Source organism: Luteimonas deserti (assembly GCF_013425765.1).
GTDB classification, from domain to species: domain Bacteria; phylum Pseudomonadota; class Gammaproteobacteria; order Xanthomonadales; family Xanthomonadaceae; genus Luteimonas; species Luteimonas deserti.
On sequence record NZ_JACCJZ010000001.1, the window covers coordinates 1 to 57,671 of the forward strand.

The window sequence follows — 57,671 nt, forward strand, 5'->3', positions numbered from 1 at the left end:
CCGCACCCGGGCGGCCCCCGCCGCGCTTGGCGTCCTCGGCCGCGCGTGCCTCGCGTACTTCGCGGAAGATCTCGTTGATGCTTTCGCCGTCCTCGTCGTCCGGCTGCACACCTTCGCGCGGCTTACGCGGCAGCGCGGTCAGCAGGTCCTGGGTGACCGGCTCGGACGGGATCTTCTGCTCGATGTAGGCCTCGATGTCGGGCAGCGAGGTCGCGTAACGCTCACAGGCGAAGCTGATCGCGTCACCTTCGGCGCCGAGGCGCGCAGTGCGGCCGATGCGGTGGACGTAGTCCTCGGCATCGAACGGCAGGTCGTAGTTGAACACGTGGCTGACGCCGTCGATGTGCAGGCCGCGGGCGGCGACGTCGGTGGCGACCAGCAACTCGAGCTGGCCGGCCTGGAACTTCTTGAGCAGGCTCTCGCGCTTCTTCTGCGGCACGTCGCCCGACAGCACGCCGACCCGGTAGCCCGCCTTCTCCAGCGCCCGCGCGACCCGCTCGATGAAGGCCTTGGTGTTGACGAACACCATCGTGCGCGCGCCTTCGCTGCGCGACAGCAGGCCGATCAGCAGCGGCAGCTTCTCGTCGTCGGCCGGGTAGTACATCTTCTGGCGCACGCGCGCGGCAGTGATCGATTCGGTTTCGACGACCAGTTTTTCCGGCTCGTTCATGTGCTCGTAGGCGAGCTCGAGCACGCGGTGGCTCAGCGTCGCCGAGAACAGCAGCGTCTGCCGCTCCGTGCGCACCGGCATGCGCCGCAGCAGGAAGCGGATGTCCTTGATGAAGCCGAGGTCGAACATGCGGTCCGCTTCATCGAGCACGCACATCTCGCACGCGTGCAGGCTGACCACCTTGTGCTGCTTGACGTAGTCGATCAGACGGCCCGGAGTGGCGATGATGACGTCGGCGCCTTCCTGCAGGATCTGGCGCTGCTTGTCGTAGTCCACGCCGCCGTATACCAGCGCGAACTTCAGCCCCAGCTGGCTGCCGAACTTCACCGCGTCCTTGTGGATCTGGATCGCCAGTTCGCGGGTCGGCGCCAGGATCAGTGCGCGCGGATCCTCCGGCTTGCGGTCGGCCAGCGCGGGTTTCGACAGAAGACGGTTGATCACCGCGACCAGGAAGGCCAGGGTCTTGCCGGTACCGGTCTGGGCCTGGCCGGCGACATCGCGGCCGTTGAGCGCCAGGGGCAAGGTCAGCGCCTGGATCGGTGTGCAGCGGGTAAAGCCCGCCTCCTCGAGCCCGGCGAGCAGGGCCGGGTGCAGCTCGAACGTCGAAAACGTGAGGTCTGTTAAAGGTTTATCGCTCATGCGGGAATCTGTTCACCGTGTCCGGGCGTCGCCGGTTGCGGGCGCCGCGTGCTTGCGTGGGAGGCATCCGCGACGCAGACTGCCTGGAGCGGAACGCGTGGGTCGTCCCGCGATGCGCCGCCTTGATTCCGGCGGACGATCCCCCATTTTACCACCCATCCCGGCGCCGCGGCCGAATGCCTGCGCCCACCTACCGGAGAACCCCGTGAGCGACGCCGTCATCCATGCCACCGATTCCGACTTCGAGGCCACCGTCCTGCAGTCCGACGTGCCGGTCCTGGTCGATTTCTGGGCGCCCTGGTGCGGCCCCTGCAAGATGATCGCCCCGGCGCTCGACGAACTGGCCGGCGACTATGCCGGCCGTGCCAAGGTGGTCAAGGTGGACGTGGACCAGAACCAGGCCACCGCGCTGAAGTATCACGTGCGTTCGATTCCGATGCTCCTGCTGTTCAAGGGCGGCCAGGTGCAGGCGACGCAGATCGGCGCGGTCGGCAAACCCCAGCTGGCGCAGTTGATCGACAAGGCGCTCTGAGCGCTGCCCGCGCCGCGCACGGGCGCGGCACCTGTATCCGCATCCGGCAGCCCGCTATCGAGGGTCGTCCCACCCTACGGGGCATGCCCGCCGTCTGAATCGCGCCCCCGCCGCCGCTTGCCGGAGGCCTGCCGGCGATGCTAGGTTTGCCGCACTCCGGTATGCGTTCTGCATGCCGCACCCATCTGGTCGCACCTGCCGGGCGCTGTTTCCCGGCTCTGCCGTCTCCAACCTTCCGCCCGATCCCGGGCGCTCGCAGCGAGCGAGGATTCTCCTCTTGTCCGACAACACCCCTGACGACTCCGGCGCGCCGACCGGCGACACGGCCGTGAAACGCGTCCGCAAGCCCCGTGCGGCCAAAAAGCCGGCCGACGCCGGCACCGAAGCCACCCCGCAATCCCAGCTCCAGCTCCCGCCGCAGGAGGCGCCGTCGCCCAGGGCACCGGCCCAGGGCAGCGAGCCACCGCGAGAGTCCGCGCCGCGCTCTGCCGGCGACCATGCCGGTCAGGACGGCGCGCAGCGCGCGGGTGGCGAACAGCGCCAGCCCCAGCAGGGCGGCCAGCCGCAGAACCCGGCAGCGCAGAACGGCCAGAACGGCCAGAACCGCCACGACCAGGCGCGCCAGGACCAGAACCGCCAGGACCAGGGCGATCGCGGCAACCGGCGTGACCGCTTCAAGAACCGCCGCGACCGCCCCCGCGGTGGTCGCGACGACGGCCTGCCCCAGGACGGCGGCAACGACCACGCCCAGCGCCTGCCGCCGCCGAACGTGCCCGAAGGCTTTCCGCAGTATTCGCTGAGCGATCTCAAGCGGATGCCGGCGCACAAGCTGCTCGACATCGCCGACCAGCTGGCGATCGAGGGCGTGGCCCGCGCGCGCAAGCAGGACGTCATCTTCGGCCTGCTGAAGGTGCTGACGCGTCATGGCGAAGGCGTTGTCGCCGACGGCGTGCTCGAGATCCTGCCCGACGGCTACGGCTTCCTGCGCGCGGCCGAGGCGAGCTACCTCGCCGGCCCGGACGACGTCTACATCTCGCCCAGCCAGATCCGCCGCTTCAACCTGCGCACCGGCGACCACCTGCTCGGTCGCATCCGCTGGCCGAAGGACGGCGAACGCTACTTCGCGCTGTCGGTCGTCGACACGATCAACGGCGAGCCGCCGGAAGCCAGCAAGGGCAAGGTGCTGTTCGAGAACCTGACCCCGCTGTTCCCGCGCAAGCGCTTCAAGCTCGAGCGTGGTGACGGGTCCAGCGAGGACATCGCCGGCCGCATCCTCGATCTGATGGCCCCGCAGGGCAAGGGCCAGCGCGCCCTGATCGTCTCGCCGCCGAAGGCGGGCAAGACGATGATGATGCAGCAGATCGCGAGCGCGATCACCTACAACCATCCCGACGTGCACATGATCGTGCTGCTGATCGACGAGCGTCCGGAAGAAGTGACCGAGATGCAGCGCACCGTGCGCGGCGAAGTCATTTCCTCGACGTTCGACGAGCCGGCTGCGCGCCACGTGCAGGTGGCCGAAATGGTCATCGAGCGCGCCAAGCGCCTGGTCGAGCACAAGAAGGATGTCGTCATCCTGCTCGACTCGATCACCCGCCTCGCCCGCGCTTACAACAACGTCGTGCCGAGCTCCGGCAAGGTGCTCACCGGTGGCGTCGACGCCAACGCGATGCACCGCCCGAAGCGCTTCTTCGGCGCGGCGCGCAACGTTGAGGAAGGCGGTTCGCTGACCATCATCGCCACCGCCCTCGTCGACACCGGCAGCGCGATGGACAAGGTGATCTACGAAGAGTTCAAGGGCACCGGCAACTCGGAAGTGCACCTGGACCGTCGCATCACCGAGAAGCGCGTCTACCCGGCGATCAACGTCAACCAGTCGGGCACCCGCCGCGAGGACTACCTCATCGAGCCGGACCTGCTGCAGCGCATCTGGATTCTGCGCAAGTTGCTCCATCCGATGGACGAAATCGCCGCGATGGAATTCCTGCTCGACAAGATGAAGAGCACGAAATCCAACGACGAGTTCTTCTCGTCGATGAAGCGCTGAGCCGGCGCGATATCGGAGACAAAAAAGCCCCGCGGTATGCGGGGCTTTTTCGTGTGTCCGGTGCGCTCATCCTTCCAGCGGCGTCACCAGCCTGTAGCGCGACGTTTCCGGCGTCAGGCCGCCGGCCGCTACGGCGTCGGGGCTGAATCCCTCGGGCGTGGGCGCGGCCCAGTCAGGTGACGTGCGCGGACCCGGATGGTAGGCGCCCCAGGTGCCGTAGGCCGGCTCCCTCGCCCGGTCGAGAGAGTAGGTCACCGGTGTACGCACGACCCAGTAGCTCCGCTCCGCTTCGAGGCCCTCTGTGGGGGGCGTGAACTGCCACCGCTTCGCGGCGTCGATCGCGGCCTTGGCCAGGCGCGTACGGATGGTCTGCATCTGCGATCCGGTGCCCAGAGCGGTGAGGTTCACCTGCTCGGCGACCACGTCCTGCGCCGAGCCATCGCGTCCGACCTTGATCAGCAGATAGACAGTGCCGGTGCCCCCCATCATCGCGATTTCCTGCGGGTACCGCGGCGGCACCATCCGGGCCGCACGGACCTCGGACGGGTCGTCCTCCGAGCGCTTATCGCCGAAATGCGCGCTGGCGATGCGCATGTTCATTTCCCCGTTCCCTGCCGGGGTGGCGACCAGACGCAACGCCATCTTCGCCCGGGCCGGAGCAGAGCCCGAGGCGTCCGTCACCGGCTCGAAACGCATCGAGGGAACGAAGCGGTCGATCAGTGCGACCACGTGCGGCGGCAGCTTTCCGGGCTCGTCGACCGCATGGGCGATCACGCCGCCACCAGCGTCGATGTCGACATGTCCGGTGACCAGCATGCTGGCCTCCACTTCCTGACGCGCCTGTCGCGCAGTCTGGGCGTCGGCGTCGGGCGCGACGCCCGCGAGGGACACCGCGACCAGCGCGGCGGCGAGAAATCGGTTCATGGATGCATCCTGCAGTAGACCGGGAGCCAGACAGTGCCGCATGCACCGGGCCGCAGCAAGTCGAGTGGCGCGGGATTGGTCGGGACACGCCGCCCGACCCTCTCCCTGCGGCGCATGCGCATTCCATGCGCAGGCTCCCGCGCACGCGGCGCGTGTGAGCTGGCAGGCTCATGACCATCCTCGTACGCGTGTCGTCACGCCGGCCCCGTCACCCGTGACGTCGAATCGGCGGTACGCGCCATTGCCTGTGCGCGTCCACCCACTGTCGAGCGCGCTGAACAGCCTACGTCCCGCTGCCGGCCACACACGCGCCGGACGCGCCGGCGCGCTGATCGACGGACGCTGGCCCACGACACGCGGGCGGCAGGAACTCAGTCCCCCAGCGGCGTGAGCAGCCTGGGCGAACCGGATCCGGCCACCAGGCTCGAGCCGGCCAGTGCATCTGCACTGGCGCCGTTCGCGCCCGGCACTGCCCAGGCCGGGCGCTGCACGGGTCCGGGGTGGTACGACACCCATTGCCCGTATGCGGGAGACGGTTCGCCGTCGAACGAAAACGCGAACGGCCAGCGCAGGACCCAGTATGCGCGGCCCGCGTCGGGCCCTTCAGTCGGCGGCGCGAAGCTCCAATGCCGGCGAACGGTGTCGACCGCGCTGCTCGCGAGCGACTCGCGCACCTTCCGCATCTGATGCGCGGTGCCGAGCGCGGTGAGATTGACCTGCTCGACGGCGACGTCTTCCAGCCGGCCATCGCGGCCGATCTTGATCAACAGGTAAACCACCCCTTTCCCGCCGATTTCGGCGGCCGCGGCGGGATAACGGGGCGGGCGGATCGGCTCGATCACGCGCAGGGCACCCTGACCTGTGCGCTCGGGCCGCTCACCGAAGTAGGCGCTGGCGATGCGTATCACAGCCGTGCCGTCGTCCCCCGGCATGGCCAGCAGGCGCAGGCTCATCGTGGTATTCACAGGTCCGGTCGAGCCATCCCCGTGCAGAGAGTCGAAGCGCAGGCCGGATATCCGGCGGTCGACGAGATCGGCGACCTCGGGCGGTAGCATCTCGCGCCCGTCCAGCGCGTGTGCGGTCACGTGGCCATGCTCATCGATCGCCACCCGTCCGGTCACCAGCATGCTGGCTTCCATCTGCTGGCGAAGGTCGGTGGCCGACTGCGCCGCGGCCTGGGGCACCGGGCCGGCGAACACGGTCATGCCGAGTACGGCAGCGAGCACACGGTGCATGGCGCTTCCTGCGGCGGATGAGCCCGGAGTGTGTCGGTGCGGTCCCTGGCGCGCAAGCACCGCGCCGACGTCGACGGCCGGTGCTCAGCGCTCCCGGAGGAACCGTGCCATCGACACACCATCGGCGGTCGCGGCGGGCGCGAACTCGGCGGCCACGTCGACGAAACCGCGCATCACCGCGATCTCGCGTGGAGTGCGGTTGAGCGCATCGCGCAGGTCGGGATCGGCGCCGGCGCGCAGCAGGCGGCGGGCCAGGCGCAGCTGGCCGTGCAATCCGGTCAGGTGCAGGGGACCGAAGCCGCGCGCGTCGCGCGCCTCCAGCGACACGCCTTCATCGAGCAGATGCTCGAGCGCGGCGAGCACCACGTCCTCGTCGCAGACGGTTCCGGGTTCGGCGCGGGCGCCCAGCAGCAACAGCAATGGCGTGACCCCACCCGCGGCGGGCGCATCGACTTCGGCGCCGGCCAGCAGCAGGGTGTCGAACAGTGCCAGCAGGCGTGCGCGGTCGCGCGAAGTGAAGCCGTAAAGGGCGGCGCAGTGCAGCGGCGTCAGGCCCTGCGCATCGACGGCGTGGATGTCGGCACCGGCGGTCAGCAGACGCGCGGCGATGTCCGGCAGACCCAGCGCGGCGGCCAGCATCAGCACACTGACCTCGCCGGGCAGGCGCTGGTCGAGCGCGGCGCCGGCGGCGAGCAGCCGCTCGACCACGGCGGCGTGGCGCATGCTCACGGCCGCCGACAAGGGCGTGGCCCCGGATTGCGCCGCGCAGGCAGGATTCGCGCCTCGTTCCAGCAACAGCTCCACGACCGCGGCATGGCCGCGACCGGCGGCGCGCAGCAGGGCGCTGCAGCCCTGGCTGTCGGCGCTGTCGATGGCGAAGCCGAGATCGAGCAGGCGCCGCACCGCGTCGGCGTCGCCCTGCATCGCGGCTGCCGGCAGGTCCGTCGGCTCCAGCGCGCGGCGAGGTGGAACCCAGCCGCGCCAGTCGAGCCAGTCGGCAAGATCGCGCCGGCCTGCCGACAACGCCACGCCGAGCGGTGTCTGTCCATCGGCGGCACGCGCAGAGGCCGAGGCGCCGTGACGCACCAGCGTCCGCAGCACCGCTTCGCGGCCCAAGGCGGCGGCCAGGTGCAGCGCGGTCATGCCCCGCGAGTCCCGCGCATCGAGGTCCACGCCACTGTCGACCAGACGTTCGAGCAGACGAGGCCAGCCCAGGCGCACGACCAGCGACAACGGAGGATCGCCCTGCGGCGACGCGGCGAACGGGTCGGCGCCGCGTGTCAACAGATCGAGGGCGACACGTTCGTACACGCGGGACGCATGGTCGCCCTCGACGCAGGCGGCCAGATAGCGCGCCAGACCGCCGGACCCGCCGGGTGACGCCCCGTGCTGCAACAGGAGCTGCAGAGCGGGCAGTAGCGGCGGAGTCGCGCCGAGCAACGTGGTCAGCGCGGTCCGGCCAAGGGCGTCACGCACCTCCACGTCGGCGCCACGATCGAGCAGCCAGGCGATCCGGTCGACCGCGGGCGGCGCTTCCGCATCGAGGATCAGACCGCCCAGTTCGGCAGGTGAGAGCAACCGGAGCACCGGCTCGAGTCCGTCGAAGCGGCCTTCGCGCAGGCTGTCGCGCAACAGCATGACTGGGGTCCGGCCGTCCGCCGCGACCGCAGCGTCACCCGCGACGTTCGCCGGCAACGGATAGTCGGGATCGAGCGCACGGACCAGGGCCCAGCGGCCCGCGGCCGCGGCACCGTCCACCGGGCGCCGGCCCTGGGCGTCCACGACGTCGGCGGACACGCCGAGCGCGAGCAGCCGCTGGACCACGGGCACGGACGGCGCTTCGCCGGCGCAGGCGAGCACGATCGCGTTGCGGCCGCCGATATCGACCGCGGCCACATCCGCGCCGGCCGCGACCAGTGCTTCGAGCGCCGCGAGTCGTCCACTGCGCGCCGCGTCGAGCAGGGGCGTGCGCCCCTCGTTGTCGCGCGCGCGCACGTCGGCGCCCGCTGCCAGCAATGCCGCCAGGATTTCGACGTGCCCGCTCGACGCCGCCACGTGCAGGGCACCGCGGCGCCCGCCGTCGCGCGCGTCCACCCGTGCCTTGTGGCGGATCAGCAGCTGCACGCCGGCCGCGTCGTCCTCGTCGCCGCCGGCAGCCGCAAGCAAGGCCGGCGTGCCGCCCTCGACATCGGGGCGCGCGCCGCGCTCGAGCAGAAACTTCGCCAGGCGCCAGTTGCCCGCGGCGCAGGCGACGCCGAGCGGCGTCAGGCCATCGTGGTTGCGTGCTTCGAGGTCCGCGGCGGCGTCGCCGAGCAGTGCCGCCACGCCGGGATCGGAGCTGCGCGCGGCCAGATGCAGCGGCGTATTGCCTTCGTGGTCGGTGACCCGCGGGTCGGCGCCGTTGGCCAGCAGCGTCATCACGGCGTCGGGCCGGCCGTGCCAGCTGTCGCGGGTGGCGGCCAGCAGCGGCGTCATGCCCGCGTGGGCCGCGTTGACGTCGAGCCCGCGGCCGATCAACGCACGCAGCAGGCGCAGGTCCGGCAGTACGGCCGCGAGCACGGTCAGGCTGCGCTGATCGCGATCGTCGGTCGCGGGCAGTGCCCGCACATCGGCGCCAGCCTCAATCAATGCCAGCGCACGCTCGACACGTCCGCCACGCGCGGCTGCGTAGAGCGCGGCTTCCGGCGCGGCGTCGGCGGGCTCTTCGAACAGTGCCGCCGCCGGATCGCCCTGCATCTCGATCACCTGCATCGGCAGCGGCGCCGGGGGCGCGAGGCGCTGCAGCACGAGGTGCAGACCCGTCCAGGCCACACCCGAAGCCAGCACGAGCGCAAGGCGGAGGCCGGGGCCCGCCGAGGGCAGCCACACCGGCAGCAACACCAGTGCGACGATCGCGGCCACTGCCGTGGCGGCCACGACCCCACGCCAGCTCGCCGTGTCCTGGTCTGCGAGCGAGCGCCAGTGCTGGCGCAGGTCGCCGCCATCACGCTCGAGCGCATGCCACAGCGGCCACGTGCGCCAGAACGCGATGATCGCCAGTCCGACCACCACGCTCGTCGCGAGTGCCGCGCCGAGCTGGCCGCCGTCTCGCAGCGCGCGCATCGGCCAGGCGACGCAGGCGGCAGCGACGCCGATCGCACCCGCCCAGGCGGCAAGCAGCGACAGCGCGTCGCGGCGCAGGGTGGACGGCTCGACGGGCGTCCGCCCGCGCCACGCCCGCACCGCCAGCGCATAGGCCGGTTGCGCCAGCGCACCGGCTACCGCGGCCAGGATGCCGCCGACGCCCGTCGCCAGCGTCAGCAGCAGCGCCGCGGCGATGACCGCCGGCCCTGCACGCCGCGCAGGAAGGGGTGCCCGCCCGGCCGCCTCAGGCATCGGTGCCCCAATCGTCGGTCAGCGGGTCGGCCGCCAGCGTCGCCGGCATCTGCAGATGGAAACCGTGCTGGCGCAAGTTCGCACGCACGCGCTCGGGATTCTCGCGTGCCAGCCGGCGGCCGGGGACCAGCGCCACATCGAGCACGAACGTCAGGGCACCCAGCTGCGCGCGCACGGGGTCGGGCAGCACATCGAAGGCGTCGCGGGCGGACAGATACACGTAGGCATCGGCCTTGCGCTGGCATTTGTAGACGTAGGCGTGCATGGCCGGAAACCGCGGAAACACCGGCGATTGTGCGGGAAAAGCACCCCGATGGGTATGCCGCGGAAGGACGGAGCGGCCGCGCGCGCGTGGCCGGGTTCAGTGATAGCCGGCGTCGGCGGCCACCTTGCCGCGGAACACCCGGTACGACCACGCCGTGTACCCGAGGATCAGCGGCAGCAGGAACACCAGGCCGACCAGCACGAAGGTCTGCGACGACGGCGGCGAGGCCGCCTCCCAGATGCTCAATGACGGCGGAACGATGTTGGGCCAGATGCCGAGCACCAGTCCGGCGAAGCCGAGCGCGAAGAAGCTCAGCGTCAGCAGGAACGGTCGCGCATCGCGGCCCTCGTGCATCGCCGAGCGCCACAGCCAGACCGCATTGACCAGCGCCAGGGCCGGCACCGGCGCCAGCCACCAGAAATTCCCACCCTCGAACCAGCGCGCCATGATCCGCGAATCGAGGAATGGCAGCCATGCACTGACCAGGCCCATGAAGAGCGTCACGAGCACCACCAGCGGCCGCGCGAGCCTGCGCGCGATCTGCTGGAGCCGGCCCTCGGTCTTGAGGATCAGCCAGCCGCTGCCGAGCAGCGCATAGCCGGCCACCACCGCCGCCCCCGTCATCATCGCGAACGGACTGAACCAATCCAGCGCGCCCCCGGCGTACTTGCCTTCCTGGAGCGGCATGCCCTCCACCAGCGCGCCGAGGATCACCCCCTGCGCGAACGCCGTCAGCAGCGAACCCACCGCGAACGCCGCGCCCCAGAAGCGCTTGCCGCGCTGCGCCTTGAAGCGGAACTCGAACGCGACGCCGCGGAACACCAGCGCGATCAGCATCAGCAGCACCGGTAGATACAGCGCCGACAGGATGATCGCGTAGGCGCGTGGAAACGCCGCCAGCAATCCCACACCGCCCATCACCAGCCAGGTCTCGTTGCCGTCCCAGATCGGTGCCGCCGTCGTCATCATGTGGTCGAGTTGTTTGCCGTCCTCGGCAAACGGGGCGAGTACGCCGAGGCCGAGCACGAAGCCGTCGAGCAGGACGTACATCAGCACGCCGAAGCCGATCACGCCGAACCAGATCACCGGCAGCACCGTCGCCAGATCCATCAGTCGTCTCCCACCGGGCCGTCGGCCGCCGAGATCGGCCGCATCGGCGTGCGCTCGCCCTCGTCGTGGTCTGGACCGTCGTCGAAGGGTTGCGGCCCGGTGCGGATCATCTTCAGGATGTAGCCGCTGCCCGCGCCGAACACCACGGCATAGGCCGCAAGGAATGCGCCGAGCGAGATCATCACACTGACCCGGTCGATGTCGCTCACCGCATCGGCGGTGCGCAACAGGCCCTGGATCACCCAGGGCTGGCGCCCCATCTCGACGACGATCCAGCCGGCCAGCACCGCGACGAAACCCGACGGCGCCATGAGCCGCCAGCCGTCGAGCAACAGGCGCGATTCGAACAACCTGCCGCGCCGCCAGGCCCACAGCGACACGACCGTGAGCAGCAACATCGCCATGCCGATCCCGACCATCACCCGGAACGCGAAGAACACCGGCGCGACGGGTGGCCGCTCGTCGCGCGGCACCGCGGTCAACGGTTCGATCGTGCCGTCCCAGCTGTGGGTAAGAATGAGGCTGCCCAGGCGCGGGATCGCGACCTCGTAGCGGTTGCGCTCGGCGTCCGCATCGGGAAGCGCGAACACCACCAGCGGAACACCCTCGCCGGGCTCGCCGTGGTGCCAATGACCTTCCATCGCGGCGAGTTTGACCGGCTGGACTTCGCCGGTCTTGAGCCCGTGCAGGTCGCCCACGACGATCTGCAGCGGAACGGTGATCGCTGCGAACGCGACCGCGAGCTTGAGCATCCGCGTGGCCGCGTCAACGTGTTCGCCGCGGCGCAGATACCAGGCCGCCACCCCGCCGATGACGAAGCACGTGGTGATGAACGCCGCCAGCACCATGTGGCCGAGGCGGTAGGGAAATGACGGGTTGAAGATGATCGACAGCCACTCCACGGGGTGGAACGCGCCGTCGACGATCTCGAAGCCGGCAGGCGTGTGCAGCCAGCTGTTGGCCGAGAGGATCCAGAACGTCGAGATCAGCGTGCCCACGGCCACGAGGCAGGTGGACATGAAATGCAGCTTCTCCGACACGCGTCCCCAGCCGAACAGCATCACACCGAGGAAACTCGCTTCGAGAAAGAACGCGGTCAGCACCTCGTAGCTCAGCAGCGGTCCGAGGATGTTGCCGGCCTGCGCACTGAGCACCGACCAGTTGGTGCCGAGCTGGAAGCTCATGACGATGCCCGACACCACGCCCATGCCGAAGGACACGGCGAAGATCCGCATCCAGAAGAAGTACAGCTCGCGCCACACCGGGTCCCGCGTGCGCAGCCAGCGGAACTCCAGGAACGCCAGCCAGCTCGACAGGCCGATCGTGAAGGCTGGAAACAGCACGTGGAAGGAGATCACGAATCCGAACTGGATCCGCGACAGCAGCAGGGCGTCCAACGCAGGCTCCGGATCGGGGGCGCCGGCAGTCTGCGGGCCCCGACGTGAAAACGGCATGCGGCACGTCGTCGCGCGACACGGCGTCGCACATCGGGCCGTGTTCCACGCCCCGGCCATGACCTTCGCCAGAGCGACCCTCCGGCACGCGCCGGTACACTGCGCGCTTCCTTCCGTCCACGGACCTGCCGATGCGTCGTCTGTCGCTGCCCTGGGTGCTGGCCTGCGCCCTCGTTTCGCCCCTTGCCCTCGCGCAACCCGCGCAGACCCTCACGATGGCGCGGATCATGGACGATCCCGACTGGATCGGTCCGCCGGTGGAATCGGCGTGGTGGAGCTGGGACGGCAGCCGCGCCTATTTCACCCGCAAGCGCGAGGGCGCGACGATCCGCGACACCTGGGTGCAGCCGATCGCCGGCGGCGCTGCGACACGGCTCGACGACGCCGCTCGCGCCGACCTCGACGCGCAGAATCCGATCATCGACGCCACCCGCACGCGGATGGCCTTCGTGCGCAACGGCGACGTCTTCGTGCGCGATCTGCGCACCGGCCAGCTCACCCAGATCACCCGTACCGAAGCGCCCGAGGCGCAGCCGCAATGGACGATGGCCGGTGGCCTGGTCTGGCGCGCCGGGACCGACTGGTACGGCTGGGAGCCGCAGCGTGGCGTGGCGCAGATCGCCAGCCTCAAGGCCGAGGACGATCCGGCCAAGCCGCCGCCGGCCGACGATCTGCGCGAGCGTCAGCTGCGCATGATCGAGACCCTGCGCGTGGAGCGCGACCGCCGCGACGCGCAGCGCATGCAGGCCGAGGCATGGCGCCGCGTCGATCCGACCCGTCCGGCCGCGCCTGCCTTTCTCGGCAAGAACGTCACCATCGCCGGCAGCGCGCTGTCGCCCGCCGGCGACCGCCTGATCGTCGTCACCGCGCCCAAGGGCGGCAACGAGGGCCAGGCCGGCAAGATGCCGCGCTACGTCACCGAATCGGGCTACGAGGAGTTCGAGGACGTGCGCACGCGCGTCGGCCGCAATGATCCGCTGCCGCACACGTTGTGGCTGGTGGACGTGGGCAGCGGCCAGGTCCGCGAGCTGAAGACCGATGGGCTTCCGGGCATCGGCACCGACCCGCTGGCCAGCCTGCGCCGCGCCGCCGGCAAGGACGCGCTGAGCGGCAATCGCCCGGTGCGCCTGGAGATCGACGGCCGCGGCGGTGGCGGCGGTGCGATCCGCTGGAGCGACGACGGCCGATCGGTTGCGATCTCGATCCATTCGGTCGACAACAAGGACCGCTGGCTGGCGACGGTCGACCTGGCCGGCGCCACACTGCAATCGCGCCACCGGCTCACCGACCCGGCCTGGATCAACTGGGATTTCAACGAGTTCGGCTGGCTGCCGGACAACCGCACGCTGTGGTTCCTGTCCGAGGAATCGGGCTACTCGCACCTCTACCTCAGCGACGGCAGCCGCTCGCGTGCGCTGACCTCGGGCCGCTGGGAAGTCTCCTCGCCGGTGATGTCGCGTGACGGCAGCCGCTTCTTCTTCATGTGCAACCGGCAGTGGCCGGGCCGGTACGAGGTCTGCAGCGCGGCCGGCGGTGAAGTCGCCGAAATCACGTCGAGCGGCGGCATCGAGGACTTCGTGCTGTCGCCCGACGAAAGCCGCCTGCTGCTGCGCCATTCGTCGAGCTACACCCCGCCGCAGGTGGCGGTGGCCGACGTCAACGGCGGCGAACTGCGCGTGCTCACCGACACCCGCACCGAGGCCTTCAAGGCCCACGACTGGCTGCAGCCCGAGTACGTGCAGATTCCGTCCAAGCACGGTGCGGGCACGGTCTGGGGCAAGTTCTACGCGCCCGAGACCTACGAGCCGGGCCGCCAGTACCCGGTCGTGCTGTTCGTGCACGGCGCCGGCTACCTGCAGAACGTCCACGACCGCTACCCCACCTACTTCCGCGAGCAGATGTTCCACAACCTGCTCGTGCAGCAGGGTTACCTCGTGCTGGACCTCGACTTCCGCGCCTCCAGCGGCTACGGCCGCGACTGGCGCACGGCGATCTACCGGCAGATGGGCCATCCGGAACTCGAGGACTATCTCGACGGCATCGACTGGCTGGTCGACAACCACCAGGCCGACCGCGGCCGCGTCGGCATCTACGGCGGCAGCTACGGCGGCTTCATGACGTTCATGGCGCTGTTCCGCGAGCCGGGCACGTTCAAGGCCGGCGCCGCATTGCGCCCGGTCACCGACTGGTCGCAGTACAACCACGCCTACACCGCCAACATCCTCAACACGCCCGACATCGATCCCGAGGCCTACGCCAAATCCTCGCCGATGGAATACGCCGACCGCCTGCAGGACCACCTGCTGATCGCGCACGGCATGATCGACGACAACGTGTTCTACAAGGACTCGGTGATGATGGCCCAGCGCCTGATCGAGCTGCGCAAGGACAAGTGGGAGCTGGCGAGCTATCCGCTCGAGCGCCACGCCTACCAGCACCCGGCCTCATGGTACGACCAGTACCGCCGCATCCATGAGCTGTTCGAGCGCACGCTGAAGTGACTGCGCCCGGCCCGTTGCCGGCCGTCGAGCTGCTGCGGCCGTCGCCGTGGAAGATGCTCGCGCTGCTGGCGATCTCGGCCGGGTTCGTGTGGATGGCACTCGTCATCGGCGAGCGCCATCTGCTGATCGCATGGCTGTGCGGTGGATTTTTCGGGCTTTGCAGCGTGGTCGCACTGGTGTCGCTGCTACCCGGTGCGAACCATCTGCGGCTCGATGCCGACGGCATCGAGTTGCGCTCGCTGTTCCGGGTCACTCGCTGGGCCTGGCGCGACGTCGTGCGTTTCGGCCCCACGCGCGTGGGCCTGCACACGATGGTCGGCATCGACTTCGCCGAACACGTGGAGGCCGCGGCGCGTCTGCGCCGTGTCAATCGCGGCCTGACCGGCTTCGACGGTGCCCTGCCCGACACCTACGGGCACCGCGCCGTGGATCTCGCGGCCAAGCTGGAGACCTGGCGCCGCGCCTGCAGCCGATGACCCGCACAGAGCGCGCTCGCGCGCGAAGCCGCGTCACCACTCGGATCTGCGCGCGCGGCCGCGCGGCTATACCGCCGCCATCGGTCGTGCCCGGGACGCATGCGACCCACGCGCCACCCGTCGCCCTTCGGTTCGATCAGGTCGCTGCACGCGGGACACCTTCGCCGCGCGCCGGACCGCGCGATCGAAGCGGACATCCGGCGCCACGTCGGCATCCGACAAGCACGCGGGAGGACGCTCGCACGCGAAGGCGCCTTCCCGGCAGAGCCTCGCGTGCACGCGCGCCTGCACCGGCGCCGGTGTCCTGAGCGTGGCGCGTGCAGAACAAGCGCCACGCGTCGTTTCCCGGTTCGAGCAGGGAGCGGGAGACCCGATACCCGCCGTCGCCGCCCTGCACCGCGCGATCGGACCGGACATGCGGCGTGCACCCGTCCAAGGCCCAAGGAGCGCGCTCGCGCGCGACGGGCCTCACCGGCCGAGGCCCGCGCGCGCAGCCACGTTCCGACACCGCCGCCATTGATCACGATCAATGTCGCCATGGCCGCCCCGCCTACAATGGCGCCATGACCACTTTCGACAGCGTCCGCGACTATCTGACCGGCCTGCAGGACCGCATCTGCCGCGACATCGAGCAGGCCGACAGCCAGGCCCGCTTCACCGAAGACCTGTGGCAGCGCGCGGAAGGCGGCGGCGGCCGCACGCGCGTGTTGCGCGATGGTGCCGTGTTCGAGCAGGCCGGCATCGGTTTTTCCGACGTCTCCGGGACCGCGCTGCCGCCCTCGGCCAGCGCCAACCGCCCCGAACTCGCCGGTGCGTCGTGGCGTGCCTGCGGCGTGTCGCTGGTGTTCCATCCCCGCAATCCCTACCTGCCGACCACGCATGCCAACGTGCGTCACTTCCATGCGGTGCGCGACGGCGAGACCGTCGCCTGGTGGTTCGGCGGCGGCTTCGACCTCACGCCCTTCTATCCGTTCGACGAGGACGTGCAGCACTGGCACCGCACCGCGCGCGATCTGTGCCGCCCCTTCGGCGGCGACGACCGCTACGACGCCCACAAACGCTGGTGCGACGATTACTTCTTCCTGCGTCACCGCAACGAGACCCGCGGCGTGGGCGGCCTGTTCTTCGACGACCTGCATGGTGACTTCGACACGGACTTCGCCTACATGCGCGCAGTCGGCGACGGCTTCCTCGATGCCTATCTGCCGATCGTCGGGCGCCGCAAGGACACGCCGTACGGCGAGCGCGAGCGCGAGTTCCAGTTGTACCGGCGCGGCCGCTACGTCGAATTCAACCTGGTCTACGACCGCGGCACGCTGTTCGGGCTGCAGTCCGGCGGCCGGGCCGAATCGATCCTGATGAGCCTGCCGCCACGCGTGCGCTGGGAATACGGCTACACGCCGGAGGCCGGCAGCGACGAGGCCCGCCTGCTCGATTATCTGCGCCCACGCGACTGGCTGTCCGAATCGGCTTGAGCGCCTCGCCTTCATCGCGCATGCATCCCGAAGTGGAGCCGGAAGGTCTGCGGATCCTGTTCGCCGACGCCTGCCTGCTGGCGTTCGACAAGCCCGCGGGCCTGCTCTCGGTACCCGGACGCGGCGCGGACAAGTACGACAGTCTCGCCACCCGCGCCGTGGCCCGATGGTCGGACGCGCGTGTCGTCCACCGCCTCGACATGGCGACATCCGGAGTGATCGTGTTCGCGCGAGGGGCCGAGGCGCAGCGCGCCCTAGGCGCAGCGTTCGCAGCGCGCGAGGTGCAGAAGCACTATGTCGCCGTGGTGACCGGTTCGCTGGCACGGAATGCCGGCCAGATCGATCTGCCTTTGGCCGCGGACTGGCCGAACCGGCCGCGCCAGCGGGTGGATGCGGAACGTGGGAAGTCCGCGCTCACGCGCTGGCACGTCATCCGTTACGAGACAGGCCCCGACGGCGAGCGTTGCACGCGGGTTGCCCTGACGCCGGTCACCGGCCGCAGCCACCAGTTGCGGGTGCATCTCAAGGCCATCGGTCACCCGATCCTCGGTGACCCGCTGTACGGGACCGCAGCGGACACCGGTGCCGATGGTGCGCCGCGGCTCATGCTGCATGCGACGGCTCTCAGCCTCGCGCACCCTGGCGATGGGCGCCCGCTGACGATGCACTCGCCCGTGCCGTTCTAGCGAAGGCGCTTGCCAACATCCCGCCTGCGGGTCACGAGACCGGCTCGACGCGCGATGCGCAGCGGCCCACACGGGCCCGGATCACGCGCATAAAAAAGCCCCGTAGGCAGGGGGGGCCTACGGGGCTCGGGAACCAGGCGCGGGGAGACGCCTGTTGGTTCCGGTCGATCACTCCAGGGGAAGGGAGAGATCTGCGACAGACCTTGCATCTGTCGAGGGACATGAGAACACCCGGGGGATGGATGGTTCGTGAAGATTCGGGTTAATTTTCTGTTGGATTCAGGCCGCATTTACTCCGTTCCAGTCTTTCCCGGATCCAGTGTTCTGCAGCGCCAGACTCGGCACACAGCCTGTGAGCACGGGGCGGCCTTCGAACAGCCCTAGACGGCGGAAGCGCGGGTCAATGCGCCTCGTCCCAGTTGTCACCGATGCCGCTGTCGACCACCAGCGGAACTCTGAGTTCCGCGGCCGCCGTCATGCGTGCGACGACTTCGGTCAGCAGAACATCGACGAAGTCCGCGTCCGTCTCGAACACCAGTTCGTCGTGCACCTGCAGGATCATCCTGGCCCTGTCCGCCTGTCCCGCGAGCCAATGGTCGATGTCGATCATGGCGCGCTTGATGATGTCGGCCGCGGTGCCCTGCATCGGCGCATTGATCGCCGCACGCTCGGCGCCGGCCCGCTGCGAGGCGTTGCCTTTCTGGATGAAATCGAGCGTGAGCCTCCGGCCGAACACGGTTTCGACGAAGCCGGTCTCGCGCGCCTGCTGGCGCGTCCGGTCCATGAAATCGCGCACGCCCGGGTAGCGCGAGAAGTACAGCGCGATGTAGTCCTGCGCCTCACCCCGGCCGATCCCGAGGTTGCGCGCCAGACCGAACGCGCTCATGCCGTACATCAGGCCGAAATTGATGGCCTTGGCGGCGCGTCGCTCGTTGCCGGTAACCTCGTCGAGCGGCCGCGCGAAGACTTCGGCAGCCGTCGCGCGATGCACGTCGACGCCGCTTTCGAACGCCCCGATCAGGCCGGCATCGCCGGAGAGGTGCGCCATGATCCGGAGTTCGATCTGCGAATAGTCGCAGGCCACCAGCTTGCGCCCCGGCGGCGCCACGAAGGCACGCCGGATACGACGGCCGTCCTCGGTACGGATCGGGATGTTCTGCAGATTGGGGTCGGACGACGACAGGCGCCCGGTGGCGGCCCCCGCCTGGTGGTAACTGGTGTGCACGCGACCGGTGTCGGGATTGATCATCTCCGGCAGCTTGTCGGTGTAGGTGCCGCGCAGCTTGGCGAGACTGCGGTAGTCGAGGATCACCCGCGGCAGCTCGTGCTGGTCGGCGATCGCCTCGAGCGCTTCCTCGTTGGCACTGGGCTGGCCCTTGGGCGTCTTGACGAGGGCGGGCAGCCCCAGCTCCTCGAACAGCAGTGCACACACCTGCTTGGGCGAGTCGAGGTTGAAGCTGCGTCCCGCCAGTTCGGTGGCCGTCTGCTGCGCGGCCAGCATCCGTCGCGAAAGGTCCGCACTCTGGCGACGCAGCTCGTCGACGTCGACCATGACGCCATTGGCCTCCACGCGGGCCAGCACCGGCACGAGCGGGATCTCGATCTCGCGGTAGACCCGTTCGATCGCAGGTTCCGCCGCCACGCGCGCGCCCAGCACGCGGTGCAGGCGCAGGGTGATGTCGGCATCCTCGGCGGCGTAGCGCGTGGCATCGTCGATCGCGACCTGGGCGAACGAGATCTGCTTGGCCCCCTTTCCCGCAACCTGCTCGAACGTGATCGTCTCGATGCCGAGGTGCCGGCGCGCGAGCGCGTCTATGTCGTGGCGCGCGATCCCCGCATCGAGCACGAAGCTCTCCAGCAGCGTGTCGTCCGCGTAACCCTGCACGTCCACGCCGTGACGTCGCAGGACGTGCAGGTCGTACTTGCCGTGCTGGCCCAGCTTGCGCCGCGCAGGATCCTCCAGCAGCGGACGCAGCGCATCGAGCACACGGTCGCGGTCGAGCTGGGCGGGGGCGCCCGGATACACGTGTCCCAGCGGGATGTAGGCCGCGCGGCCAGGCTCCACCGCCAGGCTCAGGCCGACGAGACCGGAGCGCATCGCGTCCAGAGCGTCGGTCTCGGTGTCGAATGCGAACTCGTCGGCGGCCCGCAGCCGGGCGATCCACGCGTCGAGCCGGTCGGCGGTGAGCACGGTCTCGTATTCGCCGGGGCCGGTGAGGACGGGATCGAGCGAAGCCGGGGCCAGGGGCGCGCTGGCGAGCTCCGGCACGGGCGTGCGGGGGCCGGGCCCGGCCCCCGCCTCGAGATCGCGCAGGGCCTGGGTGAAGCCGTAGCGCGCGTAGAGCACGCGCAGGCGCTCCGCATCGCAGGGGCGCAGCACCAGCGTGTCGGGCCCGCCGTCGAGCGGCACGTCGATGCGGATCGTCGCCAGCGTGCGGCTGAGCGGCAGTTGCTCCAGCACCTCGCGCAGGTTGTCGCCGATCTTGCCCTTGATTCCCGATGCCGCGGCGATCACGCCGTCGAGCGATTCGTACTCCGCCAGCCACTTGGCCGCGGTCTTGGGGCCGCACTTGGCGACGCCGGGAATGTTGTCGATGCTGTCGCCCATCAGCGCGAGCATGTCGACGATCTGGTCCGGGCGGACGCCGAACTTCTCCAGCACCGCGGCCTCGCTGTCGAGACGGCTGCCGCTCATGGTGTTGACGAGCGCGATGCCGGGCCGCACCAGCTGGGCGAAATCCTTGTCGCCGGTCGAGATGGTGACGGCGATGCCGGCCTCGCCGGCCTGCACGGCGAGGGTGCCGATCACGTCGTCCGCCTCCACCCCGGCGACCCGCAGGATGGGGAAACCGAGGGCCTCGACGATCGCGCACATCGGCTCGACCTGCGCGCGCAGCTCGTCGGGCATCGGCGGTCGGTTGGCCTTGTAGGCGGGATACAGATCGTCGCGGAACGTGCGCCCCGGCGCATCGACCACGAAGGCCGCATAGTCAGGAGCCTCCTTGAGCGTGGCCCGCAGCATGTTGACCACGCCGAACAGCGCGCCGGTCGGCTCGCCCTGCGCGTTGGACAGCGGTGGCAGCGCATGGAAGGCGCGGTAGAGGTAGGAGGATCCGTCGATCAGGACTAGGCGTGTCATCGGTCGATTCTAACGCCGCGCTCCCGTCCACCCTCGCCCCGGGTGAGCGGCGGCACCGGAACGCCCGCGTGCACGGCGTCCTTCCGTCGCCGGTCGCATACTGACGGCCCGCTCGCAGGAGTTCCGCCATGTCCGCCCCGCGCACCGCCTTCATCGCCGCCGCCCTGCTGTGCCTGTCCGCCTGCGCGACCACCGGCGATGGCGTCTGGCCCGAAGGGATTCCGGCCGACGCCGTCGAAACAACCCGCACCGAAGCGAACGGCGACCGCATCACGGAGTTCCGCGTGGCCGGGCAGCTGCGCGCGGTCCGGGTGACGCCGTCGCGCGGGCCGACCTACTACATCTACGACCGCGACGCCGACGGCAGCGTGGACCGCGATCGCGACAGCGTGCCGCAGACCTACTTCAAGCTCTTCGGCTGGTAGGCGCCGCCGGTGACGCGCGCCTTGCAGGTGGCGCTGGTGGGTTACGGGCTCGCGGGCCGCGTGTTCCATGCCCCGCTGATCGCGGCCGTCGACGGGCTGCAGCTGCGCACCGTGGTCTCCAGCGATCCCGGGCGCGTGCACGCCGACCTCCCGGAGGTCGCGGTGAGCGACGATCCGCACGCCGCCTTCGCCGATCCGGCGATCGACCTCGTCGTACTGGCCACGCCCAATGCCACGCATGCGTCCCTGGCGATCGCCGCGCTGCGCGCCGGACGTCACGTGGTGGTGGACAAGCCGCTGGCCGTCGACCTCGCCGAAGCCGACCTCGTGCTTGCTGCGGCCGGCCAGGCGGGACGCGTTCTCAGCGTATTCCACAACCGGCGCTGGGATGCCGACTTCCTCGCCCTCCGCGCCCTGGTCGAGGCCGGCACGCTGGGCACGCTGGCGGAGGTGCATTCGCACTTCGACCGGTTCCGGCCCGCGGTGCCGGACCGCTGGCGCGAGCGCGCGGGCGCCGGTGCGGGCCTCTGGCTGGATCTCGGCCCGCACCTGGTGGATCAGATGCTGCAGCTGTTCGGCCTGCCGGATGCGGTGCAGGCCGACATCGGCATGCAGCGCACCGGCGCCGAGGTCGACGACTGGTTCCATGTGGTCCTGCGTTTCGGACGCCTGCGCGCGGTGCTGCACGCCGGCGCGCTGGTGCCGGGGGCCGGCCTGCGCTTCGCGGTGCACGGCACCGGCGGCAGCTGGTTCAAGTCGGGACTCGACCCTCAAGAGGCCAGCCTGCGCGCGGGCAGCCGCCCCGGCGACCCCGGCTGGGGCGTGGACCCGGCCCCCGGCCACCTGCTGCAGGTGCACGCGGGCGGCGTGGTGGAGACACCCTCACCCGCCCCCACAGGCGACTGGCGACGCTATTACGCCGGGGTGCGCACGGCCCTGCTCGACGGCACGCCGCCGCCGGTAACCGCCGACGAAGCCCACGCGGTGATGCGCGTGCTGCAGGCCGGCATCGAGAGCGCGGCGACCGGCCGGGTGGTGCCGCTGCGCTGAGCGGCCCGCCGGCGGCGCCGCTGCCCCTGTCATTCCGCCAGCAGCTCCTCGACCAGCGTATCGGCGGCGTACACCGACTTCAGTGCCTCGACGATCGCTGCACTGTGCACCGAGACCGTACGGTTGAGGCGCGGGTCGTACCAGAAATTGCCGCCCAGCGAATGGATGTTGCCGTCGAAGGCCAGGCCGACCACGCGCGCGTCGCGATTGATCACCGGGCTGCCCGAATTGCCGCCGATGATGTCGTTGGTGCTGACGAAGTTGAAACGCGTCGTCTTGTCGACGGTGCCCTCGGCCTCGAGCCAGCGCGGGGTCAAGGCGTAGGGCTTGGCGCCCGTGGCCCGCGCGTACAGACCGCCGATCTCGGTGAAGGGCGGGATCTCGCGCCCGCCTTCCTGCCAGCCGGCGACGTCCCCGTAGGACAGGCGCAGGGTGAAGGTCGCATCGGGGTAGACCGTGGTGCCCAGGGTGTCGAACCGCGCCTTGGCGATCTGCTGCGCCGCGCGGGACTCGACCGCCGCGACTTCCGATTCCTGGCGCGCGCGCACCGCGCGGGCCGGTGCATCGATCGCGCGGGCCAGACGCAGCAGCGGGTCGTCGGACGCGGACACGGCCGCCGCCCCGCCCGCCCACAGGCGCTCGCGTTCGGCCACGTCGGCCAGGCGGGTGCCTTCGACCAGCGCCTTCGCCACCTGGGCGGGGGACCGTGCGCCGAGCACCTGCCCGACCACCGGATCGTCGGTGCCGAGCAGTTCGCGAAGCTTGGTGAGCGACCAGGTCAGCTTGGCGATCTCGAATTCCGGATACAGCGGTGCACTGCTCATCAGGGTCTGGCGCAGGCGCCCCTGGCCGGCGTCCTGGTACTCGGGCAGACGCGCATCGCTGGGCTTCGCACGCTCGTCGCCGGCACGCAGCAGCGTGCGCGCGATCGAGAACAGCCGGCTGTCGAAGCCGCGCCCCTGCTCCAGCAGCATGTAGGGCACGGCGAGCTCGCGCGCCAGCGGTTGCACCGCGGCGACCGCGTCCCAGGGCGCTGCATCGGCACGCGCACGCAAGCGCGCTTGTTCCTCGCGCTTGCCGGCGAATACCGCCGGATCGAGCAGCGCCTGCAGCTGCCCGCGCACGACCTTGTAGCTGTTGTCGGTGAAGGTGAGGTCCGACTGCGCCTGCCGCGCCGCTTCCGGGTCGCGGCGGCCGTATTCGCCGAGCATCGCGCGGCGCTCGGCCAGCCAGAGCAGGGTGTTGATCAGCGTCGCATCGCGCACGGTTTCCAGCTGCGCGACGGTGAGCTGACGCTGGGTGCGCCCCGGATGTCCGGTCACCATCACCAGTTCCCCGGGCTCGGCACCGGCCGGTTCGAGCCTGAAGTGGTTGGCGACCTGCGCCGGCTCGCCGTTCTCGTAGGCGCGCAGCAGCGCTGCGTCGAGGTTGTAGCGCGGAAAGTTGAAATTGTCCGGGTCGCCGCCGAAGAAGCCGATGTCGTATTCGGGCGTGAACACCATCCGCACATCGGAATAGCGGTGATAGCGGTACAGGTGCTGACGCCCGCCGTTGTACAGCTCGACCACGTCGCAGCGCGTGGTGGCCGCGGCGTCGCCGACGCACTCCGATTCGATCCGGCCCTTCTCGGCGTTGCGCGCCTCGATGAAGGCCTGGCCGCTGCGGCCATCGGTGGCGCCGGCGATGCGACCGGTGACGTCGGTGATCTCGCGCAGCACGTTGAGCTCTTCGGCCGGGCACTGGAGTTCCTCGCCCCGGGTGCGGGCCACGAAGCCGTCGTTCTGAAGATCCCGCTGCGCCGAAGACAATCCCTGGACGCATCCCACCACGCAGTGGGCATTGGTCAGCACCAGCCCGTCGGGCGACACGAACGAACCCGAGCATCCTCCCGCCAGGCGGACCGAGGCCTGCATCGCATGGTCCACCCAGGCCTGGTCCGGCGCGAACCCGTATTGCTGCTGCAGCGCCGTGCGCGGCAGGTTGTCGAGCGTCCACATGCCCTCGGCCGCATGTGCGGACGCCAGGCTGGCCAGGCCACCGCCCAGAGCGGCAGCGAGCATCGAAAGGCGCGCGTGACGCGCGAGAGGAAGGCGGAGCGACATGCGGACACCTCGTCAGGACCGGCCCCACGCCGGAAGCCCGACAGGGTAATCGGCGCCGCGCCGTCCGGCACGGGTGGAAGGTCACAGGGCGGGGCCGGCGCCGCATTCACGCCCAGCGGTTAGGATGATCCGCCCCTGGAGCGCCTTGCGAGGATCCGATGCCCGATTCAGAACGTCGACGCCTGCAGGCCCCGGACCCTGCCAGCCAGCGTACCGGCCTGACCCCGGCGCAGCACGCCGCCATCGCCACACTGGAACAGCTCGGCTGGTCGCTGCAGTTCGTGCGCCGACCGATGTTCCGGGACCCGGTGCCGGTGCTGTTCCAGAAGGGCGGCGAACGCTGGATCGCGGTCGAAGGCGACGGCCGCCTGGACGAGAACCCGGACTTCGCCATCCGCGAATGAATCCGCCGCCGCCGTGATGTGAATGCGCGTCGCCCTCACATCGCCCCGGCTAGGCTCGCGCGGAATCCACCGCCGGAGCTGTCCGATGTCCTCCTTCACCCTCTATCTCGTCGGCATGCTGATCCTCATCGGCGGCCTCGCCTACGGCGCCCACCTCGCCGGCCTTGCACCCCAGTGGATCGCGGTGGGCGTGGTGGTCCTCCTCGGCCTCGGGATCGTCAAGGCGGTGGCCCGCACCCGTCGGCCGGATCCGCCGGCGCACTGAGCACCCACGCGCGATGCGCGCCGGTCACCGGCCGGGCACTGCCCGGATCCGGACACGATGCCCCGATGACGTGTGCGGGTGAGGTGGTCTCCGTCGTCCCGTCGCGGTATGCCGGATGCACCCGCGACGGGCCCTCGCATCCGCGCGCAGACGGCGCGGCTCAGGCCGGCTGCAGGTTCGCGTAGGCCAGCACCAGCCATTTCGCACCGCCATCGTCGAAGTTGACCTGGACGCGCGCATGCGCGCCGTCGCCTTCGATGTCGATCACGGTGCCCGCCCCGAACTTGGCGTGGGTCACGTTCTGCCCCAGGCCCACCCCGACCGACGACGCGAGGCTGGCGTGGCCGTAGTCCGGCCGCTGGCGCTGCGGGAACGATGCACGGGCTGCGGGCGCCTTGGGGCGGATCTCGCGCAGCAGCGCCGGCGGAATCTCGCGCAGGAAGCGCGACGGTACGCTGAACATATCCTGGCCGTGCAGCCGGCGGGCCTCGGCATAGGTCAGCACCAGGGTCTGCCGTGCGCGGGTGATGCCCACGTAGGCGAGCCGCCGCTCCTCCTCCAGCCGCCCGCTTTCTTCCGCGGTACGCGCGCTGGGGAACAGGCCCTCTTCGAGCCCGACGAGGAACACCAGCGGAAACTCGAGCCCCTTGGCGCTGTGCAGCGTCATCAGCTGCACGCCATCCTCGCCGGCCTGGGCCTGGCCTTCGCCGGCTTCGAGCGAGGCGTAGGCGAGAAACGCCACGAGCTCGGTCAGCTGCGCACTCTCCTCGTCGTCGCCGCGCACGAAACGCGACGCCACCGACACCAGCTCGTCGAGGTTCTCCACCCGCGAATCGACGCTGCCCTTGGATTCGTTGGCGTAGTGCACCCGCAGATTGGAGCGGGCCAGCACGTGATCGATCTTGTCCTTGAGCGGCAACTCGGCCGTCTCGACGCCCAGTGCGTCGATCAGTTGCGCGAACGCCGCGAGCGCATTGCGGGCGCGGCCGGCGAGCGTGTCGCCCCGGGCGCTGCGGATCGCCGCTTCCCACAGCGGGATGCCGTGCTCGCGCGCGCTGCGGCGCACCTCGTCGAGCGTGCGCTCGCCGATTCCACGCGGCGGCGTATTGACCGCGCGCTCGAACGCCGCATCGTCGTCGCGGTTGGCCACCAGACGCAGATAGGCCAGCGTGTCCTTGATCTCCGCGCGCTCGAAGAAGCGGACGCCGCCGTAGACCCGGTACGGCACCTGCTCGGCGACCAGCTGTTCTTCCATCGCACGGGACTGGGCATTGCTGCGGTAGAGGATGGCGATGTCGCCGTGCGAGCCGCCGTCGCGCACCCACTGCAGCGCGCGCTCGACCACGTAGCGCGCTTCGTCGATCTCGTTGTAGGCCGCGTAGAGGTCGATCGGGTCACCCTCGCCGCTGTCGGTCCACAACTGCTTGCCGAGGCGCTCGGGATTGTGCGCGATCACCGCATTGGCGGCCCCGAGAATGTTCGCGCTGGACCGGTAGTTCTGCTCCAGACGGATGGTCTGGGCGCCGGGATAGTCGGTCAGAAAGCGTTGGACGTTCTCCACCTTCGCGCCGCGCCAGCCGTAGATCGCCTGGTCGTCGTCACCGACCACGAAGACCTTGCCACCGCCGCCGTCCGGCTCGACGCCCGCGAGAACGCGCACGAAGGCGTACTGGATCGCATTGGTGTCCTGGAACTCGTCGACCAGGAGGTGCCGGAACCGGTGGCGGTAATGCGCCAGCAGGGCCGGCGTGTCGCGCAGCAACTCGTGCGCGCGCAGCAGGATCTCGGCGAAATCCACCAGCCCGGCCCGATCGCAGCGCTCCTGGTACAGCGCGTAGGCCTTGATCATCGCGCTGGACCATTCGTCGCCGCCCTCCTGGATATGCTGCGGGCGACGTCCCTCGTCCTTCTGCGCGTTGATCCACCACGCGATCTGACGCGGCGGAAAACGCGCATCATCGAGTTCCAGCTGCTGCACGACGCGCTTGACCAGACGCAGCTGGTCGTCGCTGTCGAGGATCTGGAAGCCTTCCGGAAGCTTCGCGTCCTGCCAGTGCAGGCGCAGCAGCCGATGCGCAAGCCCGTGGAATGTGCCGATCCACGCCCCGCGCGCGCCATTGCGCAGCTGCGCGTCGACCCGGTGCCGCATTTCGGCGGCCGCCTTGTTGGTGAAGGTGACTGCGAAGATGCCGTGCGTCGGAACGCCGTACACCTCGTTGAGCCAGGCGATCCGGTGCGTGAGCACGCGGGTCTTGCCGCTTCCGGCGCCGGCCAGCACGAGATAGTGGGCATCGGGCGCGGACACGGCTTCGCGCTGGGCCGTGTTCAGGCCATCGAGCAAATGCGAGACATCCATCTGCGCATTCTACGCGCGGGGCTGTCTCGGCAGGTGCGACCCGCTCGCCTGCAGTCCGTATCGAGCATGGCCGCGGGAGAAATCCAATCGATCGCGGCGTACCTGTGATGGCGTGTCTCGTCCCGGACGTGCCCGCATGTCGTTGCTGCAACGCACCAGCTTCCCGCGCTCGAACCGCGTCGCGGGCGCATCCCCGCGCACTCGCGCTGAACGAGCCGGCCTGAAATTGACAGCGTTGTCAGACGCGATGTACAAGCCCTCGCTCATCGTCCTTAGAGACGACACGCCAATCCCCGGGAGAGATAGATGAAGTTTCAAGATCAGCCGCGCCACCTGTTGAGCCGCGCGATCGCCGCCGCCCTTGTTCTGGGTGCCATGCCGACGTTCGCGCAGAACGTGACGGCAAACGAATCGAGCGATGCGGCGCGGACCCTGGATGCGGTGATCGTGACCGTCGAGCGCCGCGAACAGGATCTGCAGAAGTACGCCGGCACCGCGCAGGCGATCACCGCCGAAGACGCGCGCGCCCTGGGCATCAACAACGAGTTGCGCAACATCCAGGCCCTGGTGCCGGGCCTGAGCATGGCCAACCAGGAAGGCAACCTTGAAATCTTCATTCGTGGGGTGGGCTCGGCCAACAACACCGAGCTGGGCGATCCGGGCGCCGCGCCGCACATCAACGGCGCCTACATCGCGCGGCCGCGCGGCCTCGGCGGCATGTTCTACGACATCGAACGCGTGGAGATCAACAAGGGTCCACAGGGCACGCTGCGCGGCCGCAATGCATTGGCCGGCTCGCTCAACATCGTCACCAAGCGCCCGGATCTGGAGCAGTTCGGTGGCTATGCGCAGGTCGAAGCCGGCAACCGCGACCATCGCGCCGGCGAGTTCGCGCTCAACCTGCCGCTCGGCGGCTGGGCCGCGCTGCGCTTCGCCGGGTATTCGGTGGAGAAGGACAGCTCGTTCCGCAATGCAGGCGATCTGCGCCTGGATCCGGCCGGCATCCAGGACGAAAAGGGCGGCCGCGTGTCGTTCCTCTACCAGCCCGACGACAAGCTCAGCGTGTTCGCGATGGCCGATATGGGCAAGGAAGGCGGCACCGGCTATCCGGGCGCGAACATCTGGAGCGCGGCCTGCGGCAGCGCCGATCCCGGGACCTGCCCCAACAGCCCCGGCCTGTCGCCCGAGGATCTGGACCTGCGCAACGTCGTCTACCGCGGCCGCCAAGGCACCCTCGACAGCACCAACTGGGGCGCGATGGCGAATGTGAGCTACGACTTCGGTCCGATCGTCGCTGAGTACAACACCAGCTACCGCGACGTGGACTACCGCCAGACCAACGCCGCCAGCGAAGGCATCCTGTGGCCGGGCCGCGACGTCAGCCCGCGCGGGCCGGGCAATCCGGACGGCTTCGACTACGACAACTTCTCCACCCAGTACTGGCAGACGCTGTCGCAGGCGACCACGCACGAGCTGCGTCTGTCCTCGTCCGGCGACGGCCCGTTCCAGTGGACCGGCGGCGCATTCCACTTCAACGAGGACCAGCAGGTCGGTTACCTGTCGCTGACCGACAAAGGCACCTGGTTCTCCGGCACCGAGTTCACGATGCCGCGCGTCAATGGCCGCTCCACCGCCCTGTTCGCCGACGGCACCTTCGAGGTCAATGATCGGACTCGCCTGAAAGCCGGCGTGCGTCGCACGCGCGAGGCCAAGTCGCGCTATGGCATCGGCGGCAACTGGGCGCTGGGCCTGCCGGGACAGGGCGGCGATTTCTCCACGCGCCTGGGCACCGAGGGCTTCGCACCGGCCTTCCTCAAGCGTCCGAACTTCGACGTGACCGGGCTGACTTCGCAGGCGGACATGGCGCGTTTCCTGCTGCAGGGCATTCTCCGCGAGGGCCAGCGCGACACGATCGGCCAGCAGATCGGCGACGTGGCCAACGGCGGCGCGTTCGGCTGTGTCGACCGGCCCGACATCGGCGGCGACACCATCGACTGCCCGTACCAGTCGTGGGTGCAGGTCAACTCGATCCCGTCCCAGCAGTTCGGCGAGAGCCGCTTCCAGTTCAACGACTGGCGCACCGGCGTGGAGTTCGATCTCACCGACGACCACATGCTCTACGCCACCGTCTCCACGGGTCACAAGTCGGGCGGTTTCAACGATACCTTCGACGTCAACGTGATCCCGGAGGCCTTCAGCCCCGAGTCGATCAAGGCCTACGAGATCGGCAGCAAGATGAGCCACCGGTGGTTCGGTCGGCCGGGCACGTTCAACGTCAGCGCGTTCTACTACGACTACACCGACCAGGTGTTCCAGGACCTGACGGTGATCTCGCTCAACAACGACGGTGAGCCGGCCGGGTACTCGCTGGTGAACCGCAACATCGGCCGCTCGGCGATCTACGGCATCGAGGCCGAAAGCGTCACGCGTTTCGGTGCAGGCTTCATGCTGCACCTCAACGCGCTCGCGCTCGACAGCGAGATCAAGGAAGGCACGGTCGGCGATGCGCGCAGCCAGAACTACGGCGCCGGCGGCGTGACGTCGCTGATCGACCTCACCGGCAACGAACTGCCGCTGGCGTCGCGCTTCACCGGCAACGTGCGCCTGCAGCAGTTCAGCGAACTGCCGTTCGGTTCGCTTGACTGGCAGCTGCTGGCGTCCTACCGCTCGGCGTACTACCTCACCCAGTACAACAACCGGGATGTGGTGTACGTGGACCAGGCCGGCGATTTCGTCCGCCAGGAAAGCGCGGCCGAGGCGGGCTTCCCGGATCGCCAGCGCGGCGAGGTGACGCTCAATGCCGGTATCGGGCTGACGTCGCTCGACGGCCGCTGGCGTTACGAGCTGTTCGGCAGCAACCTGCTCAACAACGACGTCTCGCAGAAGGCGCTGGTGGGATCGCGGCTCAACATCCGTTTCCTCAACGACGCGCGTGCCTACGGCATGCGGGTGCGCTACCAGTTCTGAGTCCCGGCGCCGCGGCGCCCATGCCGTTTTGCTACGCGCCATGACGTCCGCGCCGCCCTGTCCGGCGGCGCGGACGTCTCGTTCCGACACCGGGCCTGCGGGCCCGAGGAGCCTGCCGATGAACCACGCCCGCACCATGTCCAACCCCGCCGCTATCGCGGTGGTGAGCCTGATCTTCTTCACCTGGGGCGGCCTGACCAGCCTCAACGACGTGCTGATCCCGCATCTGAAAGCCGTGTTCTCGATGAGCTACACGCAGACGATGCTGATCCAGTTCACGTTCTTCGGCGCGTATTTCCTGATGTCGATGCCGGCCGGCGCCGTGGTCGCGCGGGTCGGCTACAAGGCCGGCATCGTGATCGGCCTGGTGATCGCGTCGATCGGCGCGGCGATGTTCTATCCCGCAGCGCGGCTGCCCTCGTATCCGGTCTTCCTGACCGCGCTGTTCGTGCTCGCCAGCGGCATTACCCTGCTGCAGGTGGCCGCCAATCCCTACATCAGCCTGCTGGGCGGGCCGGAGACCTCGCATAGCCGGCTCAACCTGGCGCAGGCGCTGAATTCGCTCGGCACCACGGTGTTCCCGCTGGTCATCGGCCCGTTGATCCTGGTGGGCGCTGTGCTCGGGGTGGACGAGATCGCGGCCATGGGCGCGGCCGAGCAGGCCGCCTACCGCGCCGCGGAAGCGCGTTCGGTCGAGATTCCCTACCTGCTGCTCGCTGCCGGCCTGCTGGTGCTCGCGGTGTTCGTGCTGCTGATGCGCATCCCCTCCCTGCGCGAGGCGACCGAAGCGGGTCCCTCGGTGCGCCACACCTACATGGAGGCGCTGCGTCAGCCGCACCTGCGCTGGGGCGTACTCGGGATCTTCTGCTACGTCGGCGCGGAGGTCGCGATCGGCAGCTTCCTGATCAACTACATGGCCGAGCCCGAGATCGGCGGCCTGAGCGAGGCCTCGGCCTCGCGTTTCCTGGCGTTCTACTGGGGTGGCGCGATGGTCGGCCGCTTCATCGGTGCCGCGCTGATGACCCGCATCGACGCGCGCAGGCTGCTCGCCTTCGCCGGTGCCATGGTCTGCGTGCTGCTCGTGGTCACGATGAGCACCACCGGCAGCGTCGCAATGTGGAGCGCGCTCGCGATCGGCCTGTTCAACTCGATCATGTTTCCCACCATCTTCACCACCGCCATCGAACGGCTCGGCACCCTGACCAGCAAGGCGTCGAGCCTGCTGGTGATGGGCATCGTCGGCGGGGCGCTGGTACCGCTGGCCCAGGGTGCGCTGGCCGATCGCATCGGCATCCAGCACGCGTTCGTCGTGCCGCTGGTCTGCTACGTCTACATCATCTGGTACGGCCTGCGCGGGGCGCGGCTGGGGGCGGGTCTTCCATTGCCGGCCACACCGTCCGCGACACGGCCGCCGGCCCTGCACTGACCGGGCGGCACGCGGTCAGCGCGGCACGAACGGAAGCGCATTGTGGGCATGGGTCGCCGCGATGGCGGCCTGGCCCACCGCCACCGCGATCTGGTTGAGACCGCTCGCCGCGTCACCGATGACGTACAGGCCCGGCACGCGTGTGCGCTGGTGGGCGTCCACCGGCACTTCGCCGGCGTCGCAGGCGCCCAGATCCGGGCCACCGAGCAGGCGGTTGCGTTCGTGGTGGCCGAGATAGGGATAGACCGTGTCGAAGGTGGCGGGCGCGTGTCCCGCCACCGCGTAGGCGCAGCGCGCGCCGTCGAAGCTCAGACGGCCGCCGGCCGGCAGCAGCTGCGCGCCGTGCGCCTGCGCCTCGGCGATCGCAGGGGACGCGAGGTCCTCGTCGGTCGCGATCATCGTGATGCGCTTGGAGAAAGTGCGCAGGAACAACGCGTGCCGGCCGAGTGCGGCGCCCGGCCCGTAGACCGCGATGTGCAGGTCACGCGCTTCGTACGCATCGCAGATGGCGCACAGGCGCAGCGCGCCGCAGGCCAATGCCGGCTCGGCCCACGGCACGTCGGGCAGGCGGTCGGACAGGCCGGTGGCCACGATCACCATGGCGGCCTGCCAGCGGTGCGCGCCGGCGCCGACCAGAAAGCCGTCTTCCCTCCGTTCGAGGCGATCGACGCAGGCATGGACGGTATCCACATCGAAACTCTCCGCCTGCGTGCGCATCCTCCCCAGCAGCGCGGTCCCCGACACGCCCTGCGGAAACCCCGGGCAGTTGTGGCTTTCGGGGATGTAGCGGGCCCGACTGTCGCCTGCGTCGATGACAACGCACCGCCGCAGGAACCGCCGGAGATAGGTGGCTGCGGTCAGGCCGGCAGGCCCGCCGCCGATGATCGCGACCTCGGTCGTTCCGTCCACACATGTCTCGCTGCTCGGGGTGGCGCAGGGTGCGCCGGCGGCGCGCCACGAGGATGTGTAGCCGCTGTCCGCGACGCGATACGACCCTGCAGATCGCGGTTGACAACGCTGTCAGGTTCGCCTCCAATGCAGCGGTCGCATGCCGTCCGCGCCTGGCGCGGCCTGCAGGACCAAACAATTCGAAGACACCATTTCGTGTGATCCCTTGGGAGGGGACGATCCATGAACCGACTGCGCGCTGTTCCGAAACAGCGGCTTCTGACCTCTGCATTGCTGCTGGCCATCGCCTCGCCGGCGATCGCCCAAGTCAACGAGCCATCCGCCCCGTCCGACGCCACCGACCTCGACGCCGTCGTCGTCACCGGCATTCGCGGCAGCCTCGAATCCTCGATGAACCTCAAGCGCGATGCCCGCGGCATCGTCGACGGCATCATCGCCGAGGACATCGGCAAGTTCCCCGACACCAACCTGGCCGAGTCGCTGCAGCGCATTTCCGGCGTCTCGATCGACCGCAGCGCGATCGGCGAGGGTTCGCGGGTCACCGTCCGTGGCGTCGGCCCCGATTTCAATCTCGTGCTGCTCAACGGCCGCCAGATGCCGGCCTCGAGCAACGGCGACGGCAGTACGGTGTCGAACTCGCGTGCTTTCGACTTCGCCAATCTCGCGTCGGAGGCCATCTCGGCCGTCGAGGTCTACAAGAGCGGGCGCGCCGAAACCCCGACCGGTGGCATCGGTGCGACGATCAACATCAAGACCGCGCGCCCACTCGAGAATCCGGGATTCCGGGCCAACCTCGGCATCAAGGGCGTGCACGACACTTCGCTGGACAATCTGCCGGACCAGTTCAAGGGCAGCTCGGTCACACCTGAGGTCTCGGGCATCTTCAGCACGACCACCGCCGACGGCCGGTTCGGTATCGCGGTGACCGGCAGCTACCAGGAACGCGATCTCGGCTACAACCAGGTCTCGGTACCGGGCGGCTGGCGCGGGTTCCGCGGTGACGAGGAGAACTGGGGCGCCATCCCGCAACCGGGGACCCCGGGGTCGGAGAACATCGTCAACCGGCCCGGCCCGGGCGACGTGTATTCGGTGCCGCAGAACCTCAACTACGCGGTCACCGGGGTGCAGCGCCAGCGCACCAATGGCCAGGTCGTCCTGCAGTGGGCACCGACCGACACGCTGACCACGACGCTCGACTACACCTATTCCGAGAACAAGATCCAGCAGCAGCGCAACGACATGTCGGTGTGGTTCAACTACGGCCCGTCGTCGTCCTCCTGGACCGACGGTCCGGTGGCCGCGCCGCTGCTCTATTCGGAGGCGCTGACCTTCAACGACCAAGGCCAGCCCAACTACACCGACCTGTCCATGGGCGGTGCCGACTTCGCCAATCGCAACGAGAACAAGTCGCTCGGCTTCAATGTCGAGTGGGAGGCGACCGATCGCCTCGGATTCGAGCTGGACGTGCACAAGTCCACCGCGGAAACCAGCCCGGACAGCCCCTACGGCTCCGGCGGCGTCCTCGGCGCGGCCGCGTTCATCCGTGGCCGGACCACCGCGGATTTCAGCGGTGACTTCCCGATCCTCACCGTCGAGTATCCGCCGGGCTACACCGCGCCGCGTCCCTCGGACATGCTGGTGACCGGCTCGGTGTTCCACCGCAGCTACATGAAGTCGGAGATCGAGCAGGTCCAGGCCCGCGGCAACTTCCGCTTCGGCGACTATTCGCGCCTGGACTTCGGCGTGGCCGCCACCGAGGCCGACAACCGCACCGCCTATGGCAACGTGCAGCGCGACACCTGGGGCGGTACCGGCGCTGCCGGTGACTATGCCGACGACCTGTGGCGGCCCGCCAACATGGGGCGCTATTTCAACCAGTTCGCCGGCCACGACAACCCGGCCTTCACCGACGCGTTCTTCCTGTTCGACTTCAACGACGTACGCAACGCCGCCGTGCGCGTGTTAGGCGACGAGGCGGCGTATCTCGCACCAGCCGAGTACACCACCGATCGCCGCGTGACCGAGAAGTCACGCAGCGCCTATCTGCAGGTCAGCTCGACCTTCGACATCGGCATTCCGTTGAACGCTGCTGCAGGCGTCCGGTATGAAGAAACCGATGTGACCTCGTCGGCGTTGGTGCCTGTGGCCACCGCGCTCGTCTGGGGAGCGAACAACGAGATCGGGATCACGCGTGAAGGCTCCGACTTCACCACGCTCACCGGTGAATACGCGCACTGGCTGCCGAGCATCGATGTCAGCGCCGAATTTACCGACAGTCTGATCCTCCGCAGCAGCTACAGCCGCACCATCGGCCGGCCCGGCTGGGGCGACATCCAGGGGGGCCAGACGCTCAACGCACCGGTGCGCGTGGACGGCGGCACCGGCCAGCAGGGCAATCCGGGACTGCTGCCGCTCAAGGCCCACAACTTCGACCTGTCGCTCGAGTGGTATTACGCCGAGGCGAGCTACTTCTCGGTCGGCTATTTCCAGAAGAACATCGGCAACTACATCGGCACGTCCATCATCCAGGCGACGCCGTTCGACCTGAGGACGCCGATCGGCGGTGCCTACTGGAACGCGGCGGTGGCCAATGCCTGCGCGACGGCCGACCTGACCTGCATCCGCAACTACATCTTCACCAATTTCAATGGCCAGCCGGGTGTGGTCCGCGGAGACAACGACTCCAACGGAAACGCCACCGGCACCATCACCGGCCAACCGAACGATCCCATCGCGGAGTTCCGCATCACCACGCCGGCGAACACGGGGTCCTCGAAGCTCGACGGTCTTGAGCTGAACCTGCAGCACGTCTTCGGGCAGAGCGGATTCGGCCTGGCGGCCAACTACACCTACGTCGACAGCCCCGACCTGAACTACGACAACAGTGATCTGGGCGGCCAGTTCGCCCTGGTCGGCCTCAGCGATTCGGCCAATCTGGTGCTGTTCTACGACAAGGGCCCGTGGCAGGCGCGTGCGGCCTACAACTGGCGCGACAAGTTCCTCTCCAGCGGATTCGACAGCGAACGACCGAATCCGGTGTACGTGGAGGAGTACGGCCAGCTCGACGTCAGCGTGGGGTACCGGGTCAGCGACAACCTGACGCTGCAGGCCGAGGCGATCAACGTCACCGACGAGACCCAGCGCTCGCACGGTCGCAATGCGCGCCAGCTGCTCTACGGCACCCAGACCGGGCCGCGTTACATGTTCGGGCTGCGCTACACGTTCTGAGCCTGCCCGGCGCCACGGCATTTGCCGTGGCGCCGCGTTCGGGCATGCTGCCGGACCGCACCGCGGAGCATTTTCCGTTGAGCTCTCCCCTCCGCCACGTCGTCGTCGTCGGCGGCGGCTCTGCAGGGTGGCTGACTGCAGCGCTGCTCGCGGCCGACCACGACAGCGCCTCGCCCGACGGCCTGCGCGTCACGCTGATCGAATCACCGGACGTCCCCACGATCGGCGTGGGCGAAGGCACCTGGCCGACGATGCGCGACACGCTGCGCCGGATCGGCGTGCGCGAGACCGACTTCGTGCGCGAGTGCGACGCCACGTTCAAGCAGGGCTCGAAGTTCGTGCGCTGGTCGAGGGACCACGCCGACGATGTCTACCACCACCCGTTCGTGCTGCCCCACGGCTTCCACGAGGGCGACGTCGTGGCCGCGTGGATGCGGCACCCGGAGGCCGCCTTCGACCGTCTGGTGAGCATCCAGCCGCATCTGTGCGACGCCGGGCGCGCACCCAAGCAATTGCACACGCCCGAATACGCGGCGGTGGCCAACTACGCCTATCACCTCGATGCGGCGCGCCTCGGGCTGTTCCTGCGCCGGCATGCCACCGTGCGGCTCGGCGTCCGGCATGTCGCCGATCACGTCGAGGGCATCGACACGCGCGAATGCGGCGACATCGCCGGCGTGCGCACCCGCGGACACGGCCTGATCGAGGGCGACCTGTTCGTGGACTGCACCGGCATGCGGTCGCTGCTGCTCGGCCAGCATTTCGGCATCGAGCGCACGTCCTGCCGTGACGTCCTCTTCAACGATCGCGCGCTGGCCCTGCAGGTCCGGTATCCCGCCAGCGACACGCCGATCGCCTGCCAGACCGTGTCCACGGCGCAGGCCAACGGCTGGATCTGGGACATCGGGCTGTCCGCACGCCGCGGCGTCGGACACGTCTACTCGAGCGCACACACCGACCCCGACGCCGTCGAGGCCGTCCTCCGGCGCTACGTCGACGCCACGGGCGGGGCCGGCTGCGAGGTGATCGCACAGCAGTCACTGGCGTTCGAGCCGGGCTATCGTCGGCGCAGCTGGCACCGCAACTGCGTGGCGATCGGCCTGTCGAGCGGGTTCGTCGAGCCCCTCGAGGCCTCGTCCCTCGTCCTCGTGGAGCTGGCCGCCACCATGCTCAGCGACCAACTGCCCGCTACCCGCCCCGATGTCGACATCGTCGCCGCCCGCTTCAACGATACGTTCGCGTATCGCTGGGCGCGGGTGGTCGAGTTCCTCAAGCTGCATTACGTGCTGTCGACACGCGACGACAGCGACTACTGGCGGGACCATCGCGACCCCGCCAGCGCGCCCGCGAGGCTCGGCGAGCTGCTGGCCCTGTGGCGTCACCAGCCGCCGTCGCGCTACGACCTGCCCCGGCTGGACGAAGTGTTTCCGGCGGCCAGCTACCAGTACATTCTCTACGGCATGGGATTCCGCCCGCAGCGGCCCGCCCGCCGTGTCCCGACGGGGCCTGCGGACCGGGCGGAACAGGCCTTCCGCGACGGGGCCGCACTGACCCGCCGGATGCTTCCCGCGCTGCCGGGCCACCGCGAGCTGATCGACCATATCCACACCCGGGGCATGTCCCCCGTCTAGCGAGATCCGATGTCCAGGAACGTGCAACTCAACAACGTCGACCATCGGGAATTGCGCGTCGATCCCGGCCATGGGGCGGCGCTCGGCGATGCGGTGATGTGGGCGCTCACGTTTCCGGCGGAGTTCCGCAACGTGCAGGCCAACTATCCCATCGTCTTCGGCAAGTCGGCCGACGGTGCGTTCCAGCCATTGGCGCTGTTCGGATTCACCGAAGGACAGAACCTGTTCCTCGATGGCGACCGTTGGGACGCCACCTACGTGCCGTTGATGATCCAGCGCCAGCCCTTCCTCATCGGCCGCGCCGGCGACGAGATGCAAGTGCACATCGATCTCGACCATCCCCGCGTCCGCAGCGGCCGGGGTGAGCCGCTGTTCCTGCCGCACGGGGAAACCAGCGAATACCTCGAACGCGCCAGCGCGATCCTGCACGCCCTGCACCAGGGCCTGGCCGGGACCGCACCCTTGGTGCAGGCCCTGCTGCATCACGACCTGCTGGAACCGTTCGTGCTCGACGTGCAGCTCGACGACGGCTCCGACAACAGGCTTTCGGGCTACTACACGATCAACGAGGATCGCCTGCGTCTTCTCGACGGCGACGCCTATGCTGCGCTCGGGACAGCGGGCCATCTGGAAGCGGTGTACATGATGATGGCGTCGGTGGCGCGCTTTCGCGACCTGATCGACCGGGTGAACCGTGCCGCCGCTGCAGGTCGATAAGCGCATCGCCGAATGCGGCGGACTGCGCCCGGACACGATTCCGGACGCCGTGCTGCGTTCGACCACCCCGCTCGTGCTGCGCGGACTGCTCGCCGACTGGCCCGTCGTGCACGCCGCGCGGCAGTCCGGCCCGGCCGCCGCCGCCTACCTGCAGCGGTTCGAACGGCGGGGCGGGCCTCCGGTGGTGGCGACCGTGGGGCCACCCGGGATCGACGGGCGATTCTTCTATAACGACGATTTCAGTGGTTTCAACTTCCGCCGCGAGAACGTGCCACTCGGTGTCGCGCTCAACACCTTGGTGAAATACATCACGGACCCGGCACCGCCGGCGATCTACATCGGCTCGACGACCATCGACACCTGGCTGCCGGGCTTCCGCGCCGAGAACGACGTGGATCTCGGCGGACGCGATGCGCTGGCCAGCATCTGGATCGGCAACCGGACCCGCATCGCCGCCCACCAGGACCTTCCGGACAATCTGGCCTGTGTCGTGGCGGGCCGGCGCCGCGCCACGCTGTTTCCGCCGCAGCAGCTCGAGAACCTCTACATCGGTCCGCTGGATCCGACGCCCGCCGGACAGGCGGTGAGCCTGGTGGACTTCGCCGAGGTCGACCATGCGAAGTTCCCGCGGTTCGCCCAGGCCGAGGCGCACGCCCAGGTGGCCGAGCTGGAGCCCGGCGATGCACTGCTGATTCCCAGCATGTGGTGGCATCACATGGAGGCGCTGACGCCATTCAACGTGCTGGTGAACTACTGGTGGCGGCAGGCCCCGGCCTGGGCGAACACGCCGATGGACACGCTGATGTCGGCCATCTTGAGCATCCGCGACCTGCCGGCAGGCGAACGCGAGATCTGGCGCGACGTCTTCCGCCACTACATCTTCGACTACGACGAGCAGGCCGTCGCGGGGCACATCCCCACCGCTGCGCGCGGCGCACTGGCGCCGCTCGACGCGACACACGCGCAGGCACTCCGCACCCGCCTGCTCAAACGCCTGAACCGCTAGGAGAGTCCAAATGCACGCAACCGCAGCTTCTGCGCAGGCGCCGATCCGCCGTGTCGTCATCGCGGGAGGCGGCACGGCAGGCTGGATGGCGGCTGCGGCGCTGTCGCGCACGCTCGGCAAGGTCCTCGACGTCACACTGGTGGAGTCGGACGAGATCGGGACCATCGGGGTCGGCGAGGCCACGATTCCGACGCTGATGACCTTCCATCGTCTGCTCGGCATCGGCGAGCAGGCGTTCATGGCGCAGACCCAGGGCACCATCAAGCTGGGGATCAACTTCGAGAGCTGGCGCGATGTCGGCCGGGACTATTTCCATTCGTTCGGCCTGACCGGAACCGACCACTGGACCGCGGGGTTCCAGCACTTCTGGATGCGCGGACGCGAGCGCGGCCTGGCGGGCGCCTACGACGACTACTGCCTTGAGCTGAAGGCCGCGATGCACGGGCGTTTCGCCCATCTGCCCAAGCGCAAGCTCAACTACGCCTATCACCTGGACGCGTCACTGTATGCGCGCTTCCTGCGACGCTTCAGCGAGGACAATGGCGCCCGCCGTGTCGAGGGCACGATCGAGGACGTGCTGACCGATCCGGCGACCGGCTTCATCACCGGGCTCCAGCTCGGCAACGGAACGCGCGTCGACGGGGATTTCTTCATCGACTGCACGGGGTTCCGCGCCCTGCTGATCGAGAAGACCCTCGGAGTCGGCTTCGAGGACTGGTCGCACTGGCTGTTCAACGACCGCGCCTTCGCCGTGCCGACCGCCACCGTGCGCGACGCGGTGCCGTACACGCGCTCGATCGCTGGCGATGCGGGCTGGCAATGGCGGATTCCGTTGCAGCATCGCGTGGGCAACGGCATCGTGTATTCGAGCCGCTACATCGAAGACGACCAGGCACGCGACACGCTGCTGTCGAGCATCGAAGGCGCGCCGCTGCGCGAGCCCTTCCCGGTGCGGTTCCGGCCCGGACAGCGCGAGCGCTGCTGGGAACGCAACTGCGTCGCCCTCGGCCTGTCGGCGAGCTTCATCGAACCGCTGGAGTCGACCACGATCCACCTGATCCAGCGCGGCATCATCCACCTGATGCAGACGTTTCCGCGGACCCTGTCGCAGCCCGACATCGACCAGTACAACATGCGCATGGCCGACGAACTGCAGCACGCGCGCGACTTCGTGATCCTCCACTTCAAGGTCACCGATCGCCAGGACACGCCGTATTGGCGCGACTGCCGCGCGATGGCGATCCCCGACTCGCTGCGGCACCGCATCGACCTGTTCCGGGAAACCGGGCGGGTGTTCCACGTCCCCACCGAGCTCTTCGCGGAAAACTCCTGGATCCAGGTGATGATGGGACAAGGCATCCATCCGCTGCAGTACCACCGGTCCGCGGATCTGATGGGGGACACGGAGCTCAAGGGCTTTCTGGACGGGATCAGCGGGGACGTCGAACGCACGCTGCGGCAGCTGCCGCCGCATATGGACTACGTGCGCAGCTACGCGCCCGCGGCAGTCTCCTGATCGGCGGTTCGACAGGATCGCCGACTGCAGCGAGATGGAGACCAGGCCGCTGCATGGCGAAGGTCGGGGCCGGCTGACGATTGCTGGCAGTGACCGCGTGCCCGTGTCGATCCGGGGCGGTCCTCCGTGCGCACGATCGGCCTCCGCTGTGCACGGCTGCGCATGTCGCGCGCCAGTACGCAAGGCACCATGTCGGGTCGCGCGATCAGGTGCCGGGGGCCGGGCCCGTCGAGCGACGCACCTGCAGCGCATAGGGAAGTTCGAGCGTCTCACCTGCGCCGCGGTCGCGGATCGCCTTGAGCAACTCCAGTCCGGCCAGACGTCCCATCTCCCGGCTGGGCTGGCGCACCGTGGTCAGCGAGGGATAGATGTGGCGGGCGATGGGCATGTCGTCGAACCCGCAGACCGAGACGTCCCTGGGCACCGACAGACCACGCTCGCAGATCGCGCAGATCGCGCCTGCGGCCATGTCGTCGTTGGCGGCGAACACGGCGGTCGGCGGCTCGGGCAGATCGAGCAGGGTATTGGTCGCGTCGAATCCGGATTCGTAGAAGAACTTGCCGGCCACGACCAGCCCGGTGTCGTAGGGCAACCCCGCCTGCCTGAGCCCGTCGCGGTAGCCGGCCAGGCGCCAGACACTCGCGCCGTGGGCCGGATGCCCCTTGATGTGCGCGATACGGCGGTGCCCGAGTGCCGCGAGATGCAGCACCACGTCGCGCGCCGCGCTGCGTTCGTCGACCACCGTGCCGATGCGCCGGTTGCGCTCCTGCGCCGAGACGCTGGCATACGGGATGTCCATCGCCTCCAGCCGTGCCAGCAGCTTCACGTCGTCGGTGATCGGCGGCGTCAGCACCACGCCGTCGAGCTGGGACTGCACGATCAAGGTCTCGACCTTGGCCACGATGTCGCTGGCGGTGTAGTCGACCGGTGCGAGCATCAGGTTGTAGTGCTGGGACTGGCAGGCATCGAGAACGCCCAGCTCGACCTCCATCAGGTAGTTGCTGGAGGGATTGTCATAGAGCAACGCGATCAGATACGACCGGCGTCCCGCGAGCAGACGCGCCGAGGCCAGCGGCCGGTACTGGAGCTTCTCCACCGCGGCCTCCACCGCGAGCCGCGTGCGCTCCGACACGTTCGGCTCATGGTTGAGCACACGCGAAACGGTCTTCATCGACACGCCCGCCGCTTCTGCGACATCCTCGATCCGCACCCGCATGCTGTTCATTCCGCCCATCCCGGTTCCGTCCCCGATTCTGCCAGACGCGTTGCTGCATGCTGTGCGGACACGTTTCCGTGCGGATTCCCGCGATGACGCTGCGCAGCAAGCGCGCACGTCCGTCCGGCGGTATGCTGCCCCACGTCTGACAACGCTGTCATCGCTTCGTGCGATGCGCATCCCGACCCGCACGGCGCCCTCCGCCGCTCAGTTCCGGAGCTTTTCGATGATCGATCCGTTTCTCCCCGTCCGGCGCAGCACGCGTCGTCCACTTCTGTCCGTGGCCATCGTGGCGCTGTTGCTCGGTGCGTCCGGTTGCGCACGCGACGATGCCGACGCGGCAACCGCCCCCCCCGCGTCGGCGGCCGGAACCGACATCAACGCGATCGATGCCACCCAGTGGCCGGACCCCGCCTGGCCGTTCCCCGAGGATCCGGCGCTCGAAGCCCGCATCGACGAATTGCTGGCGACGATGAGCGTCGAGGAGAAGGTCGGCCAGATCGTGCAGGGCGACATTGCGGACGTCACGCCCGAGGACGTGCGCAAGTACCGCCTGGGTTCGATCCTCGCCGGCGGCAACTCCGATCCGGGTGGCCGCTACGATGCCTCGCCCGCGGAATGGCTGGCGTTGTCGGATGCGTTCTGGGAAGCGTCGATGGACACCTCGGGCGGCGGCAAGGCCATCCCGGTGATCTTCGGCATCGATGCCGTGCACGGCCAGAGCAACATCGTCGGCGCGACCCTGTTTCCGCACAACATCGGCCTGGGCGCGACGCGCAATGCCGAACTGATGCGTGAGATCGGCCGCGTGACCGCGATCGAGACCCGCGTGACCGGCATGGAATGGGCCTTCGCGCCGACCGTCGCCGTGCCGCAGGACGACCGCTGGGGCCGCACCTACGAGGGCTATTCCGAATCGCCGGATGTGGTCGCCGCGTTCGCACCGGCCGTGGTCGAAGGCATGCAGGGCAAGGCGGGCGCGCCGGATTTCCTCAACGACCACCACGTGATGGTGTCGGTGAAGCACTACCTCGGCGACGGCGGCACGGTCGGCGGCAAGGACCAGGGCGACACCCAGGTCACCGAAGCGCAGCTGCGCGACATCCACAACGCGGGCTATCCGCCGGCGATCGCCGCGGGCGCGCAGGCGGTGATGGCCTCGTTCAACAGCATCCACGGCCAGCGCATGCACGGGCACAAGGCCCTGCTGACCGACGTGCTCAAGGGCCGCATGAACTTTGGCGGCTTCATCGTCGGCGACTGGAACGGCCACGGCCAGTTGCCGGGCTGCACGACCACCGATTGCGCGGCGACTTTCAACGCCGGTCTCGACATGGCGATGGCGCCCGACAGCTGGCGGGGCCTGTTTGATAGCACGGTCAAGCACGTGCAGTCGGGTGAGATTCCGATGGAACGCCTCGACGATGCCGTGCGTCGCATCCTGCGGGTGAAATTCCGCATGGGCCTGTTCGACGCGCCCAGGCCGTCGGCGCGTGCGCTCGGCGGCAAGTTCGAACTGCTCGGCGCACCGGAACACCGCGAAGTCGCGCGCCGCGCGGTGCGTGAATCACTGGTGCTGCTGAAGAACCAGGACGGCATCCTGCCGCTGGCCGCGAACCAGAACGTGCTGGTGGCCGGTGACGGCGCCGACGACATGGGCAAGCAGTCCGGCGGCTGGACGCTGAACTGGCAGGGCACCGGCACCAAGCGCGCCGACTACCCCAACGGCGACACCATCTGGGACGGCATCCGCGCCCAGGTCACGGCCGCGGGCGGCACCGCGCAACTCGCCGTCGATGGCCGCTACCGGCAGAAGCCGGACGTGGCGATCGTCGTGTTCGGCGAGGATCCGTATGCCGAATTCCTTGGCGACCTGCCGAACCTGCTGTACAAGCCCGGCGACGATGCCGACCTGGAACTCGTCAAGCGCCTGCGCGCCGAGGGCATTCCGGTGGTGTCGGTCTTCATCAGCGGCCGTCCGCTGTGGGTCAACCGCGAGATCAACGCCTCCAACGCCTTCGTCGCCGCCTGGCTCCCGGGCTCGGAAGGTGCGGGCATCGCCGACGTGCTGCTGCGCGGCGCCGATGGCCAGCCGCAGCACGATTTCAAGGGCAAGCTGAGCTTCTCGTGGCCGCGCCGCGCCGACCAGTACGTCAACAACGTCGGCATGGACGGCTACGACCCGCTGTTCGCCTTCGGCCACGGCCTGACCTACGCCGATGCCGGCAACCTCGACGCCCTGCCGGAAGACGCCGGCGTCAGTGCAGAGGACGGCCAGGACGCGGGCTATTTCGCCAAGGGCGTGCCCGGCCCCGGCATCCGCCTCGTCGTCACCGGCGCCGACGGGCGCGGTGCCGATGTGCTGCATCCGCGCGTCGTCACGCCGGACGGCACGCTGAGCCTCGCCGCGGTCGACTACCAGACCCAGGAAGGTGGGCGCCTGCTGACCTGGACCGGCGATGCCACCGCCGAGCTGCTGTCGCACTCGCCGGCCGACCTGAGCCGCGAGACCAACGGCGATTCGCTGCTGCTGGTCACCCTGCGTGTCGACGCTGTCCCCGCGACTGGCGACGTCATGCTGTCGGCCGGCTGCGGCGACGACTGCACAGGTGCGCTGCCGGTGCGCGAATGGCTGGCGACGCTGCCGCGCAACGAGTGGGTGACCGCCGGCATTCCCCTCAAGTGCCTGACCGCCGCAGGCCTCGACGCGACGCGCGTCAGCACGCCGTTCGCACTCCGCGCGCCGGCCGGCCTGACCCTGGGCCTGGCCGAGGTCCGCATCGGTACCGACGCCACGCACAGGCTCGATTGCAAGACGCAGTAAGGGTCTGCCCACGGCCGCGTCCACAGGATGCGGCTCACGGGCTCCGGCTTCGCACCGGAGCCCGGATCGAACGCAACGCCGCCCTCGAGGCGGCGTTGCCGTTCCAGGGTGAGCGCGGTCTTCACCACCGCAACGCAGCGTGCGCCACGTATCCACGTCGCCCTACGGCCGCGCGCCTAGACTCGATGCACCTGTCCCGCGGAGCGTCCTTCCCATGATCGACCTGCACTACTGGCCCACCCCCAACGGCCACAAGGTCACCCTGTTCCTCGAAGAAGCCGGCCTGGACTACACGATCCACCCCGTCAACATCGGCAAGGGCGACCAGTTCAAGCCGGAGTACCTCGCGTTCTCGCCGAACAACAAGATGCCGGCGATCGTCGACCACGCACCCGCCGACGGCGGCGCTCCGCAGGCCGTGTTCGAATCCGGCGCGATCCTGCTGTATCTGGCGGAGAAGTCCGGGCAGTTCCTGTCGACCGATCCGCGCGTGCGCGTCGAGACGCTGGAATGGCTGTTCTGGCAGATGGCCGGCCTCGGCCCGATGACCGGCCAGTACGGCCACTTCAACGTCTACGCGCCGGAGAAGATTCCGTATGCGATCGAGCGCTACACCAACGAAGCCAATCGTCTGCTGCAGGTGCTCGACACGCGTCTGAAGGGGCGCGATTTCATCGCCGGCGATGCGTACTCGATCGCCGACATGGCGACGTATCCGTGGATCGGTGTCTACGACAAGGCGCCAATCGACATGATCCCGTACCCGGAGGTCCAGCGCTGGCACGCGGCGATCAAGGCGCGTCCTGCGACGGAGCGCGCGTATGCAAAGGCGAAGGACGTGAATCCCGATGCCGGCAAGGCGATGAGTGACGAGGAAAAGAAGCTGCTGTTCGGCCAGGGGCGCCGCTGAAGCACGCACGGTTCGGCGGTCCGCACCGCCAGGCATCGTTACCTGGCGTCGCAGGCTCGTTGGGTTCGAAACGCCTGCTGCAACCATCCGTCCTACGCCACGTTGTCGGCAGCGCAGGCCGGACATTGCAGCGCCCGCTGAGCTTGCGCTACCGACTCACGGCAGAGTTGCCCGCCACTCGCGCTGCAGGCGAGTGCACCGCAATCCGACGCGTCCGAGGGGCCGGACGCGGATCCGGATCATCCGCGAGCGGCCGCCTGGATCCAATCCGGTACCACCACCCGATCGGGTGCCTCGGGGGCCTGGGGCTGTTGTTGCGCCAGACGCTGTCGTCCCTGTTCGAGGAAGGCCTCTCCTCGCGACGACTGCGCGAACACGAGCGTGATCTCCCGTGCGGACGCCGAATCCCCTGCGGACACAGCCCCGAACAACCGGTTGAGAAACGGATCGTCAAACTGGCTTCCCGCAGTGGCGCGCGACGCGGAGCCCGCATCGTGCGGCCGGGCCGCAGATGTACGCTCGCCTGCGCTGCGATCGCGGTTGATTGGATACCGATCGAGATCGATCTGTCCGGCGTTGAAGCGCGCTTCGGTGAACTCGGTCGCCTGCTCGGGATAGCGCGTCCGCAGATGATCGATCAGGACCGTTCGCGCCGGCGCGAGCGACTCCGAGATCGATCGCACAGCGCCATACTCATGAACGATGTCTGGATAGTCACGATTCGCCTGGGCGATACGATTGGGACGCGCCTGCTGACCGTCGATGCTCACGCCGAATCCGCGCTCCACACGGTCGATCTCCGCGCGATAGGTGCGGTACATCGCATAGACCTCGGCCGCTTCCTCTACCGAGACGTTTGCACGGTCGTCGTAGAGTCCGAAGACCTCCGACTCGGCGAAGCGCCGTTTGCGAAGCCCGCCTTCCATGTCCTCGCGCGAGCCCCAGCAGTTGTAGCGCAGTTGGTACCAGGCCTCGTACCTGTTCCCTTCCCCGATGGCGTCGAAAACAGGATGACCGCGCATCGCCCCGACCCCGCGGTTATAGCTGACCGACACGAGGGCTACGCGCTCATGCGACAAGGGCAGACCTGCACGCTCTGCATGCACCTCGTATTCCTGGATCGAGGCGCGAAACAGCCGGTCCGACTCCGCCTCGTTCACTGCCCTGTCGAAGCCCAGACCGATGCGCGTCTTGTCCCTGGGCGGCGCTCGGTCCACGCGTTCGAGTGTCTCGCGCTGCGCGGTCGACAACTCGAGACCGGACCGTGTCCAGATCTCGACATTGTTGTTGCGGTTGAGCGTATAGCCCCAGCCGATGGTCGCACGCCCATCACCGACGTCTTGCACCTGGGCGTGCAGCCCCTCGGTGCCGACGACCACGGTTCGGAGGCGCTGGTCGTACTGTCGCTGCTCCAGTTCGCGGACATCCATGTCGAACGCTCCTATTCAGTCGACTTGCGGTGTGCAGCGCTCGGGTACGCGCCGATTCGTTCTGGCGTCGAGCTGCAGTACGTCGTCCAGCGCGATGACGTCGATGTCGGAGGCTCCCTGCTGCGTGACGCCCACCTGCGTCCAGTGCAGGTCCCGCCCGACACGGGTCGCGCGTATCCGCATGATCGTCTCGCTCCGGCCACTGGTGACCTCCAGCATTGCGACCTCACCATCCACGATGCCCGCGATCGCGCCCTCATCGACCTGACGCAGGTTGACGAGCGCGCCGCTGAAATCACCGCAGACCCGATGCCCCTGCTGCACCAACGTCACCGCAAAGCCTCCGCAGTCGAGCGCAGGCCTGCTCTGATCGCACCACTGCACGCTCCATGAGCCGCTGAACCGGGCTTGCGCATTCAGGGTGTCGATGTGCCCCGTGGAGGGGCGCGCTGCGCACCCTGTGGCAGCGGTGGTCATCAGACAGACGACACCCCATTGAATGGCTCGGCGCATTCCCTGACTCCTCCATCGCGGCTCGCCCGGGATCCATTACGCCCACGCAGCCCCCGCAGTTAGCAGCGGAATAGGCCGCGACGCAAGCTCAGAGAAATGACCAAGGAGCGCTTCGTCCTGCCGCGCGATGCGCCGAGGTCCGCCATCGCTGCAGCAGCCACCCGATACACTGGCGCCCTCGCTCCACTGGACCCGCCATGCGCTCCGTACTCGCTGCCGCCGCCCTGATGCTCGCCACCACGCCTGCCCTCGCCGCCACGCCGCCCGTCTCCGGCGGGCTCACGCTCGAAGCCATCACCGGCGATGCGCCGCTGTCGGGGCCGACGCTGATGAAGCCGCAGGTCGCGCCGGATGGCTCGCGCGTGACCTTCCTGCGCGGCAAGGACGAGAACCGGAACCAGCTGGACCTGTGGGAATACGACATCGCCAGCGGGCAGACGCGGATGCTGGTCGATTCGAAAGTCATGCTGCCCGGCGAGGAGACGCTCAGCGACGCCGAGAAGGCGCGCCGCGAGCGCCAGCGCATCGCCGGCCAGTCGGGCATCGTCGATTACCAGTGGGCGCCGGATGCGCGCACGTTGCTGTTTCCGCTCGGCGGCGAGCTGTATCTCTACGACCTGTCGAAGTCCGGTGCCGATGCGGTGCGCCAGCTCACCGACGGCGGCGGCTTCGCCACCGATCCCAAGGTCTCGCCGCGCGGTGGCTTCGTCAGTTTCGTGCGCGCGCGCGATCTGTGGGTGATCGATCTGGCGACCGGTGCCGAGCGCCGGCTGACCACCGACGGCAGCGATGTGATCGGCAACGGCGTCGCCGAGTTCGTCGCCGACGAGGAGATGAACCGCCACACCGGCTACTGGTGGGCGCCTGACGACAGCGGCATCGCCTACGCGCGTATCGACGAGTCGCCGGTGCCGGTGCAGAAGCGCTACGAGGTCTATCCCGACCGCACCGAAGTGGTCGAGCAGCGGTATCCGGCCGCCGGCGACGATAACGTGCGCATCACCCTGCACGTCGTCGCCCCGCACGGCGGTGCGGTCAAGGACGTGGATCTCGGCAGCAACCCCGACATCTATCTCGCCCGCGTGCAGTGGCGTGATGCGCAGCGCCTGACCTTCCAGCGCCAGTCACGTGACCAGCAGCGACTGGACCTGATCGAGACCACGCTCACCACCGGCGCGCAGCGCACGCTGGTCACCGAGCGCAGCCGCACCTGGGTGCCGCTGCACGACAGCCTGCGCTTCCTCGACGACGGGCGGTTCGTGTGGTCGTCCGAGCGCGACGGCTTCCAGCATCTGTATCTCGCGTCCGAAGACGGACGCCGCATGACCCAGCTCACGCAGGGCGACTGGCCGGTCGACGAACTGCTGGCGGTCGACGAAGCCGCGGGCCGCGTCTACTTCCGCGCCGGCATGGTGCTCGAAGGCGGTCAGGCGCGGCCGCGCGCGACCGAATCGCGGATCTACAGCGTCGGCCTCGACGGCAGGCGCGCCTATACCGCGCTGTCGACCGACCCCGGCATGCACGGCGCCAGCTTCGCGCGCAATGCCTCGGTGTTCGTGGCCACCTGGTCGAACACCACCACGCCGCCGCAGATCGCCCTGCACCGCGCCGACGGCACGCGGATCGCGACCCTGGTCGAGAACGATCTCGGTGCGGCCGATCATCCCTATGCACCGTTCCTGGCGGCGCACCGGCCGACCGAGTTCGGCACGCTGACGGCCGCCGACGGCCGTACGCCGCTGCACTACTCGCTGATCAAGCCGGCGGATTTCGACGCGACGAAGCCGCATCCGGTCGTCGTGTTCGTCTACGGTGGCCCGGCCGCGCAGACGGTGCTGAACACCTGGCCCGGCCGCGCCGACGCAAGCTTCCACCAGTACCTCGCGCAGCAGGGCTACGTGGTGTTCTCGCTCGACAATCGCGGCACGCCGCGTCGTGGCCGCGATTTCGTCGGCGCGCTGTACCAGCGCCAGGGCACGGTCGAGGTCGAGGACCAGCTGCGCGGCGTCGAGTGGCTGAAGTCGCAGCCGTGGGTCGACGGTGAGCGCATCGCGGTCAACGGCTGGTCGAACGGCGGCTACATGACGCTGATGCTGCTGGCGAAGGCGCCGGATGCCTACGCCTGCGGTATCGCCGGCGCGCCCGTCGCCGACTGGGCGCTCTACGACACGCATTACACCGAGCGCTACATGAACCTGCCGAAGGCCAATGTCGACGGCTACCGCGAGGCGAGCGTGTTCACCCACGCCGACAACATCATGCCGAACGCGCTGTTGCTGATCCACGGCATGGCCGACGACAACGTGCTGTTCACCAATGCCACGCAGTTGATGAGCCAGTTGCAGCAGGCCGGCACGCCGTTCGAACTGATGACCTATCCCGGCGCCAAGCACGGCCTGCGCGGCCGTGACGCACTGCACCGCTATCGCACCAGCGAGGCGTTCCTCGCGCGCTGCCTGGCGCTCTGATTCCGTCCGGCGTGGTGCGTCGCCGGGGCGGCGCATGGAACCGCCCCCGGACGCTCAGGCGAGCCTCGCCAGCATCCGGCGGTGCCCGATCATCCGCGCCCACCGCGTGCCGACATCGATCCAGCACACGTAGGCCGCTTCGCGGGCGATGTGCAGCAACGTGCCGGGCTGCCACGACAGTGCGGGCTCGGCTGCGCAGAGTTCCGACTCCAGACCCATATGGCGCGCCAGCAATGCGCAGCGCGCCAGGTGATAACGACTGCTGAGCAGGGTCACGACCGGGGCCGCGGCCGGCTCCGCGGCCTCGGCCAGCAGCAGCCGGGCATTGCGCAGATTCTGAAGCGTGTCGCGCGACCGGTCTTCCAGCAGCAGGGGCGCATCGGCGGCGACGCCGAGTGCGAACAGGCCGCGCTGTGCCAGCATCGCCTCGGTCGGGCTGCCGACCGGACCGCCGCCCAGCAGCAGCATGCGCCGGGCCGGCTGCAGTGCCCACAATGCCGCCGCCCGTGACACACGGGCCTGAAAATCCGGGTCGAGCCGACCTTCGGGCGCATGTTTGCCGAACACCAGCAGGCAATCGCCTCGATCCGCTGCGCAAGGCGCCGTCCGCGCGACCCGCCAGACGTGCACCACATAGCCCACGTACACCAGGCCCAGGCTCAGCACGCAGGCACTGCCGGCCACGGCCAGCGCGTGCAGCGCGTCGCCGTCGACCAGCAGTCGCAGACGGCGCAGGAGTCGGGATCGGGCCATTGCGCAGGGCTCCGGCGCGCCGGGGGGCGGCCGTCGGGGCCCGATTCTAGCCTCACGTGCGCTGGCTATACTCGTCGGCCGATTTCATGGATTTTCCGCGTGTCCCGAACGCAGTCGCCACCGCCGATGCCGGCCGTCGCCATCCGTGCCTTCTCCGCGACCACCGCGCTCGGCCGGGGCACGGACGCCCAGTACGCCGGCCTGCAGGCGCGACGCAGCGGCCTGCGCCGCAACGATTTCGGTGCAACGCCCTTGCCTACGTGGATCGGCCGCGTCGAAGGGGTGGAGGACGCGCCGCTGCCCGAGGCGCTGGCCCGCTGGGAATGCCGCAACAACCGCCTGGCCTGGCTCGCGCTGCAGCAGGACGGTCTGCCCGAGGTGCTCGCCACCATGGTCGCGCGCCACGGCGCCGAGCGCGTCGCACTGGTCGTCGGAACGTCCACATCGAGCATCGGTGCCAGCGAGGAAGGCTACGCCCGCGCGGAGCAGGACGACGCCGGTGCCCGGCGCTTCCCCGACGACCTCGCCCGCCCGATCGTGCACACGCCGCATTCGCTGGGCGATTTCCTCCAGAACGCCACCGGTCTGCGCGGCCCCTGCATCACGGTGGCCACGGCATGCTCGTCGAGCGCCAAGGTGTTCGCCCAGGCCGCGCGCATGTTCGAGGCCGGCGTGGTGGATGCGGCGCTCGTCGGCGGCGTGGACACCCTGTGCGGCAGCGTGCTCTTCGGCTTCAACGCGCTCGGCCTCGTCTCGCGCAACCCCTGCCTGCCCTTCGATGCGAACCGGGACGGCCTGTCGCTGGGCGAAGCCGGCGGCTTCGCGGTGCTCGAACGTGCCGGCGCAGCCGACACCGGGCTGCAACTGTGTGGTTACGGCGAGTCGAGCGACGCGCACCACATGTCCGCCCCGCATCCCGAAGGCCTGGGCGCCTCGCTGTCGATGCGCGATGCACTCGCACGCGCAGGCATCGAGGCTTCGGAGGTCGGCTATCTGAACCTGCACGGCACCTCGACGCCGGCCAACGACATGGTGGAAGCTCGCGCGGTCGACAGCCTGTTTCCTCCCACGTTGCACGCCAGCTCCACCAAAGGCTGGACCGGGCACACGCTGGGCGCGGCGGGCATCGTCGAATCGGTGTTCGCGCTGCTCGCCCTCGAGCACGGGCTGCTGCCTGGCATCCTGCACAGCGCGGCGCCGGACCCGGCCTGCGGCCCGCAGATCCGCTTCGACAATGTGGAACGGCCGATCCGCTACGCGATGAACAATTCCTTCGGGTTCGGCGGCAACAACTGTTCTCTGGTGTTCGGCCGGACGGTGACCGCGTGAGCGCGCTCACCGCCACCATCGCCGGAGTGGGCTTCTGGGCCGAGGGTCTGCCGGACTGGTCCGCGGCCGCCGCATTCGCGCGCGGCGGCGAACGCCCCGAATCGGCGCCGGCCCGGCCATCGCCGCAGTTGCTGGCGCCCAACGAGCGTCGGCGCGCGCCGGGTTCGGTGGCGGTGGCGCTGGAGGTGGCCATGGCCGCGTGCCGCGACGCCGGGTTCGATCCGGCCGCGTTGCCCTCGATATTCGCCTCCACCCATGGCGACCTGGCGATCACCGACTACATGTGCGAAACCCTCGCCACCGATGCCACCGCGGTCTCGCCCACCAAGTTCCACAACTCGGTGCACAACGCGGCCGCCGGCTACTGGACCATCGGCGCGGGCTGCACCGAGGCGGCGACCGCGATCAGCGCCTTCGATGCGACCTTCGCGCAGGGACTGCTCGAGGCCCTGTTGCAGCTCGCGGCCGGTCATCCGGCCGTGCTGCTGGTCGCCTACGACACTGCAGCGGCCGGGCTGCTCGGCACCGTGACCCGGAGCGAGGGCCTGCTCGGCGCGGCCCTCGTGCTCGCGCGTGACGGCGCGGGCCCGCGCCTGCATGCGCGGCTCGCCGACGGCGATGCCGTACCCGGCGACGGACCGCTGGCGCGGCACGCGCCGGCCAATGCCATGGCGCAGATGCTGCCGCTGTTCGATGCGCTGGCGAGCGGCGCCACCCGCGCCTCCCTGCGCGCCGGCCCGCAGCGCCAGTTGGTCGTGGACATCGCGCCGTGAGCACGCCCACCCTGCATCGCGGGAATGTCGCCGTCGTGATTCCGGCCCTGAACGAGGCCCTGCGCATCGATGAAGTGGTCAGCGAAGCGCTGGAGCACTGCGACCACGTCATCGTCGTGGACGACGGGTCCGACGACGGCACCGCCGGAATCGTCGCCGCCCAGCCGGTGACCCTTGTCCGCCACGGCCAGCGCCGGGGCAAGGGCGCCGCGCTGCGCAGCGGGTTCGCCGAGGCACGCAAGTGCGGCCTGCAGGCGGTGGTCACGATGGACGGGGACGGCCAGCACCGCGCCAGCGACATACCGCGCCTGCTGGACGCGGCCAATCGCCATCCCGGGTGCATCGTCAACGGTGCGCGGCTGAAGAAGCGCAGCACCCAGCCCTGGTACCGGCGCATCGGCAACGACTTCGGCGACTGGGGCATCGGCTGGGCCTGCGGCTTCCGCCTCGTGGACAGCCAGAGCGGCCAACGCCTGTACCCGGCGCAGGTGCTGGCCCTGGAAAACGTTCACGGCGAGGGCTTCGTCTACGAGGCGCAGATCCTGATCTCGGCGGCGCGCGAACTCGGCTGCGGCGTCGTGTCGGTCCCGGTGGAGACCCGCTACCGCTGCGCCGGATCCGACGAACAGTTCCGCCAGAGCCACTTCCGCCTGTTCCATGATCTGCGACGCATCACCTCGCACGTCGGCGCGCAGATCATCGGACGCGGCGAAGTCATCGCCCGCTACCGCCAGGCGCGCGCCCGTGCGCCAGTGATCGACGACCCCGATGCATTGGCCGGAATGCCGGCCGACCCGGCGCAGATGCAGGAGACAGGATGATGCGTGACATGCCGACCGACCCCGCCGCCACTGGCGATTACCGGACCGACGTTGCCATTCTCGGCGGCGGCCTCGCCGGCCTGACGCTGGCCCTGCAAATGCGCCAGCAGCAACCGCAGCTCCAGGTCACGGTGATCGAACGACGCGCGCATCCGGTGCGCGAGGCCGCGCACAAGGTGGGCGAATCCAGCGTCGAGATCGGCGCGCATTACTTCGCCGAGGTGCTCGGCCTGCGCGAGCATCTGGATGCCGAGCAGATCCGCAAGTTCGGATTCCGGTTCTTCTTCTCCGACCGCAGCGCCGAGGTCGATCGGTGCACCGAGCTCGGCGTCAGCCAGCTGATGCCCACACCCTCCTGGCAGATCGACCGCGGTCGTTTCGAGAACCACCTGGGCGAGCGTGCCCGCGCCCTGGGCGTGCGCTTCGACGACGGCGCCGTGGTGCGCGGCATCGATCTCGCCGACGGCGATGCCGACCATCTCGTCCGCGTCGAGCACGACGGCGCGACACACGCGGTGCACTGCCGCTGGGTGGTGGATGCCAGCGGACGCGCCGGCCTGCTCAAGCGCAAGCTCAATCTTGCGATGGACAACGATCACGCCGCCAACGCGGTCTGGTGGCGCGTGGACGGCTTCGTCGATCCGAATGCCTGGTCGAACGACACGCAGTGGCTGCAGCGCTGCGATCCGCCGGATCGCTGGCGCTCCACCAACCACATGTGCGGGCCGGGCTACTGGTTCTGGCTGATCCCGCTGTCGTCGGGCGCGCATTCGCTGGGCATCGTCTGCGATGCGGCCCTGCATCCGCTGGACACGATGAACACCCACGAGAAGGCGATGGACTGGCTGCGTCGGCATCAGCCGCAGGTGGCCGCGACGCTGGAACGCAGCGAGCATGCGCTGCAGGACTTCATGTTCCTGCGCAACTTCTCCTACGGCTGCAAACAGGTCTTCTCGCGCGACCGCTGGGCGCTCACCGGCGAGGCGGGCGTGTTCCTCGACCCGTTCTATTCGCCCGGCAGCGATTTCATCGCCATCAGCAACACCTACATCTGCGACCTGATCGCCCGCGAACGGGCCGGTCGTGACATCAGCCACCACGCCGACCTGTACCAGCAGCTGTACCTCTCGTTCTACGAGAACACGCTCACCCTCTACCAGGACCAGTACCCGCTGTTCGGCGACGCCCAGGTGATGCCGGTCAAGGTGATCTGGGACTACACGTACTACTGGGCCCTGCTGGCGCCCCTATTCTGTGCCGGGCGCATGACCGATCTCGATACGCTCGGCCGCCTGCGGCCGGCGTTCAACGAGGCGCGCGCACTGAATCTCGCGATCCAGCCGCTGCTGCGTGCCTGGGGCCTGTGCAACGCGGAAGGCCCTGCGCCCGAAAGCCGCCTGCTGGACCAGTTCCAGATCGGCTGGTTCCGCGACATGAACGGCGCGCTCAACACCCCCCTGGACACGGCGGCGTTCGTCGACCGGATCAACGCCAACGTCGCACGCATGCGTTGGCTGGCCAGCGAGGTCCTGCAGCGTGCCCGCGCCATGCATCCGCACATCGACGACCACGGACTCGACGCGCTGCTCGCAGGCGAAGTCACCCCGGCCTCGTTGCCACCGGTCTGGTATGCCGACGCTGCCTGACCGCGCGCTCAGTCGGGAGTAAGACGCAGCAGACGGCCGTTCTCTTCGTCGGTCAGCACGTAGATGGCGCCGTCGGGGCCGACCCGCACGTCGCGGATGCGTTCGCCGAGGTCCTCGAGCAGGACCTCCTGCGCACCCGGTTGGCCACCGGCCATCGGGATCCGGCGCAGGCTCTTCTCGGCCAGTGCCGCCACCAGCAGGTTGCCCCGCCACCCGGGAAACGCGTCGCCTTCGTACAGCGCCAGCCCGGCCGGTGCGATCGACGGCGTCCAGTGCAGGACGGGCTGCTCCATGCCGGTCATCCGCGTGAACGGCGTGATCAGCGCACGGCTGTAGTCGCGCCCGAAGCTCACCAGCGGCCAGCCGTAATTGGTCCCCGGCGTGATGATGTTGAGTTCGTCGCCCCCGCGCGGCCCGTGCTCGTGCGCGAAGATGCGCTCGCGGCCCGCGTCGTAGACCAGGCCCTGGATATGCCGGTGGCCGTAGCTGTAGATCTCGGGCAGCGCGCCGGCACGGCCGACGAAGGGGTTGTCCGCCGGGATTCGGCCGTCGGTGTGGATGCGCACGATCGTGCCCATGTGACTGTCGAGCTTCTGCGACTCCTCACGGAAGAAGAAGCCGTCTCCCAGACCCATCAGTAGGGTGCCGTCAGGCAGCAGCAGAAGCCGTCCGCCGGCATGCGCGTCGCCCGATTTCGACGGCCGCGTGGTGAAGATCGGCTGCACGTCGGTGAGCCGCTGGCCGTCGAAGCGTGCACGCACGATGCGCGTGTGATTGGCATTGCGGTCGCCATGGACATACGACAGGAACAGCACCCCACTGCGGGCGAAATCCGGAGCGGGGAGCACCTCGAACAGGCCGGACTGCCCCGACGCGAACACGTCCGGCACGCCTTCGACGGGTGTATCGCGCAGCACCCCGTTCTCGACCACGCGCAGGCGGCCCGGTCGCTCGGTCACGAGCATGACACCGTCCCCGAGGAATGCGAGCGACCATGGATGCTCCAGTCCGTCCACCACGGTCTCCACGCGGTATTCGGCCTGCGCAGGCAACATGACCAGCAGCAGCATGCCGAGCAGGCATGCACCCATCGCTCGCATCATCACCCTCTCTCCATTGCGCGTATGCGCCAATCGGACGTCGAGTCGACCACGAAACGGGAGAACAACGAGTGAAAGCAGCCATGTTCCGGGGCTACGTTCCCGCGTTTCTCCTCGCCCTGGTGCTCAGCATCGTCTGGGGCTCGATCGTGCAGAGCCAATACAACCTCGCGGCGCTCGCATCGATCGGTGCCGATGTCGGCTCGGTCCGCCTGCAGGTCACGCTGCGCGACATCTTCAGTGGTTTCTTCCCGACGTACGGCGGATACATCGTGTTGCCCGCGCTCGCGGTCGCCTTCATCGCGGTCGCGCTGCTCGAGCCGAGGCTTCCGCACGCGGCGCGCATCCCCCTGTACGCGATTGCCGGTGGACTCGCGATCCTGCTCGCAATCCCGCTGGTCAACGCCCTCTCACCGGTCGCGCTGCTGGTCGGGGCGACGCGCGAATGGAGCTGCGCGGTATGGATGGCGGCCGGAGGCGTGGTGTCCAGCGTGCTGTACGCACTGCTCGCACCTGTCCGCGTCCGGCACGTGTCGGCGCCAGCCGTGCTCGTGCATACGCCGGACCGGCCCGGCTAGACATTCCAGTCGACGCGGGCCGACACCGAGACGCGCTCGACAACGGACATCGGGATCCCGGACGCGACGCCTCACACCGGCACGCGTGGCGACGCAGTTGAGGACGGCGGGTAGCAAGCGCGCGCCTGCGGATGGGGCGTATCTCGCCAGGCGGGTCCATCGAGCGACTTCGCGTCATCGCACGGCGCTCGTCCCTCCGCGCGAAGCCACGTCCCGATGCGCGTGCCGCAGGGTCGGCGAACCAGACTCGCGGCCCATACCAGCCGCCGCGGGCGGGAGCTCGGTTGCCTGGAGCGTCATCGCGACAGATGCGTCCAGGATCGCCTCACGTCCCGATCGAACACCGCGTCCGCCGTCTGCGCAAGATTCGCTACAGCGCGCTTGCTCGACGCGACAACGGCGTCAAGCGAGATTGGCACCTATGCCCGACGCCGCGACGCGGCGCTGACAGCTTGCACACACACATCCGGTTCGACATGGCCTAGCGGTGTCCCGGCGATCGACGGGCCGCGTGCGATGGCTGAACGGACGGGCGCACGCCGATCGATTCACGGCGCGCGCACCTCAGCGTGCGGCGCACGTCGCACGCGCGCCGGCCTGACATCGCGTCATGCCTAGGTGCAGCGTGTTGCCAAGGTCCGCCGCATCGCGGCGAGCCTGCCCATCCAGGTCGCCCCGCGGCCCGTCCGGTGCCCGACGACACGGGACAGCGCGCGCGTCAGCGCGTCCCGGGGAGCGGCTCTTCGGCGGCGGCCGGAGGCGGGTTCGCGACCCAGATCG

Annotated in this window: 42 protein-coding genes (1 of these 42 running past the window's edge); 25 read left to right on the forward strand and 17 right to left on the reverse strand. The window is 69.1% G+C overall.

What is annotated here, in order from left to right:
* Positions 1–1,309 (reverse strand): ATP-dependent RNA helicase RhlB (rhlB, locus tag H0E82_RS00005; RefSeq protein WP_180542921.1); only part of this gene is annotated, 1,309 nt, incomplete at its 3' end.
* A 205-nt stretch (positions 1,310–1,514) separates the two neighbouring features.
* Between rhlB and trxA the strand changes: the two genes are divergently transcribed.
* Positions 1,515–1,841 carry a thioredoxin gene (trxA, locus tag H0E82_RS00010; RefSeq protein WP_180542922.1) on the forward strand — a complete coding sequence of 109 codons (327 nt, stop codon included), beginning with the start codon at positions 1,515–1,517 and terminating at the stop codon, positions 1,839–1,841.
* Between the two features lie 277 nt (positions 1,842–2,118).
* Positions 2,119–3,888: a transcription termination factor Rho gene (gene rho / locus H0E82_RS00015; RefSeq protein ID WP_180542923.1), complete on the forward strand. Its 1,770-nt coding sequence runs from the start codon at positions 2,119–2,121 to the stop codon at positions 3,886–3,888.
* A gap of 66 nt (positions 3,889–3,954) precedes the next feature.
* Here rho and H0E82_RS00020 read toward each other — a convergent pair whose 3' ends face one another.
* From H0E82_RS00020 to H0E82_RS00045, 6 genes are all read right to left on the reverse strand, one after another.
* Positions 3,955–4,812: an energy transducer TonB gene (locus H0E82_RS00020; RefSeq protein WP_180542924.1), complete on the reverse strand. Its 858-nt coding sequence runs from the start codon at positions 4,810–4,812 to the stop codon at positions 3,955–3,957.
* 371 nt (positions 4,813–5,183) lie between these two features.
* Complete coding sequence (locus H0E82_RS00025; protein WP_180542925.1) at positions 5,184–6,017, reverse strand: energy transducer TonB; 834 nt, start codon at positions 6,015–6,017, stop codon at positions 5,184–5,186.
* A gap of 114 nt (positions 6,018–6,131) precedes the next feature.
* Complete coding sequence (locus tag H0E82_RS00030) at positions 6,132–9,422, reverse strand: ankyrin repeat domain-containing protein (RefSeq protein WP_180542926.1); 3,291 nt, start codon at positions 9,420–9,422, stop codon at positions 6,132–6,134.
* A complete protein-coding gene (locus H0E82_RS00035) occupies positions 9,415–9,687 on the reverse strand; it encodes a YcgL domain-containing protein (protein WP_180542927.1) in 273 nt (90 codons plus the stop codon). Before H0E82_RS00035 ends, H0E82_RS00030 begins: the two co-directional genes overlap by 8 nt.
* A gap of 96 nt (positions 9,688–9,783) precedes the next feature.
* A complete protein-coding gene (gene cydB, locus H0E82_RS00040) occupies positions 9,784–10,797 on the reverse strand; it encodes a cytochrome d ubiquinol oxidase subunit II (protein ID WP_180542928.1) in 1,014 nt (337 codons plus the stop codon).
* Complete coding sequence (locus H0E82_RS00045) at positions 10,797–12,194, reverse strand: cytochrome ubiquinol oxidase subunit I (protein ID WP_180542929.1); 1,398 nt, start codon at positions 12,192–12,194, stop codon at positions 10,797–10,799. Before H0E82_RS00045 ends, cydB begins: the two co-directional genes overlap by 1 nt.
* Before the next feature lie 188 nt (positions 12,195–12,382).
* Between H0E82_RS00045 and H0E82_RS00050 the strand changes: the two genes are divergently transcribed.
* The 4 genes from H0E82_RS00050 to H0E82_RS00065 all read left to right on the forward strand — a co-directional run bounded on the left by H0E82_RS00050 (position 12,383) and on the right by H0E82_RS00065 (position 17,389).
* Positions 12,383–14,752, forward strand: coding sequence for a S9 family peptidase (locus H0E82_RS00050; RefSeq protein WP_180542930.1), 2,370 nt, complete (start codon positions 12,383–12,385; stop codon positions 14,750–14,752).
* On the forward strand, positions 14,749–15,228 hold the full coding sequence (locus tag H0E82_RS00055; RefSeq protein ID WP_180542931.1) for a PH domain-containing protein: 480 nt from the start codon (positions 14,749–14,751) through the stop codon (positions 15,226–15,228). The genes H0E82_RS00050 and H0E82_RS00055 overlap by 4 nt, the downstream gene beginning before the upstream one ends.
* Before the next feature lie 563 nt (positions 15,229–15,791).
* On the forward strand, positions 15,792–16,703 hold the full coding sequence (gene hemF / locus H0E82_RS00060; protein ID WP_180542932.1) for an oxygen-dependent coproporphyrinogen oxidase: 912 nt from the start codon (positions 15,792–15,794) through the stop codon (positions 16,701–16,703).
* Positions 16,700–17,389, forward strand: a complete 690-nt coding sequence (locus H0E82_RS00065) for an RluA family pseudouridine synthase (protein WP_235974100.1) — start codon at positions 16,700–16,702, stop codon at positions 17,387–17,389. Before hemF ends, H0E82_RS00065 begins: the two co-directional genes overlap by 4 nt.
* A 400-nt stretch (positions 17,390–17,789) precedes the next feature.
* Here the strand turns inward: H0E82_RS00065 and polA are convergent, their stop codons facing one another.
* Positions 17,790–20,528 carry a DNA polymerase I gene (gene polA / locus H0E82_RS00070; protein WP_180542933.1) on the reverse strand — a complete coding sequence of 913 codons (2,739 nt, stop codon included), beginning with the start codon at positions 20,526–20,528 and terminating at the stop codon, positions 17,790–17,792.
* Between the two features lie 128 nt (positions 20,529–20,656).
* Between polA and H0E82_RS00075 the strand changes: the two genes are divergently transcribed.
* Complete coding sequence (locus H0E82_RS00075) at positions 20,657–20,953, forward strand: DUF2782 domain-containing protein (RefSeq protein ID WP_180542934.1); 297 nt, start codon at positions 20,657–20,659, stop codon at positions 20,951–20,953.
* Positions 20,954–20,962: 9 nt separating this feature from the next.
* Positions 20,963–22,003, forward strand: a complete 1,041-nt coding sequence (locus H0E82_RS00080) for an oxidoreductase (RefSeq protein WP_180542935.1) — start codon at positions 20,963–20,965, stop codon at positions 22,001–22,003.
* A 29-nt stretch (positions 22,004–22,032) separates the two neighbouring features.
* On the opposite strand, the gene H0E82_RS00085 is transcribed toward H0E82_RS00080, so the two are convergent.
* Positions 22,033–24,105, reverse strand: a complete 2,073-nt coding sequence (locus H0E82_RS00085) for a S46 family peptidase (RefSeq protein ID WP_219338333.1) — start codon at positions 24,103–24,105, stop codon at positions 22,033–22,035.
* 158 nt (positions 24,106–24,263) lie between these two features.
* On the opposite strand from H0E82_RS00085, the gene H0E82_RS00090 reads away from it, so the two are divergent.
* Positions 24,264–24,509: a hypothetical protein gene (locus tag H0E82_RS00090; RefSeq protein WP_180542936.1), complete on the forward strand. Its 246-nt coding sequence runs from the start codon at positions 24,264–24,266 to the stop codon at positions 24,507–24,509.
* A gap of 85 nt (positions 24,510–24,594) precedes the next feature.
* A complete protein-coding gene (locus tag H0E82_RS00095; protein WP_180542937.1) occupies positions 24,595–24,774 on the forward strand; it encodes a hypothetical protein in 180 nt (59 codons plus the stop codon).
* A 160-nt stretch (positions 24,775–24,934) separates the two neighbouring features.
* Here H0E82_RS00095 and uvrD read toward each other — a convergent pair whose 3' ends face one another.
* The gene (gene uvrD / locus H0E82_RS00100; RefSeq protein WP_180542938.1) at positions 24,935–27,130 is read right to left on the reverse strand and encodes a DNA helicase II; all 2,196 of its coding nucleotides are present in this window, start codon (positions 27,128–27,130) and stop codon (positions 24,935–24,937) included.
* A gap of 306 nt (positions 27,131–27,436) precedes the next feature.
* On the opposite strand from uvrD, the gene H0E82_RS00105 reads away from it, so the two are divergent.
* Together H0E82_RS00105 and H0E82_RS00110 are read left to right on the forward strand one after the other, a co-directional pair.
* The gene (locus tag H0E82_RS00105; RefSeq protein WP_180542939.1) at positions 27,437–30,097 is read left to right on the forward strand and encodes a TonB-dependent receptor; all 2,661 of its coding nucleotides are present in this window, start codon (positions 27,437–27,439) and stop codon (positions 30,095–30,097) included.
* 118 nt (positions 30,098–30,215) lie between these two features.
* Positions 30,216–31,523: a sugar MFS transporter gene (locus H0E82_RS00110; RefSeq protein ID WP_180542940.1), complete on the forward strand. Its 1,308-nt coding sequence runs from the start codon at positions 30,216–30,218 to the stop codon at positions 31,521–31,523.
* A gap of 15 nt (positions 31,524–31,538) precedes the next feature.
* Here the strand turns inward: H0E82_RS00110 and H0E82_RS00115 are convergent, their stop codons facing one another.
* Complete coding sequence (locus H0E82_RS00115; RefSeq protein ID WP_180542941.1) at positions 31,539–32,432, reverse strand: NAD(P)/FAD-dependent oxidoreductase; 894 nt, start codon at positions 32,430–32,432, stop codon at positions 31,539–31,541.
* Between the two features lie 222 nt (positions 32,433–32,654).
* On the opposite strand from H0E82_RS00115, the gene H0E82_RS00120 reads away from it, so the two are divergent.
* The 5 genes from H0E82_RS00120 (at position 32,655) to H0E82_RS00140 (ending at position 40,530) form a co-directional block, all read left to right on the forward strand.
* The gene (locus H0E82_RS00120) at positions 32,655–35,660 is read left to right on the forward strand and encodes a TonB-dependent receptor (protein ID WP_180542942.1); all 3,006 of its coding nucleotides are present in this window, start codon (positions 32,655–32,657) and stop codon (positions 35,658–35,660) included.
* A gap of 77 nt (positions 35,661–35,737) precedes the next feature.
* Positions 35,738–37,291, forward strand: coding sequence for a tryptophan halogenase family protein (locus tag H0E82_RS00125; RefSeq protein ID WP_180542943.1), 1,554 nt, complete (start codon positions 35,738–35,740; stop codon positions 37,289–37,291).
* A 9-nt stretch (positions 37,292–37,300) separates the two neighbouring features.
* On the forward strand, positions 37,301–38,008 hold the full coding sequence (locus H0E82_RS00130; RefSeq protein ID WP_180542944.1) for a SapC family protein: 708 nt from the start codon (positions 37,301–37,303) through the stop codon (positions 38,006–38,008).
* Entirely contained in the window at positions 37,995–39,014 is a 1,020-nt protein-coding gene (locus tag H0E82_RS00135) for a cupin-like domain-containing protein (protein WP_180543008.1), read from the forward strand. Before H0E82_RS00130 ends, H0E82_RS00135 begins: the two co-directional genes overlap by 14 nt.
* A gap of 10 nt (positions 39,015–39,024) precedes the next feature.
* Positions 39,025–40,530 (forward strand): tryptophan halogenase family protein, encoded by a 1,506-nt coding sequence (locus tag H0E82_RS00140; RefSeq protein ID WP_180542945.1) that lies wholly within the window; start codon positions 39,025–39,027, stop codon positions 40,528–40,530.
* Positions 40,531–40,735: 205 nt separating this feature from the next.
* Here the strand turns inward: H0E82_RS00140 and H0E82_RS00145 are convergent, their stop codons facing one another.
* Complete coding sequence (locus tag H0E82_RS00145; protein WP_328796915.1) at positions 40,736–41,755, reverse strand: LacI family DNA-binding transcriptional regulator; 1,020 nt, start codon at positions 41,753–41,755, stop codon at positions 40,736–40,738.
* A gap of 217 nt (positions 41,756–41,972) precedes the next feature.
* On the opposite strand from H0E82_RS00145, the gene H0E82_RS00150 reads away from it, so the two are divergent.
* Positions 41,973–44,570 carry a glycoside hydrolase family 3 protein gene (locus H0E82_RS00150; protein ID WP_180542946.1) on the forward strand — a complete coding sequence of 866 codons (2,598 nt, stop codon included), beginning with the start codon at positions 41,973–41,975 and terminating at the stop codon, positions 44,568–44,570.
* A 214-nt stretch (positions 44,571–44,784) separates the two neighbouring features.
* On the forward strand, positions 44,785–45,480 hold the full coding sequence (locus H0E82_RS00155; protein ID WP_180542947.1) for a glutathione binding-like protein: 696 nt from the start codon (positions 44,785–44,787) through the stop codon (positions 45,478–45,480).
* Positions 45,481–45,719: 239 nt separating this feature from the next.
* Here the strand turns inward: H0E82_RS00155 and H0E82_RS00160 are convergent, their stop codons facing one another.
* The gene (locus tag H0E82_RS00160) at positions 45,720–46,910 is read right to left on the reverse strand and encodes a glycoside hydrolase family protein (RefSeq protein ID WP_180542948.1); all 1,191 of its coding nucleotides are present in this window, start codon (positions 46,908–46,910) and stop codon (positions 45,720–45,722) included.
* Positions 46,911–46,925: 15 nt separating this feature from the next.
* Positions 46,926–47,387, reverse strand: a complete 462-nt coding sequence (locus H0E82_RS00165; protein ID WP_180542949.1) for a hypothetical protein — start codon at positions 47,385–47,387, stop codon at positions 46,926–46,928.
* 233 nt (positions 47,388–47,620) lie between these two features.
* On the opposite strand from H0E82_RS00165, the gene H0E82_RS00170 reads away from it, so the two are divergent.
* Entirely contained in the window at positions 47,621–49,891 is a 2,271-nt protein-coding gene (locus H0E82_RS00170; RefSeq protein WP_180542950.1) for a S9 family peptidase, read from the forward strand.
* Positions 49,892–49,945: 54 nt separating this feature from the next.
* Here the strand turns inward: H0E82_RS00170 and H0E82_RS00175 are convergent, their stop codons facing one another.
* Positions 49,946–50,644, reverse strand: a complete 699-nt coding sequence (locus H0E82_RS00175; protein WP_180542951.1) for a YdcF family protein — start codon at positions 50,642–50,644, stop codon at positions 49,946–49,948.
* A 126-nt stretch (positions 50,645–50,770) separates the two neighbouring features.
* Here H0E82_RS00175 and H0E82_RS00180 point away from each other — a divergent pair, with 126 nt between their 5' ends.
* From H0E82_RS00180 to H0E82_RS00195, 4 genes are read left to right on the forward strand one after another with little or no spacing between them, the layout of a single operon-like run.
* Complete coding sequence (locus H0E82_RS00180) at positions 50,771–51,973, forward strand: beta-ketoacyl-[acyl-carrier-protein] synthase family protein (protein ID WP_180543010.1); 1,203 nt, start codon at positions 50,771–50,773, stop codon at positions 51,971–51,973.
* Positions 51,970–52,746, forward strand: a complete 777-nt coding sequence (locus H0E82_RS00185) for a beta-ketoacyl synthase chain length factor (protein WP_180542952.1) — start codon at positions 51,970–51,972, stop codon at positions 52,744–52,746. The genes H0E82_RS00180 and H0E82_RS00185 overlap by 4 nt, the downstream gene beginning before the upstream one ends.
* Positions 52,743–53,567 (forward strand): glycosyltransferase family 2 protein, encoded by an 825-nt coding sequence (locus H0E82_RS00190; RefSeq protein WP_180542953.1) that lies wholly within the window; start codon positions 52,743–52,745, stop codon positions 53,565–53,567. The genes H0E82_RS00185 and H0E82_RS00190 overlap by 4 nt, the downstream gene beginning before the upstream one ends.
* Positions 53,568–53,575: 8 nt before the next feature.
* On the forward strand, positions 53,576–55,213 hold the full coding sequence (locus tag H0E82_RS00195) for an NAD(P)/FAD-dependent oxidoreductase (protein ID WP_180543011.1): 1,638 nt from the start codon (positions 53,576–53,578) through the stop codon (positions 55,211–55,213).
* Between the two features lie 8 nt (positions 55,214–55,221).
* On the opposite strand, the gene H0E82_RS00200 is transcribed toward H0E82_RS00195, so the two are convergent.
* A complete protein-coding gene (locus H0E82_RS00200) occupies positions 55,222–56,304 on the reverse strand; it encodes a PQQ-dependent sugar dehydrogenase (RefSeq protein ID WP_219338334.1) in 1,083 nt (360 codons plus the stop codon).
* 92 nt (positions 56,305–56,396) lie between these two features.
* Here H0E82_RS00200 and H0E82_RS00205 point away from each other — a divergent pair, with 92 nt between their 5' ends.
* Entirely contained in the window at positions 56,397–56,891 is a 495-nt protein-coding gene (locus H0E82_RS00205; RefSeq protein WP_180542955.1) for a hypothetical protein, read from the forward strand.
* Between the two features lie 718 nt (positions 56,892–57,609).
* On the opposite strand, the gene H0E82_RS00210 is transcribed toward H0E82_RS00205, so the two are convergent.
* Positions 57,610–57,671 carry the end of a hypothetical protein gene (locus H0E82_RS00210; protein ID WP_180542956.1) on the reverse strand. Its footprint extends 412 nt past the window's final position, so the window shows 62 of its 474 coding nt (coding positions 413–474); the start codon falls outside the window, past its right edge; its stop codon occupies positions 57,610–57,612.

Excerpts from the sequence above, each read along its gene's own strand:
- cydB (WP_180542928.1), bottom strand. The coding sequence starts at position 10,797 with ATGGATCTGGCGACGGTGCTGCCGGTGATCTGGTTCGGCGTGATCGGC.
- H0E82_RS00085 (WP_219338333.1), bottom strand. The coding sequence starts at position 24,105 with ATGTCGCTCCGCCTTCCTCTCGCGCGTCACGCGCGCCTTTCGATGCTC.
- H0E82_RS00145 (WP_328796915.1), bottom strand. The coding sequence starts at position 41,755 with ATGAACAGCATGCGGGTGCGGATCGAGGATGTCGCAGAAGCGGCGGGC.
- H0E82_RS00020 (WP_180542924.1), bottom strand. The coding sequence starts at position 4,812 with ATGAACCGATTTCTCGCCGCCGCGCTGGTCGCGGTGTCCCTCGCGGGC.
- H0E82_RS00165 (WP_180542949.1), bottom strand. The coding sequence starts at position 47,387 with ATGACCACCGCTGCCACAGGGTGCGCAGCGCGCCCCTCCACGGGGCAC.
- polA (WP_180542933.1), bottom strand. The coding sequence starts at position 20,528 with ATGACACGCCTAGTCCTGATCGACGGATCCTCCTACCTCTACCGCGCC.
- H0E82_RS00075 (WP_180542934.1), top strand. The coding sequence starts at position 20,657 with ATGTCCGCCCCGCGCACCGCCTTCATCGCCGCCGCCCTGCTGTGCCTG.
- H0E82_RS00130 (WP_180542944.1), top strand. The coding sequence starts at position 37,301 with ATGTCCAGGAACGTGCAACTCAACAACGTCGACCATCGGGAATTGCGC.
- H0E82_RS00050 (WP_180542930.1), top strand. The coding sequence starts at position 12,383 with ATGCGTCGTCTGTCGCTGCCCTGGGTGCTGGCCTGCGCCCTCGTTTCG.
- H0E82_RS00180 (WP_180543010.1), top strand. The coding sequence starts at position 50,771 with ATGCCGGCCGTCGCCATCCGTGCCTTCTCCGCGACCACCGCGCTCGGC.
- H0E82_RS00140 (WP_180542945.1), top strand. The coding sequence starts at position 39,025 with ATGCACGCAACCGCAGCTTCTGCGCAGGCGCCGATCCGCCGTGTCGTC.
- H0E82_RS00155 (WP_180542947.1), top strand. The coding sequence starts at position 44,785 with ATGATCGACCTGCACTACTGGCCCACCCCCAACGGCCACAAGGTCACC.
- H0E82_RS00200 (WP_219338334.1), bottom strand. The coding sequence starts at position 56,304 with ATGGGTGCATGCCTGCTCGGCATGCTGCTGCTGGTCATGTTGCCTGCG.
- uvrD (WP_180542938.1), bottom strand. The coding sequence starts at position 27,130 with ATGGATGTCTCGCATTTGCTCGATGGCCTGAACACGGCCCAGCGCGAA.
- H0E82_RS00170 (WP_180542950.1), top strand. The coding sequence starts at position 47,621 with ATGCGCTCCGTACTCGCTGCCGCCGCCCTGATGCTCGCCACCACGCCT.
- hemF (WP_180542932.1), top strand. The coding sequence starts at position 15,792 with ATGACCACTTTCGACAGCGTCCGCGACTATCTGACCGGCCTGCAGGAC.
- H0E82_RS00025 (WP_180542925.1), bottom strand. The coding sequence starts at position 6,017 with ATGACCGTGTTCGCCGGCCCGGTGCCCCAGGCCGCGGCGCAGTCGGCC.
- H0E82_RS00195 (WP_180543011.1), top strand. The coding sequence starts at position 53,576 with ATGCCGACCGACCCCGCCGCCACTGGCGATTACCGGACCGACGTTGCC.
- H0E82_RS00160 (WP_180542948.1), bottom strand. The coding sequence starts at position 46,910 with ATGGATGTCCGCGAACTGGAGCAGCGACAGTACGACCAGCGCCTCCGA.
- H0E82_RS00205 (WP_180542955.1), top strand. The coding sequence starts at position 56,397 with ATGTTCCGGGGCTACGTTCCCGCGTTTCTCCTCGCCCTGGTGCTCAGC.
- H0E82_RS00110 (WP_180542940.1), top strand. The coding sequence starts at position 30,216 with ATGAACCACGCCCGCACCATGTCCAACCCCGCCGCTATCGCGGTGGTG.
- H0E82_RS00095 (WP_180542937.1), top strand. The coding sequence starts at position 24,595 with ATGTCCTCCTTCACCCTCTATCTCGTCGGCATGCTGATCCTCATCGGC.
- H0E82_RS00120 (WP_180542942.1), top strand. The coding sequence starts at position 32,655 with ATGAACCGACTGCGCGCTGTTCCGAAACAGCGGCTTCTGACCTCTGCA.
- H0E82_RS00150 (WP_180542946.1), top strand. The coding sequence starts at position 41,973 with ATGATCGATCCGTTTCTCCCCGTCCGGCGCAGCACGCGTCGTCCACTT.
- H0E82_RS00175 (WP_180542951.1), bottom strand. The coding sequence starts at position 50,644 with ATGGCCCGATCCCGACTCCTGCGCCGTCTGCGACTGCTGGTCGACGGC.
- H0E82_RS00030 (WP_180542926.1), bottom strand. The coding sequence starts at position 9,422 with ATGCCTGAGGCGGCCGGGCGGGCACCCCTTCCTGCGCGGCGTGCAGGG.
- H0E82_RS00105 (WP_180542939.1), top strand. The coding sequence starts at position 27,437 with ATGAAGTTTCAAGATCAGCCGCGCCACCTGTTGAGCCGCGCGATCGCC.
- H0E82_RS00090 (WP_180542936.1), top strand. The coding sequence starts at position 24,264 with ATGCCCGATTCAGAACGTCGACGCCTGCAGGCCCCGGACCCTGCCAGC.
- H0E82_RS00035 (WP_180542927.1), bottom strand. The coding sequence starts at position 9,687 with ATGCACGCCTACGTCTACAAATGCCAGCGCAAGGCCGATGCCTACGTG.